The sequence below is a fragment of the Burkholderia sp. COPS genome (genome assembly GCF_019425585.1).
GTDB classification, from domain to species: domain Bacteria; phylum Pseudomonadota; class Gammaproteobacteria; order Burkholderiales; family Burkholderiaceae; genus Burkholderia; species Burkholderia cepacia.
This window is the reverse complement of sequence record NZ_WIXR01000025.1, coordinates 1-55,971: the sequence shown is the minus strand read 5'-3', so window position 1 is coordinate 55,971 and position 55,971 is coordinate 1. Positions and strand designations below refer to the sequence as shown.

52 protein-coding genes and 2 pseudogenes are annotated in these 55,971 nt (G+C 67.5%); 23 read left to right on the top strand and 31 right to left on the bottom strand.

Annotated elements, in window-relative coordinates:
* The first annotated feature begins 33 nt into the window (after window positions 1-33).
* A complete protein-coding gene (locus FOZ70_RS22980) occupies window positions 34-420 on the top strand; it encodes a 2-hydroxymuconate tautomerase family protein (RefSeq protein WP_021161069.1) in 387 nt (128 codons plus the stop codon).
* 50 nt (window positions 421-470) lie between these two features.
* Here FOZ70_RS22980 and FOZ70_RS22975 read toward each other — a convergent pair whose 3' ends face one another.
* Window positions 471-2,018 carry an ATP-binding protein gene (locus tag FOZ70_RS22975; protein ID WP_060222102.1) on the bottom strand — a complete coding sequence of 516 codons (1,548 nt, stop codon included), beginning with the start codon at window positions 2,016-2,018 and terminating at the stop codon, window positions 471-473.
* A 166-nt stretch (window positions 2,019-2,184) separates the two neighbouring features.
* Between FOZ70_RS22975 and FOZ70_RS22970 the strand changes: the two genes are divergently transcribed.
* The 5 genes from FOZ70_RS22970 to FOZ70_RS22950 all read left to right on the top strand — a co-directional run bounded on the left by FOZ70_RS22970 (window position 2,185) and on the right by FOZ70_RS22950 (window position 6,370).
* On the top strand, window positions 2,185-3,378 hold the full coding sequence (locus FOZ70_RS22970; protein ID WP_219706810.1) for an acyl-CoA dehydrogenase family protein: 1,194 nt from the start codon (window positions 2,185-2,187) through the stop codon (window positions 3,376-3,378).
* 113 nt (window positions 3,379-3,491) lie between these two features.
* Window positions 3,492-3,869, top strand: coding sequence for a hypothetical protein (locus FOZ70_RS22965; protein ID WP_021161073.1), 378 nt, complete (start codon window positions 3,492-3,494; stop codon window positions 3,867-3,869).
* Window positions 3,870-3,877: 8 nt separating this feature from the next.
* Window positions 3,878-4,411, top strand: coding sequence for a nuclear transport factor 2 family protein (locus tag FOZ70_RS22960; RefSeq protein WP_059589485.1), 534 nt, complete (start codon window positions 3,878-3,880; stop codon window positions 4,409-4,411).
* A 31-nt stretch (window positions 4,412-4,442) separates the two neighbouring features.
* Window positions 4,443-5,567, top strand: a complete 1,125-nt coding sequence (locus FOZ70_RS22955) for an amidase (RefSeq protein ID WP_219706808.1) — start codon at window positions 4,443-4,445, stop codon at window positions 5,565-5,567.
* 59 nt (window positions 5,568-5,626) lie between these two features.
* On the top strand, window positions 5,627-6,370 hold the full coding sequence (locus FOZ70_RS22950) for an SDR family NAD(P)-dependent oxidoreductase (protein WP_219706806.1): 744 nt from the start codon (window positions 5,627-5,629) through the stop codon (window positions 6,368-6,370).
* Between the two features lie 109 nt (window positions 6,371-6,479).
* On the opposite strand, the gene FOZ70_RS22945 is transcribed toward FOZ70_RS22950, so the two are convergent.
* Window positions 6,480-7,112 carry a response regulator gene (locus FOZ70_RS22945; RefSeq protein WP_042976075.1) on the bottom strand — a complete coding sequence of 211 codons (633 nt, stop codon included), beginning with the start codon at window positions 7,110-7,112 and terminating at the stop codon, window positions 6,480-6,482.
* A 353-nt stretch (window positions 7,113-7,465) separates the two neighbouring features.
* Here FOZ70_RS22945 and hpaC point away from each other — a divergent pair, with 353 nt between their 5' ends.
* Window positions 7,466-8,011 carry a 4-hydroxyphenylacetate 3-monooxygenase, reductase component gene (hpaC, locus tag FOZ70_RS22940; protein WP_048020438.1) on the top strand — a complete coding sequence of 182 codons (546 nt, stop codon included), beginning with the start codon at window positions 7,466-7,468 and terminating at the stop codon, window positions 8,009-8,011.
* An 11-nt stretch (window positions 8,012-8,022) separates the two neighbouring features.
* Here the strand turns inward: hpaC and FOZ70_RS22935 are convergent, their stop codons facing one another.
* The gene (locus tag FOZ70_RS22935; protein ID WP_059556196.1) at window positions 8,023-9,291 is read right to left on the bottom strand and encodes a YbfB/YjiJ family MFS transporter; all 1,269 of its coding nucleotides are present in this window, start codon (window positions 9,289-9,291) and stop codon (window positions 8,023-8,025) included.
* 166 nt (window positions 9,292-9,457) lie between these two features.
* On the bottom strand, window positions 9,458-10,003 hold the full coding sequence (locus FOZ70_RS22930) for an alpha/beta hydrolase (protein WP_219706804.1): 546 nt from the start codon (window positions 10,001-10,003) through the stop codon (window positions 9,458-9,460).
* Between the two features lie 123 nt (window positions 10,004-10,126).
* Here FOZ70_RS22930 and FOZ70_RS22925 point away from each other — a divergent pair, with 123 nt between their 5' ends.
* From FOZ70_RS22925 to FOZ70_RS22920, 3 genes are all read left to right on the top strand, one after another.
* Window positions 10,127-10,582 (top strand): Lrp/AsnC family transcriptional regulator, encoded by a 456-nt coding sequence (locus FOZ70_RS22925; protein WP_011356102.1) that lies wholly within the window; start codon window positions 10,127-10,129, stop codon window positions 10,580-10,582.
* Window positions 10,583-10,970: 388 nt separating this feature from the next.
* Window positions 10,971-11,093 carry a hypothetical protein gene (locus FOZ70_RS38170; RefSeq protein WP_021158412.1) on the top strand — a complete coding sequence of 41 codons (123 nt, stop codon included), beginning with the start codon at window positions 10,971-10,973 and terminating at the stop codon, window positions 11,091-11,093.
* Between the two features lie 58 nt (window positions 11,094-11,151).
* Window positions 11,152-12,105, top strand: a complete 954-nt coding sequence (locus FOZ70_RS22920) for a leucyl aminopeptidase (RefSeq protein WP_219706802.1) — start codon at window positions 11,152-11,154, stop codon at window positions 12,103-12,105.
* A 16-nt stretch (window positions 12,106-12,121) separates the two neighbouring features.
* Here the strand turns inward: FOZ70_RS22920 and FOZ70_RS22915 are convergent, their stop codons facing one another.
* Window positions 12,122-12,631 (bottom strand): N-acetyltransferase, encoded by a 510-nt coding sequence (locus FOZ70_RS22915; protein ID WP_059653792.1) that lies wholly within the window; start codon window positions 12,629-12,631, stop codon window positions 12,122-12,124.
* 55 nt (window positions 12,632-12,686) lie between these two features.
* Window positions 12,687-13,718 carry an AraC family transcriptional regulator gene (locus tag FOZ70_RS22910; protein WP_060225162.1) on the bottom strand — a complete coding sequence of 344 codons (1,032 nt, stop codon included), beginning with the start codon at window positions 13,716-13,718 and terminating at the stop codon, window positions 12,687-12,689.
* 298 nt (window positions 13,719-14,016) lie between these two features.
* Here FOZ70_RS22910 and FOZ70_RS22905 point away from each other — a divergent pair, with 298 nt between their 5' ends.
* The 4 genes from FOZ70_RS22905 (at window position 14,017) to FOZ70_RS22890 (ending at window position 19,160) form a co-directional block, all read left to right on the top strand.
* Window positions 14,017-15,726 (top strand): GMC family oxidoreductase N-terminal domain-containing protein, encoded by a 1,710-nt coding sequence (locus tag FOZ70_RS22905; RefSeq protein WP_219706800.1) that lies wholly within the window; start codon window positions 14,017-14,019, stop codon window positions 15,724-15,726.
* On the top strand, window positions 15,713-18,163 hold the full coding sequence (locus FOZ70_RS22900; RefSeq protein WP_219706798.1) for an alpha/beta hydrolase fold domain-containing protein: 2,451 nt from the start codon (window positions 15,713-15,715) through the stop codon (window positions 18,161-18,163). The genes FOZ70_RS22905 and FOZ70_RS22900 overlap by 14 nt, the downstream gene beginning before the upstream one ends.
* 338 nt (window positions 18,164-18,501) lie before the next feature.
* Window positions 18,502-18,834: a type II toxin-antitoxin system RelE/ParE family toxin gene (locus FOZ70_RS22895; RefSeq protein WP_048020341.1), complete on the top strand. Its 333-nt coding sequence runs from the start codon at window positions 18,502-18,504 to the stop codon at window positions 18,832-18,834.
* On the top strand, window positions 18,831-19,160 hold the full coding sequence (locus FOZ70_RS22890; RefSeq protein WP_011356110.1) for a transcriptional regulator: 330 nt from the start codon (window positions 18,831-18,833) through the stop codon (window positions 19,158-19,160). The genes FOZ70_RS22895 and FOZ70_RS22890 overlap by 4 nt, the downstream gene beginning before the upstream one ends.
* Window positions 19,161-19,176: 16 nt before the next feature.
* On the opposite strand, the gene FOZ70_RS22885 is transcribed toward FOZ70_RS22890, so the two are convergent.
* Window positions 19,177-21,195, bottom strand: coding sequence for an LssY C-terminal domain-containing protein (locus FOZ70_RS22885; protein WP_059857367.1), 2,019 nt, complete (start codon window positions 21,193-21,195; stop codon window positions 19,177-19,179).
* 102 nt (window positions 21,196-21,297) lie between these two features.
* A complete protein-coding gene (locus FOZ70_RS22880; protein ID WP_059484700.1) occupies window positions 21,298-21,750 on the bottom strand; it encodes a hypothetical protein in 453 nt (150 codons plus the stop codon).
* A 343-nt stretch (window positions 21,751-22,093) separates the two neighbouring features.
* Here FOZ70_RS22880 and FOZ70_RS22875 point away from each other — a divergent pair, with 343 nt between their 5' ends.
* On the top strand, window positions 22,094-22,738 hold the full coding sequence (locus FOZ70_RS22875) for a response regulator transcription factor (protein WP_042974036.1): 645 nt from the start codon (window positions 22,094-22,096) through the stop codon (window positions 22,736-22,738).
* Entirely contained in the window at window positions 22,735-24,528 is a 1,794-nt protein-coding gene (locus FOZ70_RS22870; protein WP_219706796.1) for a sensor histidine kinase, read from the top strand. Before FOZ70_RS22875 ends, FOZ70_RS22870 begins: the two co-directional genes overlap by 4 nt.
* Window positions 24,529-24,575: 47 nt before the next feature.
* Here the strand turns inward: FOZ70_RS22870 and FOZ70_RS22865 are convergent.
* The 4 genes and pseudogenes from FOZ70_RS22865 to FOZ70_RS22850 form a co-directional block, all read right to left on the bottom strand.
* Window positions 24,576-24,876: pseudogene (locus tag FOZ70_RS22865) on the bottom strand (type II toxin-antitoxin system RelE/ParE family toxin).
* Window positions 24,873-25,148, bottom strand: a complete 276-nt coding sequence (locus tag FOZ70_RS22860) for a YlcI/YnfO family protein (protein ID WP_219706794.1) — start codon at window positions 25,146-25,148, stop codon at window positions 24,873-24,875. Before FOZ70_RS22860 ends, FOZ70_RS22865 begins: the two are co-directional and overlap by 4 nt.
* A 117-nt stretch (window positions 25,149-25,265) precedes the next feature.
* A complete protein-coding gene (locus tag FOZ70_RS22855) occupies window positions 25,266-26,576 on the bottom strand; it encodes an MFS transporter (RefSeq protein ID WP_219706792.1) in 1,311 nt (436 codons plus the stop codon).
* Between the two features lie 111 nt (window positions 26,577-26,687).
* Complete coding sequence (locus FOZ70_RS22850) at window positions 26,688-27,704, bottom strand: ABC transporter substrate-binding protein (protein ID WP_027790810.1); 1,017 nt, start codon at window positions 27,702-27,704, stop codon at window positions 26,688-26,690.
* Window positions 27,705-27,942: 238 nt separating this feature from the next.
* On the opposite strand from FOZ70_RS22850, the gene FOZ70_RS22845 reads away from it, so the two are divergent.
* Complete coding sequence (locus FOZ70_RS22845; RefSeq protein WP_059709845.1) at window positions 27,943-28,608, top strand: response regulator transcription factor; 666 nt, start codon at window positions 27,943-27,945, stop codon at window positions 28,606-28,608.
* Window positions 28,595-30,016 (top strand): sensor histidine kinase, encoded by a 1,422-nt coding sequence (locus FOZ70_RS22840; RefSeq protein WP_219706790.1) that lies wholly within the window; start codon window positions 28,595-28,597, stop codon window positions 30,014-30,016. The genes FOZ70_RS22845 and FOZ70_RS22840 overlap by 14 nt, the downstream gene beginning before the upstream one ends.
* Window positions 30,017-30,067: 51 nt before the next feature.
* On the opposite strand, the gene FOZ70_RS22835 is transcribed toward FOZ70_RS22840, so the two are convergent.
* The 8 genes from FOZ70_RS22835 to FOZ70_RS22800 form a co-directional block, all read right to left on the bottom strand.
* Window positions 30,068-30,520 (bottom strand): hypothetical protein, encoded by a 453-nt coding sequence (locus FOZ70_RS22835; RefSeq protein WP_059494607.1) that lies wholly within the window; start codon window positions 30,518-30,520, stop codon window positions 30,068-30,070.
* Between the two features lie 287 nt (window positions 30,521-30,807).
* The gene (locus tag FOZ70_RS22830) at window positions 30,808-31,779 is read right to left on the bottom strand and encodes a formylglycine-generating enzyme family protein (protein WP_165589145.1); all 972 of its coding nucleotides are present in this window, start codon (window positions 31,777-31,779) and stop codon (window positions 30,808-30,810) included.
* Between the two features lie 75 nt (window positions 31,780-31,854).
* The gene (locus tag FOZ70_RS22825) at window positions 31,855-33,480 is read right to left on the bottom strand and encodes a sulfatase (protein ID WP_219706787.1); all 1,626 of its coding nucleotides are present in this window, start codon (window positions 33,478-33,480) and stop codon (window positions 31,855-31,857) included.
* Window positions 33,481-33,608: 128 nt separating this feature from the next.
* Window positions 33,609-33,968 (bottom strand): BON domain-containing protein, encoded by a 360-nt coding sequence (locus tag FOZ70_RS22820; protein WP_219706785.1) that lies wholly within the window; start codon window positions 33,966-33,968, stop codon window positions 33,609-33,611.
* 108 nt (window positions 33,969-34,076) lie between these two features.
* Window positions 34,077-35,114, bottom strand: a complete 1,038-nt coding sequence (locus tag FOZ70_RS22815) for a porin (RefSeq protein ID WP_219706784.1) — start codon at window positions 35,112-35,114, stop codon at window positions 34,077-34,079.
* A gap of 160 nt (window positions 35,115-35,274) precedes the next feature.
* Window positions 35,275-36,762 carry a sulfatase-like hydrolase/transferase gene (locus FOZ70_RS22810; RefSeq protein WP_219706782.1) on the bottom strand — a complete coding sequence of 496 codons (1,488 nt, stop codon included), beginning with the start codon at window positions 36,760-36,762 and terminating at the stop codon, window positions 35,275-35,277.
* Window positions 36,763-36,793: 31 nt separating this feature from the next.
* Complete coding sequence (locus FOZ70_RS22805; protein WP_048020360.1) at window positions 36,794-38,041, bottom strand: MFS transporter; 1,248 nt, start codon at window positions 38,039-38,041, stop codon at window positions 36,794-36,796.
* Between the two features lie 32 nt (window positions 38,042-38,073).
* Window positions 38,074-40,131: a glycoside hydrolase family 3 C-terminal domain-containing protein gene (locus tag FOZ70_RS22800; protein ID WP_258025703.1), complete on the bottom strand. Its 2,058-nt coding sequence runs from the start codon at window positions 40,129-40,131 to the stop codon at window positions 38,074-38,076.
* Between the two features lie 369 nt (window positions 40,132-40,500).
* Here FOZ70_RS22800 and FOZ70_RS22795 point away from each other — a divergent pair, with 369 nt between their 5' ends.
* Window positions 40,501-41,121, top strand: a complete 621-nt coding sequence (locus FOZ70_RS22795; RefSeq protein ID WP_021158387.1) for a TetR family transcriptional regulator — start codon at window positions 40,501-40,503, stop codon at window positions 41,119-41,121.
* A 57-nt stretch (window positions 41,122-41,178) separates the two neighbouring features.
* Here the strand turns inward: FOZ70_RS22795 and FOZ70_RS22790 are convergent, their stop codons facing one another.
* The 4 genes from FOZ70_RS22790 to FOZ70_RS22775 are packed head-to-tail and all read right to left on the bottom strand — an operon-like array spanning window position 41,179 to window position 45,845.
* Window positions 41,179-41,940 (bottom strand): ABC transporter ATP-binding protein, encoded by a 762-nt coding sequence (locus tag FOZ70_RS22790; RefSeq protein ID WP_124625306.1) that lies wholly within the window; start codon window positions 41,938-41,940, stop codon window positions 41,179-41,181.
* Complete coding sequence (locus FOZ70_RS22785) at window positions 41,937-42,794, bottom strand: ABC transporter ATP-binding protein (protein ID WP_060160108.1); 858 nt, start codon at window positions 42,792-42,794, stop codon at window positions 41,937-41,939. The genes FOZ70_RS22790 and FOZ70_RS22785 overlap by 4 nt, the downstream gene beginning before the upstream one ends.
* A gap of 11 nt (window positions 42,795-42,805) precedes the next feature.
* Window positions 42,806-44,617, bottom strand: coding sequence for an ABC transporter permease (locus tag FOZ70_RS22780; protein ID WP_219706850.1), 1,812 nt, complete (start codon window positions 44,615-44,617; stop codon window positions 42,806-42,808).
* Between the two features lie 34 nt (window positions 44,618-44,651).
* Window positions 44,652-45,845, bottom strand: a complete 1,194-nt coding sequence (locus tag FOZ70_RS22775; RefSeq protein WP_021158383.1) for an ABC transporter substrate-binding protein — start codon at window positions 45,843-45,845, stop codon at window positions 44,652-44,654.
* Between the two features lie 355 nt (window positions 45,846-46,200).
* Between FOZ70_RS22775 and FOZ70_RS22770 the strand changes: the two genes are divergently transcribed.
* Genes FOZ70_RS22770 through FOZ70_RS22755 form a run of 4 tightly spaced genes read left to right on the top strand, consistent with a single transcriptional unit; the run spans window position 46,201 to window position 49,845 of the window.
* Window positions 46,201-47,250 (top strand): LysR family transcriptional regulator, encoded by a 1,050-nt coding sequence (locus tag FOZ70_RS22770; RefSeq protein WP_219706779.1) that lies wholly within the window; start codon window positions 46,201-46,203, stop codon window positions 47,248-47,250.
* Entirely contained in the window at window positions 47,247-48,680 is a 1,434-nt protein-coding gene (locus FOZ70_RS22765; protein ID WP_059709854.1) for an NAD(P)/FAD-dependent oxidoreductase, read from the top strand. Before FOZ70_RS22770 ends, FOZ70_RS22765 begins: the two co-directional genes overlap by 4 nt.
* 44 nt (window positions 48,681-48,724) lie before the next feature.
* A complete protein-coding gene (locus FOZ70_RS22760) occupies window positions 48,725-49,255 on the top strand; it encodes a hypothetical protein (RefSeq protein WP_193095025.1) in 531 nt (176 codons plus the stop codon).
* On the top strand, window positions 49,252-49,845 hold the full coding sequence (locus tag FOZ70_RS22755; RefSeq protein ID WP_021158377.1) for a peroxidase-related enzyme: 594 nt from the start codon (window positions 49,252-49,254) through the stop codon (window positions 49,843-49,845). The genes FOZ70_RS22760 and FOZ70_RS22755 overlap by 4 nt, the downstream gene beginning before the upstream one ends.
* 37 nt (window positions 49,846-49,882) lie before the next feature.
* Here the strand turns inward: FOZ70_RS22755 and FOZ70_RS22750 are convergent.
* The 7 genes and pseudogenes from FOZ70_RS22750 to FOZ70_RS22720 form a co-directional block, all read right to left on the bottom strand.
* Window positions 49,883-49,993: pseudogene (locus tag FOZ70_RS22750) on the bottom strand (Lrp/AsnC ligand binding domain-containing protein); the annotation flags it as partial.
* A 223-nt stretch (window positions 49,994-50,216) separates the two neighbouring features.
* A complete protein-coding gene (locus tag FOZ70_RS22740; protein WP_219706778.1) occupies window positions 50,217-50,582 on the bottom strand; it encodes a hypothetical protein in 366 nt (121 codons plus the stop codon).
* A gap of 89 nt (window positions 50,583-50,671) precedes the next feature.
* A complete protein-coding gene (locus tag FOZ70_RS22735; RefSeq protein ID WP_258025702.1) occupies window positions 50,672-51,826 on the bottom strand; it encodes an RHS repeat-associated core domain-containing protein in 1,155 nt (384 codons plus the stop codon).
* Between the two features lie 49 nt (window positions 51,827-51,875).
* Window positions 51,876-52,034 carry a hypothetical protein gene (locus FOZ70_RS38165; protein WP_176131953.1) on the bottom strand — a complete coding sequence of 53 codons (159 nt, stop codon included), beginning with the start codon at window positions 52,032-52,034 and terminating at the stop codon, window positions 51,876-51,878.
* Window positions 52,035-52,041: 7 nt separating this feature from the next.
* Complete coding sequence (locus FOZ70_RS22730; RefSeq protein ID WP_155642012.1) at window positions 52,042-52,422, bottom strand: hypothetical protein; 381 nt, start codon at window positions 52,420-52,422, stop codon at window positions 52,042-52,044.
* Window positions 52,423-52,821: 399 nt separating this feature from the next.
* Window positions 52,822-53,316 (bottom strand): hypothetical protein, encoded by a 495-nt coding sequence (locus tag FOZ70_RS22725; protein WP_155642013.1) that lies wholly within the window; start codon window positions 53,314-53,316, stop codon window positions 52,822-52,824.
* A gap of 11 nt (window positions 53,317-53,327) precedes the next feature.
* The coding region (locus FOZ70_RS22720; protein WP_219706774.1) for an RHS repeat-associated core domain-containing protein at window positions 53,328-55,971 on the bottom strand (2,644 nt) is incomplete at its 5' end.

Here is a 55,971-nt window from a genome sequence, read left to right as displayed (position 1 = left end):
GTGAGCCAGTCACCTTCACCTTTCCGGACGACCATGCCCACACTCGAAGTTTTCCTGCCGGCCGGCCACGACGACGCGCGCAAGGCCGAACTGATCGCACGGCTCAGCATCGCGACCGTCGACGCGATCGGCGCACCCATCGAATCCGTGCGCGTACTGCTCACCGAACTGCCCGCGACACATATCGGCCTCGGCGGGCGCAGCGCCGCGGACGGCGCGCCGCCGTCGCTGCCGGTAATCGTCGCGATCCTGATCGCCGGCCGCACCGACGAACAGAAACGCGCGCTGATCGCCGCGCTGTCCGACGTGGGCGCGAACGTGCTCGACGCGCCGCTGCAGGCGACGCGCGTGATCATCAAGGACATTCCGAACACGGACTTCGGCATCGGCGGCCAGACCGCGCGGGCGCTGGGGCGCTGACCATGCATCGCGCGTCGCCGCCTCGCCGCGACACACGGACGCGGTTGCGCTCACCCGTCGGCGAGCGGCAGCGTCACGCGGCAGTCGAGCCCGCCGCCCTCGGCCGGGCTCGCGCCGATCAGGCCGCCGTGGCGCGTCACGATGCTCTTGCACAGCGACAATCCGATCCCGTTGCCGCCGGCCTTCGACGACGAGAAGCCGTCGAACAGCCGGCCGTGCGCGCCGGCCGCGATGCCCGGGCCGTTGTCGATCGCGCGCAGCTCGGCGTGCCCGGCCACGTTCGCGGTGCCGAGCGTCAGCGTGCGCGGCACGCGTTCGCAACCGGCGAACGCCTCGATCGCATTGAACGCGAGATTCAGGATCACCTGCCCGATCAGCACGCGCTCGCAACGGATCGGCAACGGCGCATCGGCCTGCACGATCGCGACCGTCACGCCGGCATCCTTCGCACGCAGCTCGATGAAATACGCGACATCCGCGAGGATGTCGCGCAGGTCGGCGAGCGCGACGACCGGCTCGCGCTTCACGATGAATTCGCGCACGCTCTTGATGATCAGCGCCGCATGCTCGGCCTGGCGGTCCGCGCTGCGCAGCCCCCAGATCGCGTCGTCGATCGCGCCGCGCCCGTTCAGCCGCTGCACCGCCCCTTCGATGAAATTGCGCACGGCCGCGAGCGGCTGGCTCAGCTCGTGCGCGATCACGCTCGCCATCTCGCCCATCGCGTTGTAGCGGCCCGCGTGTTCGAGCATGCGCGCTTCGGCGCGGCGCGCGTCCTCGATCGCGACCTCGTCGCTCACGTCGCGGAACTGCACGAGCAGCCCGTCGAGATCGCCCTCGATCTCGACCTGCCGGCACAGGATGCGCAGCCAGCACGGCGAGCCGTCGCGCCGCACGATCCGGTAGCGCTGCGGCGCGGACGGGCATGCGGACGGCGCATCGTGCAATTGCGCGACGAGCCGGTCGCGATCGGCCTCGGAGCAGTAGTCGAGCACCTCGCCGAGCGCTTCGTCGGGCGCGAGCCCGAGCACGCGGCGGCCCGACTCGCTGATGAACTGCACGCCGCCGCGCGGCGTGACGACCGCGATACCTTCGTCGAGATCCTGCATGAATTCGCGCAGCCGCGCCTCGTAGCGGCGCAACTGCTGGCGCACCGCCTCTTCGGCGCTGATGTCGCGGAACTGCACCATCACGACGTCGCGCCCGCGCAGCGGCACGTAGGTGGCGGTCGCCTCGGACAGCATGTCGACGCCCGTGCGCGACCGGTAGCACCATTCGTACACCTGCGGCCCGTCGACGAGCGCGCGATCCCATGCGCTCACGGCGATCTCGCGCTGGTATTTCGGCTCGGGACGCGTCATGTCCGGCGCCTTCAGCGGCAGCAGTTCCTCGACGGAAAAACCGAGCGCGATGCATGCGGCGCGGTTCGCCCACACGATCGCCTTCGTCTGCGCATCGTGCAGCAGCACGCAGGTGGTAAGCGCGTCGAGCAGCCGGTGGAAATCGTCTTCGTCAGGGAAACTCATGATCGGTTTCGGATGAAGGCGCGCGGCGTCGCGCGGCCGGAAAGCCAACATAGCACCGGCGCGCGCCGATCGCATCTGAAGATTTCTTTAGGCCGGCACGGAACCTCACCAGTCGCGCGGCCCAACGCACCAATTGCTGCGTGTTTTCGGCGTTTCTAGACTGGTTGCATCGTCGTGTTGCCACCCGAGACAGCACGCATGCCGCCCCGCATCCGAACCCCTATCCGTCCAGGAGACAACCATGCCGCAAGCCGCCCTCGCCATCGAACCCGCGCCGTCCTCCCCGCCCGTGGCAGGCACCGCGGCCGCGCGGTTGTCGCCGCTCGACGCCGTGATCGAAACCGTCGCCGCGCGCCGCGACGAATTCGATCGCCTGTCGCACGTGCCGCGCGACGTGATCGCGCTGTTCAGGCAGGCCGGCATCTATCGCGCGGGCACGCCGCGCCGCTTCGGCGGCGACGCGCTCGCGCCGACCGCCTTCCTCGACATGATCGAACGGATCGCGACCGCCGACGGTTCGGCCGCATGGGTCGCGAGCTTCGGTTCCGCGAACGTCTATCTCGCCGCGCTGCCGCTCGAGACCCAGGCCGAGCTGTACGCGAGCGGCCCCGACCAGGTGTTCGCGGGCGGCCTGTTCCCGGTGCAGCCGGCGCAGGCCGCGCCGGGCGGCTGGCGCGTGAACGGCACGTGGAAATTCGCGAGCGGCTGCAAGGGGGCCGACTGGCTCGGCGTCGGCATCGCCGTGCCCGGCGCGCAGGACGCCGCGCCGAACAAGCCGCGCACGGCCGTGTTCCGCGCGGCCGATGTCGAGATCGTCGAGAACTGGAGCGTGGTCGGCATGCAGGGCACCGGCAGCCACGACCTGCGCGTCGACGACCGCTTCGTGGCCGAAGCGTGGACCTTCGTGCGCGGCGGCGAGCCGACCGTCGACGAGCCGCTGTACCGCTACCCGACCGTCGCGTATGCGGCGCAGGTGCTGGCCGTCGTCAATCTCGGCCTCGCGCGCGCGGCGCTCGACGTCGCGAACCGCATGTCGGGCGGCCGGCAGACGACGACCGGCGCGCCGCGCCTCGCCGATCGCGCGTATTTCCGCATCGAGCTCGCGAAGGCCGAAGCGCAGCTGCGCTCGGCACGCGCGTTCTTCTACGACGCAACCGACACGGTGTGGCAATCGATCCTCGCGGGCAATCCCGTGACGCCCGACCAGGTCAGCCTGCTGCGGCTCGCGGCCACGCATATCGCACGCGAAGGCGCGAGCGTCGTCGAACGCGCGTACCGCCTCGGTGGCACGGCGGCGATCTATCGCACGCATCCGCTTCAGCGGCTGCTGCGCGACGCGATGGTCGTCACGCAGCACGCGTTTCTCGCGGAAGGCAACTTCGACGGCGCGGGCGCGGTGTTCACCGGCGTCACGCCGTTTCCCGGCTACCTGTAACCCGCGCAACCCGCGCCCGGGCGGCGCTGTTTCCCGAACGCGCATGGCGCCGATGCCGAAGCACCGCTACCGGCCGGCGCATGCGCCCAACCGTTTCCTCTGGAGAACCCGAGATGTCCGATTCGAATCCGCTGCCGCTGCGTGTCCTGTTCTGCTGCGGCGTGTCGCAGAACTTCTTCGACCTGCCGCGCGAGAAGATCGGCGAAGTGTGGCAGGCGTACGGCGCGATGCTCGCCGCCGTCGAGGCGATGCCCGGCGTGCGCGTGCTCGGCGTGATGGACGACGACCGCCTCGTGGTCGGCCAGGCCGACGGCGCGCCGTGGACCTTCTACATCATGGCCGACGTCGCCGATTTCGACACGACGGTCGCCGTGTGCAACCTGTATCGCACGACGCCGGTCGGCGAATACAACCTGTGGCGCTACGGCAAGATCGAAGCGCGGGTCGGCCGCGCGCTGACCGTGCCGCCGGCCGCGAAACCCGCGTCGTGAGGCGCGCGATGACCGACCTGTCTCGCAGCTCGTCCCCCGGCCTGATCGACGCACTCGCGCAGCGCGTGGCGGCGCTCGACGCCGAGCGCGCGGTGCGCGCGACGATCACGCGCTACATGGCGCTGTGCGACGTGCCCGAGGATGCCGGCGACGGCCCGTCGCTCGCCGGGCTGTTCACACCCGACGCCGTGTGGGAAGGCATCGGCCCTCAATACGCGCAGAAGTTCGGCCGCCTCGAAGGCACGGCCGCGATCGTCGCGATGCTGGGCCGCTACCTGCCGCCCGATCCGCATTTCTCGGCGAACCTGCACTTCCTGACGTCGGAGTCGATCGAGATCGGCGCCGGCAACACGAGCGCGCGCGGCCGCTGGATCATGCTGCAGGCGTCGCGCTACGCGAACGGCACGGCCGAGCTGATCGCCGCGCGGCTGACCGTCGATTTCATGCCGGCCGGCGACGGGGCGACCTGGCTGATCCGGCACTTTCGCACCGAACGTGTGCTCGACGGCCCGTGGCCGCTCGCCGCCGCGCCACGGCCCTGATGCTTTCCACCGCTTCCGCACGATATCGACCATGACAGGCTTCATCGACACCTTCACGCTCGGCGGCCCGGGCCCCACGATCGCGATCAAGGACACGATCGACATCGCGGGCCATCCGACCCGCGCGGCGAGCCGCGCGCTCGCCGATGCTCCGCCGGCCGCACAACATGCGGACGTCGTCCGCCTGCTGCTCGACGCGGGCTGGCAGATCGCCGGCAAGGCGAACATGCACGAGCTCGCGTTCGGCATGACCGGCATCAACGACTACACGGGCACGCCCGTCAATCCGCAGGATGCGACGCGCATCCCGGGCGGCTCGTCGAGCGGTTCCGCTTCGCTCGTCGGGCTCGGCACGGTCGACGCGGCGCTCGGCACCGACACAGGCGGCTCGATTCGCGGGCCGGCCGCCTGCTGCGGCGTGGCCGGGCTGAAGCCGACGTTCGGCCGCGTGTCGCGGCGCGGCGTCGCGCCGGCCGATACCACGCTCGATTGCGTCGGGCCGTTCGCACGCGATATCCGCACGCTGGCCGCGGTGATGGCCGCGATCGCACCGGGCTTCGATCGGGCGCAAGCGGCGGCCTCCGTGGCGGGCTGCACGATCGCGCAGATCCGCGTCGAAGCCGATCCGGCGATCGCCGCCGCGCTCGATGCGGTCGTGCGCGCGTCGGGCCTGCGTTCGCACGCGCTCGTGCTCGACGAAATGCCGGCGTCATTCGCGGCGGGGCTCACCGTGATCAACGCGGAAACGTCGCGCGCGTTCGGCCACCTGGTCGACACCGGCAAGCTCGGCGCCGATCTCGATGCGCGGCTGCGCACCGCCGCGACGACGACACCCGCCGCCCTCGCGGAAGCCGAAGCCGTACGCGCACGCTTCACCGCGCAGGTCAACGCCGCGCTCGAACTCGCGGACGTGCTCGTGCTGCCGACGCTGCCCGCGCTGCCGATCACGCTGCAGCAGGCGCGCGACGGTGTATCGGTGATCGCGATGTCGTCGCTGATCCGGCCGTTCAACCTGAGCGGCCATCCGGCGCTCAGCCTGCCGCTGCCGCTGGCCGGTTCGCCGCTGAAGGCGGGCCTACAGATCGTCGGGCGCAAGGGCGCGGACGAGCGGGTCTGCGCGATCGCGGCACACTTCGAAGCGGCCCTCGCCGCATGAACCACGATGCGGGCGCAGCTTCATCGTTCACGCGCCCGCGAACCAGGGAATCACGCACCATGTCAGACCGAGTCGTCCTCGTTACCGGCGCCGCACGCGGGCTCGGCGCCGTCATCGCCGACCGCTTCCATGCGGCCGGCTATCGCGTCGCGCTGGCCGACGTCGCCGCCGACGCCATTCATGCGCATGCGCGCGAACTCGACCCGGGCGGCGAACGCGCGATCGCGCTGCCGCTCGACGTCACGTCGAAACACGATTTCGAAGCGGCGCGCGATGCGCTCGTCGCGCGCTGGGGCACGATCGACGTGCTCGTGAACAACGCGGGCGCATCGAAGGTCGTGCCCGCGATGGAGATCACGGCCGAGCAGTTCGACCAGGTGATCGACGTGAACCTGCGCAGCGTGCTGTTCGGCTGCCAGGTGTTCGGCCAGTATTTCGCGGAACGTGGTGCGGGCCGCATCGTCAACATCGCATCGCTCGCCGGCCAGAACGGCGGCTCGGCAACGGGCGCGCACTACGCGGCCGCGAAGGGCGGCACGCTGACGCTGACCAAGGTGTTCGCGCGCGATCTCGCCGCGCGGGGCGTGACCGTCAACGCGATCTCGCCGGGCCCGCTCGATTTGCCGATCGTGCATGAAAGCGTCGCGCCGGAGAAACTGCGCCAGGTGCTCGCGAGCCTGCCGGGCGGCAAGCTCGGGTCGGCCGGTTTCGTGGCGGATGCGGCCGTGCTGCTCGCGTCGGGCGACGCGCACTTCGCGAACGGCGCGTGCTGGGACATCAACGGCGGGTTGTACATGCGCTGAGCGGTGGGCTGCATCGCTTGCGCGCTCTCGACCGGTGCCGCGCGCGGTACTCGCGCAGGACACGTGTGAGACTCGTGCGTGCAAGCGAACGTCCGCGTGCCCGCCCCCCCTATCGCGACGGCTCCCCGTCGTCGCCCCACACGACCATCACGTCCCGCACGAGCGCGGCGATCGACGTCGCGCCGAGCTTCTCCTTGATGCTCGCGCGATGCACGTCGACGGTCTTCACGCTGATCGACAGATCCGACGCGATCTGCTTGCTGCCCTTGCCGTCCACCACGCCGCGCAGCACTTCCTTCTCGCGCGCGGTCAGCGCATCGAGCCGCTGGCGCAGCTCGCGGTGGCGCTGGCTCACCGCGTGCCGCTGCTGCGCGAGCCGCAGCGCGCGCTGCACGCGCTCGAGCATCTGCTGCGAGTTGTACGGCTTCTCGACGAAATCGATCGCGCCGTTCTGCAGCGCGCGCACGGACATCGGAATATCGCCGTGCCCGCTGACGAAGATCACCGGCAGCGTCGCGCCCCGCGCGTTCAGTTCGGCCTGCACGTCGAAGCCGCTCTTCTCCGGCATCCGCACGTCGAGCACCAGGCACGCGGGCAGGTTCACGTCGAAGCGCGCGAGAAAATCCGCGGCGTTCGCGAACCCCTCGGACGCGATCCCGACCGATTCGAGCAGCCACGCGAGCGACGTCCGCATGCCGTTGTCGTCGTCGACGATGTATACGATCGGTGCGGGTGACGTCATCGCGGGGGTCTCGCTGAATATCGGTATGGGTATCGCACGCGCCGCCTACGGGGCCGGTTGCCGGCGCGTCGCGCACGTCGTTCGCTGGGGATGCGCGGCACATCATAACGAGCCGAAAACCCGCTGAAAACCCCTTCACGGGCCGCACGAACGCACATTCCCGGTTTTTTTCGCGCGTCGCGCCGCGTACCTAGGTAGAACCTTTAGACGCGTTGGCGAGAACGCCATCTCCATCGTCAATCGTGCGAATGGTCGTCCGCCTTTTCGCGACGTACGCTTGGGTCATCGTCGGCGATCAGGCGCTGCACCCGCAGCGCCGCACGATCGCCGCTCTCGTCCAACCAGGAGCGCCCATGTCTTCCACGACCGATATCCAGCGACCGGCACGCGTCGAGCCGACCGACGCGCAGAAGGCCTTCCGGCAAGCGATGGCCCACCTCGGCGCGGCCGTCAACGTGATCACCACCGCCGGGCCGCACGGCCGCTGCGGGATCACCGCGAGCGCCGTGTGCTCCGTCACCGACACGCCGCCGACGCTGCTCGTGTGCCTCAACCGGTCGAGCGCGATGCATGCGACGTTCGAACGCAATCGCCACGTCTGCATCAACGTGCTGCCGGCCGAACACGAACAGCTCGCGCGGCACTTCGCGGGGCTCACCGAGCTGCCGATGGACCGGCGTTTCGAACTGCCCGTGTGGGATCGCGGCGAGCAGGACGTGCCCGTGCTGCGCGACGCGCTCGCGAGCCTGCAGGGCACGATCGCCGACATGAAGGAAGTCGGCTCGCATTCGGTGATGTTCATCGAGGCGACGTCGATCCGCGTGCGCGACGACGGCGACAGCCTGATCTACTTCGGCCGTGCGTTTCATCGCGTGTCGCGCACGGCGTGCGTGCGGTGAATCGCGCGTGACTACCCGGCGGCCCGCAACGCGCGCTGCCCGGCCGCGAGCGCGGCACCCGCGAACAGCGTCAGCGCCGAATACACGAGCCCGCGCGCGAGCCCCGCGCTGTCCGACACCCAGCCGATCGCGACCGGCCCGGCGATCTGCCCGAATGCAAAGACCGTCGTGAACGCGCTGATCCCTTTCGCCCAGCCGTCGGGCGGCAGGTTGTGGCGCACGAAGGCCGTCGTCGACGCGACGGCCGACAGGAACGTCGCGCCGAACAGCACGCCCGACGCGAACGCGGCAACCGGATGCACGAACATCGCCGGCATCAGCGTCGCGATGCCGAGCAGCGCATTGAGCACGGCCAGCGCCTGGCCGCCGCGCATCCGGTCGAGCAGCCCCGACCACAGCCGTGCCGAGACGACGGTCGCGACGCCGAGCATCACGTAGAACGCGGCGACCACCGTGCCGCTCATTCCCGCGCCGCGCAGCAGCGCGACGATGAACGTCATGTAGCCGATGTAGCCGACGCCGAACAGGCCGTAACCGGCCAGCGCGAGGGCGAATCGCACGGGGCTCGCGGTCGCCGCCGGCACCGCACCGTCGCGCGGCGCGGCGGGTGCCGCGTGCACGCGCTCGATGCGGCGCGCGGCCGACACGGCTACCGCCGAGAACAGCACGCATGCGAACGCGAGCGCGAACCACGCGGGCTGCCAGCCATGTACGCCCTGCGCGAGCGTCGCCGGCACGAGCAGCGACGAAGCGACGATGCCCCATCCGGTGCCGCCGTAGTAGAGGCCGAGCAGCAGGCCCGCATCGCGCGGCGACGCCGACGCGAGCCGCGCGGCCAGCACGCCGCCGCTGATGAAGATCAGCGCACTGCCGACGCCGGTCGCAAGCCGCTGCACGAGCAGCGCGTGCGTGCCGGACGTGAGCCCGCACGCGGCCATCAGCAACGCGGTCAGCACGCACCCGGCCGCGAGCAGCGTGCCCGCGCGCCAGCGTCGCGACAGCAACGGAAACGCGAGCGCACCGATCAGGTAGCCGGCCGCGTTCGCCGTGTTCAGCGCGCCCGCTTGCGCGAAGGTCCAGCCGAGATCGGCCTTCATCGGCGGCAGCAGCAGCGCATACGAAAAGCGCGCGAGGCCGAGCGCGATCGCGCTGCCGAGCGACAGGCCGATCGCGAGCCGCCACGCGGCCATGCGATCGGGGTCACGTTCGGGGGTATGGCGGGTCGCGCCGGTGTCCGGCTGCGACGGGCCGGCAGGCTCCGGTTGCGGCGCTGCGCGCATCGCGTGTCTCCTTTGTCGTTCGAAGCCGGGGGAGTCGACGCGACGGAACCGGCGTTTCGCACGCGCCGGTCCCGACTGTCCGTCGAGGCTTCCGATTCTGTCGACCGATCATACTTGAGCCGTCACGGGCGAGCACGCGCGGAAGGACGGCAGCCGCTTGCCGGCGCTAGCGCGGCAATCCGGCCACGAAGGCCGTCAGCAACGCACGCCCCTCCGGCCACTGCGCCAATCCCGCTTCCGCATTCAGGTGGCCGCGCGGGCCGAGCCGCAGCGGCGTCGCGCCACGTGCGCTCGCCCATGCGATACCGCGCCCGGACGGGTCGTACCCGTCGTCCGAACTGGCGATCGCCAGCACCGGCAAACCGCCGAAATCGCCGCCCGGCACGTTCGCGAACGCACGCGCCGCGGCCGGAAAACGCGGGCCGCCCGGATCGGGCACCGCAACGAGCCATGCGCCGCGCACGACGCGCGCCGACGCCGCGCGCCAGTGCGCGAACAGCAGGCACCCCAGCGAATGGCAGATCAACACCGGCGGCGCCGCGGCTTGCGCGACGGCTTCATCCAGCGCCGCCATCCAGTCGCGCAGGTCGGGGTCATCCCATGACGCGGGCGCCATGCGGATGGCGCCCGGAATCGCGGCCTCCCAGTGGCTCTGCCAATGATCCGGTCCCGAGTTGCCGATCCCCGGCACGATCACGATCGTTTGGTCCATCTCCATCTCCGTCTCCATGAACAGGCGAGCGCTCAGTCTCGTCCGCCGGAAACCGGCCGGGAATGGCAAGTCATCGGTTATTGAGACAATATGCCGATGAATTAACGGAGCGGGAGAACGGACATGTCGAATGGAGAGCTCGATCGCCTGGATCTTTCGATCCTCGAGGCACTACAGGAAAACGCGCGGATGCCGCTGTCCGAGGTGGGCCGGCGCATCGGGCTGTCGCAGCCGGCGACGTCGGAGCGCGTCAAGCGGCTGGAAGAACGCGGCATCATCGCCGGCTACGGCGCGCGAATCGACCCGGCGGCGCTGGGGTTGGGGATGATGGCCATCATCCGGCTGAAGACGACGCACGAACACATCAAGCCCGCGCTACGCGCATTCGCCGAGATGCCGCACGTCATCGAGGTTCACCGGATGACCGGCGAGGATTGCTTCTTGCTGAAGGTACTCGTGCCGACACCGGGACAACTGGAAACCATCATCGACGCAATCGCCCGTTTCGGCGCGGTCACGACGTCGCTGGTGCTCCGCTCCGAGCCGGCCAAACCGCTCGGCAAGGCGCTGCTCGGCTGACACGGCATCGGGCCGCCGACACGCCCGCGCCGACCGGCGATGCCTTCGTATGCATCGCTGCCGCGCACGACGTCGGTCGCCATGATCGAGGCTATCTAAATTCCGATAAAAATTCGCCGAATACGATACATCGATTCCGATTCATTTCATTGAAAAAATGACATTGAATCCGTCGCTCTCTTTACCCGCCTTTTACCACACGTGTGTCGTCATCCCGCGTTGTTTAGCACGCCGACGCTAAAATCCTTGCAACGCATTGCATTCGCAAATTCGTCAGACTAATATCAACGCCACTCATCAGGAATTCACGAAATGCCTGATGAGGAGTGGCAACTTTTTAGCCGCGCTTTCATGTTGAAACACTCATGTTCACCACAGGAGAATTGACATGCAGGACACCCAGCAGATCGAATTGCTTGACTGGATGCAGGAAGACACGCACCCCGAGGCCATCGACATGATGGTCGAGGACGCCGTGGTGCCGTTCGGCACCGCGCTCTGGCCGGTCTGAGCGGGCCACCCGTTCTCGCGGAAGGGCCGCGGCCCTTCCGCCGCTTCCGGAGACACGCATGCTGAACCTGCACCGCGCACTCGGCTTCCACCCCGCGCTGCGCGACAAACTGGCGCGCGGCGAATCGGGAAAACTGCTGGTCGGTCACGACACCCGCAACCGCGACATCGCGTTGCGCGCATTTGCCGCCCTGCCCGATTCACTCGACGCCACGACCCTCTGCCTCGAAAGCACCCCGCCCGCCGATATCACCGCCGCACTCGATGAAGCCGACCTGTTCGTGCTGCTGTACGACTCGTCGTGCCTGCCGACACCATCGCCAAGCGGGCCACCGTTCCTCGCGGCGATCCGCCCGGCGATCGTCGAGCACTGGAGCAAGTCGGTGCTGTTCAAGGATTACGGCCCGCATCTCGACGAGGCGTTCGCCGAATCTCTCGACGACATCGCGGCACGCAACGGCCGGCTGATCGACGCGGCCGCGCGCGCATCGCAGATCCGTTTCATCGACGAAGCCGGGAACACGCTGACGGGCTCGCTCGCGCCGGACCAGAAATGGACGAGCGTGGATGGAATGGGCAACCTCGACGTCGTGCCCGGCGAGATCGCGACGCACGTGACCGATCTCAACGGCACGATCGTCTTCAGCGGCACGTTCCTCGGCACCGTGCCGTTCGCGATCAAGTACAAGGTGGCCGAACGGCTCGCGACGCTGCAGGTCGAGAACAGCACGATCGTCGGTTTCGATACCGACGACACGGGCTTCCGGCGCGATTTCTCGGCCTATCTCGACCGGCATCCGAATCACCGGCGGATCGAGGAATTCGGCATCGGCACGAACCTCGGCATTCGCGGGCTGTATGGCCGCAATGCGGGGTTCGAGGAACGTCATCCAGGCCTGCACCTCGGGCTCGGTGGCGGCGAAAACGGCAGCCACCATCTCGACCTGATCTTCGCGCGCGGCAGGCTTGCGCTCGACGACCGGATCGTGTTCGACGGCGCGTTCGCCGTCTGATTCGGCCGTTGCGCGCTCAGGCTCGGGCGGCGGGTGTGTCGCCGAGCCACTTGAACATCACGAGGCAATCGACGAACCCGAGCCGCGCGTGACGATACGCGCGCGGCAGGCGCCCGACGATTTCAAATCCCAGCTTCTGCCACAGCGCGACCGCCACCTCGTTCGTCGAGACGACCGAGTTGAACTGCATCGCGAGGAAACCGCGCTCGCGCGCAACCTGCTGCGAGTGCTCGCACATCAGGCGCGCGACGCCACGGCCGCGCGCGGCCTCGCTCACCATGTAGCCGCAATTGCATACGTGATTGCCGGGGCCGGCCGCGTTCGCCTTCAGGTAGTACGAGCCCAGTACCACGCCGTCCTCCTCGGCGATCCACGTGCAGAGCGGCGCATCGAGCCATGACGCTCGCGCTGCTTCGGGTGTCGCATCGGGATCGAATGCATAGGTTTCCTGAGCAGCGACGATGGCGCGATAGGTCGGCCAGAAGCGCGGGAAATCGTCGTCGGTCATCGGGCGAATCGTGATCATGCGGGTTCTCTCTTGATTGGAATGCCGGCCGGACAGCCGGCGATCGTGGCGTGATTCAGGAACGGCCGCCGTCCCGTTGCGCCGCGCTGCGATACGCGCCCGGCGGCACACCGTACCAGCGCTTGAACGCCTGCGAGAAACTCGACAGGTCGCTGAAGCCGAGCCGCTCGGCCACTTCCGCGAGCGACAGGCGTGCATCGCCGAGCAGCGTCTCGGCCATCGCGCCGCGCGCCTGCGCGAGCAGCGCCCGGAACGTCGTGCCCTCCTCCTGCAGCCGGCGCTTGAGCGTACGCGGGCTCGTGTTCAGCAGCCGCGCCATGTCCTCGAGCGAGAACGGCGCGGGGCCGGGCGTCGCGCCCAGGTACTGGCGCACCATCTCCGACGTGCCCACCCGCGCGCGCCGCGCGTCGAGCAATTGGCTGCACATCTGCTCGCACATCGACACCGTCAGCGGATTCGCGTGCGGCAGCGGCCGGTCGAGCAACGCGCGATCGAACGCGAGACTGTTCGCGCGCGCCGAAAAAACCGGCTCGACGCCGGCGATGCGCGGCACCGGCGCGGACGGCGCGCGCGTCGCCTGCACCGTGAAGCGCGACAGCTCGAATGCGTCGCCGCCGATTTCCCGCAGCAATACGGCCGCCGCCGACATGTCGCGCTCGACGAGGAACCGGCTCAGCGCACCATCGAGTTCCGGCGCGCCGAAACTGAGCACGCACGTGCTGTCCTCTTCACGATACGTGATCACGGTGAATGCGTAGGTGAGCGGCAGGAAGCGCATCGCCAGCGCGAGTGCGTCGCGCGCGGTCGCGCTCGCGATCAGCCCGTAGCCCCACACGCCGTACGCGGAGAAGTGGTAGCGCAGGCCGACCTCGAACCCGAGGCCCGGCGCGCGCCCGAGCGCGCGCAGCAGGTTGCCGGTCAGCCGCAGTTCCTGCGCGGCCGTCACCTCGACCTTCGGATCGTCGAGCTGCGCGTTGGCGAGCCCCGTGCCGGCCAGCAGCGTCGCGTGCGGCACGCCGCGTTCGTCGCCGAAATCGACCAGCAGCCGGGCGCTGGCCGGACTCCGGGTGAAATCCCAGAAGCTCATGCGGAGAAACCCTCGAAGCGCCGATTTGGCCCAAATACTAAAACAATTGTCCCGAAGCAGCATTGGTGTTTTCCCATGCGGCCAGCACCATCGGCGTCATCCCAGTCGTCGCCCGAACGACGCCAATGCCCTCCGGAGGAGACACCATGCGACGCAGTCGCCCGACCGATCCCGCTGCCCGCTTCGCACGCCGGCGCACCGTGCCTGCACGAACCCCTGCCCCTGCCCGCCCGCGCGCCGGCCGCCCGTGCGCGCTGCCGCGCCCCGCCTGATCCATCGACCATCGGAGGATGAACCCATGAGCAGGACTTTCGACTACATCGTCGTCGGCGGCGGGTCGGGCGGCTGCGTCGTCGCCGGGCGGCTGACCGAGGACCCGGCCGTGACCGTCTGCGTGCTCGAGGCCGGCGGCCGCGGCGACGGCACGCTCGTCAACGTGCCGACCGGCGCGGTCGCGATGATGCCGACGCGCGTGAACAACTGGGCCTTCGACACGGTGCCGCAGCACGGCCTCGGCGGGCGCATCGGCTACCAGCCGCGCGGCAAGGCGCTGGGCGGTTCGTCGGCCATCAACGCGATGGTCTATGTCCGCGGCCATCGCGTCGACTACGACGGCTGGGCCGCGCTCGGCAACGAAGGCTGGGCCTACGACGACGTGCTGCCGTACTTCCGCCTGAGCGAGCACAACGAGCGCTTCGACGATGCGTGGCACGGCCGCGACGGCCCGCTGTGGGTGAGCGACCTGCGCACCGGCAACCCGTTCCATGCGCGCTACCTGGAAGCCGCGCAACAGGCCGGCCTGCCGCTCACCGACGATTTCAACGGCGCGCAGCAGGAAGGCATCGGCATCTACCAGGTCACGCAGAAGCACGGCGAACGGTGGAGCGCGGCGCGCGCGTACCTGTTGCCGCACATCGGCCGCCGCGACAACCTGACGGTCGAGACGCATGCGCAGGTGCTGCGTATCCAGTTCGACGGCACGCGCGCGACCGGCGTCGAAGTCCGGCAACACGGCGAGGTCCGTACACTGCGCGCACGGCGCGAAGTCGTGCTCGCGGCCGGCGCGCTGCAAACGCCGCAACTGCTGATGCTGTCGGGCGTCGGCCCGGGCGGCGAGCTCCGGCAACGGGGCATCGCGGTGCACGCCGACCTCCCCGGCGTCGGCCGCAACCTGCAGGATCATCCGGATTTCATCTTCGGCTACCGCACGCGCAGCGTCGATACGATGGGCGTATCCGCGCGCGGCGGCCTGCGCATGCTGCGCGAGCTCGCGCGCTTTCGCCGCGAACGGCGCGGCATGCTGACGTCGAATTTCGCGGAAGGCGGCGGTTTCCTGAAGACCCGCGCGGACCTCGACGCACCGGACATCCAGCTGCACTTCGTCGTCGCGCTCGTCGACGATCACGCGCGCAAGCTGCACGCCGGCCACGGGCTGTCGTGCCACGTGTGCCTGCTGCGGCCGCGCAGCCGCGGCTCGGTCACGCTCGACAGCGCCGATCCGCTCGCGGCACCGCGCATCGACCCCGCGTTCTTCGACGATCCGCGCGACCTCGACGACATGGTCGCGGGCTTCCGGCTCACGCGACGGCTGATGGAAGCGCCGGCGCTCGCCGGCTGGACCACGCGCGACCTGTTCACCGCGAACGTCGACACCGACGATGAAATCCGCGACGTGCTGCGGCGACGCACCGACACCGTGTACCACCCGGTCGGCACGTGCCGGATGGGGCACGACGCGCTCGCCGTCGTCGATCCGCAGCTACGCGTGCGCGGCCTGCAGGGGCTGCGCATCGTCGATGCGTCGGTCATGCCGACGCTCGTCGGCGGCAACACCAACGCACCGACGATCATGATCGCCGAGAAGGCCGTCGACCTGATCCGCGGCGTATGCCGCACGTCCGCGCGGCCGCAGCGCGAAACCGTCAGGACAACGACGGATACCGTTCCCGCTTCGCACGCCGCGCACGAAGCCGTCCAGCCGGAGGAGGCCCGCCATGTCGTCGCGTGACGCTACCCACCTGACCGACTCCGCCGCACCGCTCGCGGCGATCATCATCGGCGCCGGCTTCGCCGGCATCGGCATGGCCATTGCGCTGCAACGTGCCGGCATCCACGATTTCGCGATCGTCGAGCGCTCGCACGACGTCGGCGGCGTGTGGCGCGACAACAGCTACCCCGGCGCCGCGTGCGACGTGCCCTCGCACCTGTACTCGTTTTCGTTCGAGCCCAATCCGGGCTGGTCGCGCGTGTTCGCACCGCAGCCCGAAATCCATGCGTACCTGCAGCATTGCGCGCGCAAGTACGGCCTCGCGCGCTACCTGCGCTTCGGCGCCGACGTCGCGCATGCGCGTTACGACGAAGCCGCCGCGCTGTGGCGCGTCACGCTCGCCGACGGCACGACGCTCAGCGCCGCCGTGCTCGTCAGCGGCACCGGGCAGCTGAGCCGCCCCGCGATGCCCGACCTGCCCGGCATCGACACGTTCCGCGGCCGCGCATTCCACTCCGCGCACTGGGATCACGACTATGCGCTCGCCGGCAAGCGCGTGGCGGTGGTCGGCACCGGTGCGTCGGCGATCCAGTTCGTCCCCGCGATCGCCGGCGACGTGCAGCGCCTGACCGTGTTCCAGCGTTCGCCGGCCTACGTGATGCCGCGCCCCGACCGCGCGTACCGTCCGTGGGAAAAGGCGCTGTTCCGCACGCTTCCGTGGGCGATGAAGCTGCATCGCGCATCGATCTACCTGCGCTACGAATCGCGCGCGATCGCGTTCACGCGCCTGCACGGGTTGATGAAGGTCGCGGTCGGCCGGCCCTTCCGCAAGCTGCTCGCGCGCGACGTGCCGGACGCCGCGTTGCGCGCACGGCTCACGCCCGACTACCCGATCGGCTGCAAGCGCATCCTGCTGTCGAGCGACTACCTGGCCGCGATGAGCCGCGACAACGTCGAACTCGTCACGCAGCGGATCCGGCGCGTGACGGAGCGCGGCATCGAGACTGTCGACGGCGTGCATCATCCGGTCGATGCCATCGTCTACGGCACGGGGTTCGCGGCGACCGAGTTCCTGTCGCCGATGCGCATCACGGGCCGCGACGGGCTCGACCTGAACGACGCATGGCGGCGCGGCGCGCAGGCGTATCTCGGGCTTGCCGTGCCCGGTTTCCCGAACTTCTTCATGCTGTACGGCCCGAACACCAATCTCGGCCACAACTCGATCGTCTACATGCTCGAAAGCCAGATCGCGCACGTGATGCGCTGCCTGCACGCGATGCGGCGCGACGGCGCGCGCGAGATCGACGTCGACGCGCGCCGCTACCGGCGCTTCAACGCGCATGTGCAGCAGCGGCTCGAAGGATCGGTGTGGAACAGTTGCAAGAGCTGGTATGTCGACGCATCGGGACACAACAGCACGAACTGGCCGGGCTTCACGCTGACCTACCGGTGGATCACCCGCTTCACCGGGATGTCCGCCTACCGCTTCACGCATCCGGTGCCCGAATCGGCTGCCCCGACGCGCGACGTCGTGGTCGCGCCGCCCGCCGGCCCGCTGGAGGCGCTCACGGCCGCCTCGCTGCGCGGTTTCCTGCGCGTGGCGTTCCGGCCGCTGATCGGGCCGCCGTTCGGTGCACGCATGCAACGCCGCGTCGTCGCGCTGCTGTCGCCGCTGATGCCCGGCACGGGCGGCACGCTGCGCTACCGTACGCACGCGCACCGCGTGCCGGTCGAAGTGGTCGCGCCGAAACGCGGCGACACGGGCGGCGCGATCCTCTATCTGCATGGCGGCGCATTCTGCCTCGGCGGGCCGCATACGCATCGCGGCGTGACGACGCGGCTCGCGAACGATGCCGGCCTGCCGGTGTGGGTGCCCGATTACCGGCTGGCCCCCGAGCATCCGAGCCCGGCCGCGCTCGACGATGCGCTGGCCGTCTATGACGCGATGCGCGCGCAGGGTTACGCACCGCACCGGATCGCGCTCGCGGGCGATTCGGCAGGCGGTGCGCTGGCACTGGCACTGGCCATCGCGCTGCGCGAGCGCGGCGAGCCGGCCGCCGCCGCGTTGCTGCTGATCTCGCCCGTGACCGATCCCGCGCTCGGCGGCGCGACGCTGGCTTCGCGCCGCCACGACGATCCGATGATCCGCCGCGGCTGGCTCGAGCAAGGGCTGCGCTGGTATCACGGCGCCGGATCGGCGGCGGCCCGCGGCCCGCTCGATACCGACCTGCGCGGCCTGCCGCCGATGCTCGTCCAGGCCGGCGACCAGGAAGTGCTGCTGTCGGACGCGCAGCGGCTGGCCAGTCACGCGCAGGCCTGCGGCGTGCCGTGCCGGCTGGAGATCCATGCGGCGCGCTGGCATGTGTTTCATCTGCAGTCGTTTTACCTGCGCTCGGCGCGGGACGCGTTGCGCACGCTGGCGGAGTTTGCGTCGGCACGCGTTGCCGCGACGGCATGACGATGCAACGGTAACGCACGAGGATTTTCCGGCGGACGCACCGCGCGATGCGCCCGCCGTCGGACTGTTCGCGCACTTGCTTCACGTCCCGCTCATGGCGCGTGCCCTCGGCACGCGCCATCGACACCGGCCATTCGGCCGAATCGCCACGCCAGGTAACGGATGAAAGAATGATCTTCGTCCGGGAAGCCGGTTTCGCCGCCTGCACTGCAACTGCCACGCATGCGGCGTCCTGTGTCGTTCCGGCTCGCCAATAGGCACGCCCCTGCGCATACCACCCGGCAACGCGCACGACAGCCTCCTTTCTCATCCACCTTTTTTGTAGCTTATAAGTTACAATGCTCTCCAAGTTCGAACTTCTTCGCTACCAGCGCGACGATGGTCGCGAGCCCTTCACCGAATGGTTGAACGCCGTGCGCGACAAGCTTGCTCAGGCCAGGATTCGCGAACGCCTGCGCCGCGTGCAGACGGGCAACTTCGGCGATTGCGAGCCTGTCGGCGAAGGCGTGATCGAACTGCGCGTCCACGTCGGCGCCGGCTATCGCGTGTATTTCGGGCGGTACGGCGGCGCACTGGTGCTGCTGTTGTCAGGCGGCGACAAAAGCAGCCAACCCGACGACATCAGGCGCGCCAAGGAACACTGGTCGAACTGGAAACGGAGGCAAACATGACCAAGCTCAAAGGTGCGGTATCGCACCACGACGCGGAAGTCGCCGAACTCGGCGCCGACCGCGAACTCGCAGTGGCCTATCTGCGCGTCGCGATGGAGTCGCTCGACGATCCCGACAACCGCGCGGCCGGCCTGCTCGCGCTGCGCACCGTCGCGGAAGCGTACGGCGGGCTCGGCGCGGTCGCGGCCGAAGCCGGCATCAGCCGCGAATCGCTGTATCGCACGCTGTCCCCCAACGGCAACCCGACGCTGAAAACGCTGCTCGCGGTGCTCAAGACCGTCGGCTTGCGCCTGTCCGTCGTCCCCGCGCAGCCGGCGCACGCGTAAGCGGCGCACGGCCCGCTCACGGCCTGACCATCCATACCAGCAGCATCTCGGCCGGCGCGGCCGTCGTCCCCGCCGGCGGATGCCCGATCGTCGGCTCGACCGCCAGCGCCTTCGCGATCGACGCCGCATCGTCGATCGTCGTCGAGCGCACGATCGTCATCAGCCGCGCCGGCCGATGCAGCGTCTCGCGATACAGCGCGCCGTACCACAGCGGCCGCATGCCGAGCGCGTCCTGCAACACGTACGGATAACGCCACAGCCGCAGCACGAGGCGGCTTTCCGGCTGGCCCGGATCGACGCGCACGAACACGCGGCGCGTGCTTTCGCCGTGCGTGTAACGCGGCAGCACCGGCAGCGCCTCGGCGGGCGCCTGCGGCAGCAGCCAGCGCAGCGCGGTGGCGGGCGACCACGGCGTCGCGCGCTGCCAGCCGGCCTGCGCGAGATGCCGGTCGAGCGTGTCCGACGTCGCGCTCCATTGCAGCGGCAGATATTCCTCGCGGTCGCCGCCGATCTCGGTACGCCGCACCGGCACGCGCTGCCATCCGCCGCGCAGCCACTGGTCGACGGTCATCGCGACCACGTCGCCGACATGCGGGCGCGCCGCGCGGTCGAGCTGCCATTGCGCGGGAACCGTCCATACGCCCGCCGTCGCGAGCACCACGGTCACCGCGACGAGCGCGCCCCTCGGCTGCACGTGCTCGCGCACGCGCCAGTACGCATGGGCACCGGCCAGCAACGCGAACCAGGCCAGCCCGAGGCTCCAGCCGCCCAGCAGGCCCGACAGCCACGTGTCTCCGACATACAGCCGCGCGAAACCGCCGAGCACGATCCACAGCACCACCGCGGTCACGACCGGGATCCGCCACCGCGCGGGCCGATCACGCGTCAGCACCCAGCCGAGGCCACTGCTTGCGAGAATCGCGAACGCGGCTTCGGCATCGGGCAGCGGTACGTGCAGCGCGCCGGGCGGCAGGCTCGCGGGCGTCGCGCCGGGTACGCCCGCACCGAACACCGGCACGAGCACGACGGCGACGCCGACGGTCGCGAGCCACCACGCGGCGGTCAGCCAGCAGCGATGGATCATCAGCCAGACGAGAAACGCGGCCGCGACGATCAGCCCCGTATCGTGCCCGTGCAACACGGCAAGCGCGCGCATCACGGCGTCCACCGGCGGTGTGCGCAGGTTCTGCAGGAACGCATACAGCGCGATGTCCGCGTGCGTCAGCGGATCGTTCGCGACGACATCCTGCACGAGACCCGCGAACAGCCACACACAGCCGACGAACAACAGCGCGAGCGCGGGCACCGCGCCCGGCAGGCCGCGCACGTATGCGATCGCGCCGTGCAGCCGCGCGCCGAACCGCGGCCAGCGATGCGCGCATGCGTGCCCCCCTTCGATGAGCGCACGACGCAACAGCGGCCAACCGCGCCGCAGCGCGATGCGCACGCCGATCCACACGAGCGCGACCAGCGCCGCGACCACCAGCAGGATCACGGCGACCCGCACGCTGATCGCCGCCGCGAGCGCGGCCGACGCGCCGAACACGATACCCGGCGCGACGTGCACGGGCGCCCAGATGAGTGCCGAGACGATGTTGACCGGATAGAACGACCGGCGCGGCAGCGTCGCGCAGCCGACGACGACCGGCACGACCGCACGCACCGGCGCAAGAAAACGTGCGAGCACGATGCTCTTCACGCCATGGCGCAGCACGAACTCCTCGCCGCGCCCGTAGGCGTTCGCATAACCGAAGCGCGCCCATGCGTTGCGGATCATCCCGCGGTAGTGCCGCCCGAGCTCGTAGCTGATGCCGTCGCCGATCACGGCGCCGACTGCAGCGACACCGATCGTCGTCCAGCCGTCGAGCGCGCCCGCGCCGATCAGCGCACCGGCCGCGAACATCACGGCGCCGGCCGGCACGACCGTGCCGATCAGCGCGATCGCCTCGGCGCACGCGGTCACGAACACGACCGCGAGCACGAGCAGCGGATGCGCGCCGATCGCGCCGATCCACGCGTGGATCGTGTCGCTCATTGCACGCTCCATGGCGAAGCGACCCGGCGTGAGAACACCGGGCCGGCGATGGCATGGCGAGCGTTCATCGGGCGGTGCGCGCGGTCGCGCCGGCTTGGCGAATCAATCGAATTCGTGCTGCCGCGCGTCGGCCTCGAGCGGCGCGTCGTGGTAGCCGACCGTCGCGATCTCCTGCAGATAGCGCGCGAGAAACGCGCCGATCGATCCGGCGGCCTCGTACTGATGCACGTGGCGGAATTCGTGGGTCAGCAGGCGGCGCGTGTCCTGTCCGCGCAGCACGTACACCGCATGACCGAGCGTGAGCCCGATCGTCCCCGGCGACAACAGGCCCGTGTCGCGGGCGATCGCGGCGAGCGTCGGCGTCTCCGGAAACGGCATGCGCTCGACGATCACCAAGCGGATCCGCTCCGGCTGCGCGACGCCCACCGCGCGCGCGTCGTCGGCCTGCGCCGGCGTCAGCGGCGCACCCTGCGCGATCCCGCGCGCCGCCTCCGCTTCGGCCCACGCGACGGCGGCAGGCAGTGCGGACGGCAGGATATCGGCAAGATCGATCATCACGGGGCTCCTCGTTGGTGTCGTGGCATCGGGCACCAGTTTAGTCCCGAATCCGGACGGTTCGCGGGGCGGCTTGCGGGGCGGTTCGCGGGGCGGCTTGCGACCCGCAAGCCGCCCGGTGCCCGCCGCCGCGATCGTCCGGGAATACCCTGATTCGCGACCGCCCCGCCGCGTACGTTTTCCCGGAAATTATTTCGTTTCAGTACACATTCATCGAAAACCTGTCTCGAAAATTTCCCGGATGTGTACCGTTTTCGGATTCGGCGGAATATATTGATCAGAAGAACGGCCGCGGCGACCACCGGACAGCAGGGCGCGGCGTCATCCCGAAGAGGATCGCTAGATGATCAGGGTAATTCTGGCTGACGATCACGCAGTCATGCGGGACGGACTGCGTCACATCCTGGAAACGGCCGGCGGTTTCGAAATCGTCGGCGAGGCGAGCGACGGCTCGGCCACGCTCGCGCTGGTCGAGCGCGGCGCCGCCGACGTGCTGCTGCTCGATCTGTCGATGCCCGCGCCGACCGGCATCGAGCTGATCCGGCTGGTGAAGCACCACGCGCCGTCGCTGCGCATGCTCGTGCTGACGATGCACGCGGAGGCGCAATACGCGGCGCGCGCGTTCAAGGCCGGCGCAACCGGCTACCTGACGAAGGACAGCGCGACCGCCGAGCTCGTGGAGGCGGTCGGCAAGGTCGCGGCGGGCGGCGTCTACGTGAGCCCGTCGGCGGCCGAAAGCCTCGCGCTCACGCTGCGCGCGCCGGCCGCGGCACTGCCGCACGAACGGCTGTCCGCGCGCGAGCTCGACGTGATGCGCCGCATCGTCGCCGGCCAGACCGTCACGCAGATCGCGACCGAACTCGCGCTCAGCGCAAAGACGGTCAGCACGTACAAGACACGGATCCTCGAGAAGATGGAACTGCCGCACGAAGCCGCGCTGGTCCGCTACGCGGTGCGCCACGACCTCGACCCCGGCGGCGACGCATGACGGCCGCCTTCCACCTTCCGCCCTCGCCCCCGGACGACGACACCTCCGACGCGTCGCGCCTGTTCATGTCGTCGCTGCCGCCGGGCCGGCGCGAACGGCGGCTCGCGCTCGCGACCGTGCTCGTCTCCGCCGTGATCTTCGCCGCGCTTGCGCCATTCGCGGGCAGGCCGCTTGCGCCGGGCTGGGCGTTCATCCCCGTGTACCAGTCGGCGATCGTCGTCAACGACATGGTGACGGCCGGCCTGCTGCTCGGCCAGTACGCGATCCTGCGCGAGAAGCCGCTGCTCGTGCTCGCGGGCGGCTACCTGTTCACGGGTTTCATGGCCGGCACCCACATGCTGACCTTTCCCGGGCTGTTCGCGCCGACCGGCCTGCTCGGCGCCGGCGACCAGACCACCGCCTGGCTCTACCTGTTCTGGCACGGCGGCTTCCCGCTGGCGGTCGCCGCGTACGCGCTGCTGCGTGCAGCATCGCGTGCCGCGGGCCCGATCCCGGCTCCGCAACGCCGCGCGGCGATTCCCGTGGTGCTGTGCATCGCGGCCGCGCTCGGTGCGACGGCCGCGCTCGCGCTGCTCGCGACGGTCGGCCACGACCTGCTGCCGCGCATCATGAACGGCAACCGGATGGCCGCGACGATGACGAACGCGATCACGATCGTCTGGGGGCTGAACCTGGTGGCGCTGATGCTGATGTGGCAGCGGCGGCGGCATTCCGTGCTCGACCTGTGGGTGATGACGGTGCTCGTCGCGTGGCTGTTCGACATCGCGCTGTCGGCGATGCTGAATCACGGGCGCTACGATCTCGGCTTCTACGCGGGGCGCGCGTACGGTCTGGTCGCGTCCGGCGTCGTGCTGTTCGCGATGCTGTTCGAAAACGGCCGGCTGCATGCGCAGACGGTGCGCGCGCTGGCCGGCGCGCGCTACCAGCATCTGCTCGTCGTGCAGAAGAGCGCGCAGCTGAACGACGCGAACGAACGGCTCGAACAGCGCGTTGCCGCACGCACCGCGCAACTGAGCGCGTCGAACCGCGACCTGCGGCGCGAAGTCGAGGAACGCGTGCGCGCCGAGCGTGCGCTGCAGGCGTCGCGCGAGGAGCTGCGCGAGATCGCCGCGATCAGCGCGAGCGCACGCGAAGCCGAGCAACGCCGCATCGCGCGTGAGCTGCACGACGAACTCGCGCAGACACTCGCGACGCTGAAGAACGATCTGGAATGGCTGATCGATCGCGTGCCGCAGGACGACGCGCTGCTGGCGCGCAAGATCGCGGCGATGCACACGCTGGCGCGCGGCGCGGTGGCCGCGACGCGCCGCATCGCGTCGGACCTGCGCCCGCTGATGCTCGACGATCTCGGTTTCGCCGCCGCGATGCAATGGCTCGTGGAGGATTTCCGGCACCGTCACGGCATCGACTGTGCGCTGCATGTCGACCCGCCCGAACTGCAACTCGACGAGCCTTACGCGACGGCGGTGTTCCGCATCGCCCAGGAAGCGCTCGCGAACGTCGCACGGCACGCGGCCGCATCGCATGCGAACGTCGCGCTCGTACAGGCGAACCAGGCGATCGAGCTGACGATTCGCGACGACGGCGCGGGATTCGATCCCGGCGTGCCGCGCAAGTCGGGATCGTTCGGGCTGGTCGGGTTACGCGAGCGTGCGTATCTCGTTGGCGGCACGCTGCGGATCGCGACGACCCTCGGCGAGGGCACGACGGTCGAGGTGGAGATTCCGCTGTCGCCTGCGCCTGCTGCGGTAGCGCATGGCGGGAATGGGGGTTCGAGGATTGATCGCTGATCGCGGCGGCAATGTCGGCGAATGCCGGCTGCCGCGTCGATCATGCGTCAGTGGTAGTCGTCTTCCCGTTGATGTCGCACGGCTGGAATCGTGACTTGCTCGGCCGCTTCAATCTCGAACAGCAGGACATGGCCCGACTTGCCGAAAGACACGATCAGCTCACGCGGAAACGGACTCCCATCGTCGATCTTGCGGCATGTGAACGGAAACATTCGGAGCATGGCGATACCTTGTTCGATCGCGTCCGCAGCCCGCTGCCGCTGCATCGGTATCACGTTCGAGCTGGTATCGATGCATCCGTGCCAGATCCCCACGGGCCGCACGTGTATATCGGACCCGATAGATCAATCAGCCGCCGTCGCTGCTCTCGCAGCGTTCAGCATGCCCTCGAGTTCGGCCTGCACGTCGGCGGCATCGACGTATTCGCCGGTACGGCGTGCCTCGTCGCGCGATGCAAGGCCGCGGGTGACAAACTCGCGCCGCAGGCGACGACGCGCGATACCATCGCGAAGCGCCGACTCCATGAACGCAGACAACGTCTCGTTTTCCTCAAGAACCGACTCTGCCGCCTCCCGCAATTGCGGATCGACACGCAGCGCCGGCATGGTCGTGGTTTTCATCGCACACTCCATGGATTACATATGTAATCCATGGTAGCCCCCCCTCCTTTACGCGTGCAGTCGGCCATTTGGCCTGACCAACGTGTCCGGGACCACAATCCGGCCGCGCCGCGTGCCTCACGCCCGCACCGCCACCATCCCCCGCTCCGAGCGGGTCCACGCGACCAGCGCGCCGATTCCGAGCAGCGCGAGGCACACGATCGGCACGATCATCGGCCCGAACGCGGTGCCCGTGACCTTGCCGGCAAACGGCATCAGGTTCTGGCTGAAGAAGCCGCCGAGGTTGCCGATCGAGTTGATCGCCGCGACGCTCGCCGCCGCCCGCGCGCCGGTGAAGTAGCGCGGCGGCATCGACCAGAAGCACGGATACAGCAGCGGGATGCATGCGCCGCCGAGCACCAGCGCGATGAAGCGCAGCGGCGTCGACGGCAGCACGAGGCTCAGCAGGAAGCCGAACGCGCCAAGCGCCGCGACGATCGCGATCGTGCGCAGGATGCTCTTCGCACGGCGCAGTTTCCCCGGCAGCCACACCAGCAGCAGCACGGCAAGCGCCCACGGCAGCATGCTCAGGAAGCCGTTCGTCGTGCTCGACACGCCGAACGATTTCACGAGCGTCGGCAGCCAGTACGTCACGCCGTACAGCGACGTCGACATCAGCATGTAGGTCGCCGCGAACAGCATCACGCGCGGGTCGAGCAGCGCTTTCCACGGCTGGCCGTGCTCGGCCTGCGCGGGTTTCTCGCGTTCGAGCGCGGCCTCGACGACCTGCTTCTCGCGGTCGTTCAGGAAACGGGCGTCGCGCACCGACGCGGGCAGCACGCGGAACACGACGATCGCGACGATCACCGCCGGGATGCCCGTCGCCACGAATACCCACTGCCAGCCCGCGAGCCCCCACACGCCGTTCAGGCTCAGCAACACGCCGCCGACCAGCGAGCCGAGCATGTTCGCGAGCGCACTGCCGAGCGTGAAGATGCCGAGCACCTTCGCGCGATAGCTCTGCGGAAACCACAACGTCAGGTAATAGATCACGCCCGGATAGAAGCCGGCCTCGGCGATGCCGAGCACGAAGCGCAGCGCGCAGAACGCGGGCATCGACGTCGTGAAGCCCATCAGCACCGTGATCAGCCCCCACGTCAGCATGATCCGCGCGAGCCACACGCGCGCGCCGTAGCGATGCAGCGCGAGCGTGCTCGGCACCTCGAACAGCAGGTAGCCGATGAAGAACAGCGACGACGCGAGCCCGAACGCGGCTTCCGTCATCCCGAGGCTGTGCACCATCTGCAGTTTCGCGAAGCCGACGTTCTGCCGGTCGATGAACGCGATCAGGAACATCACGACGAGGATGGGCAGCAGGCGCCGCGCCATCTTCGACATGATGCGCTGTTCTTCGGCGGACGCGGGGTCCAGGGTGTCGGTAGCATTCACTTCAGGCTCCTTGCGTGAATCGGTTGCATAGCGGTTGCATGTCGTTTGAATCGGCGCCGCGCGCGACGATCGCGCGGGTGCGGGGCATGTCGGGGAAAGGAAGCGGCGCCATCAGCGCGACCGGTAGTCGTCGAGCATCGGCGCGAACATCTCGTGCCATGCGCGCGGCTTCGCCTTGATCGTGCCGGCCAGGTACAGGAATTCGACGTAGTCCATCAGCTGGTTCGGCAGTACCGAGAAACGTGTGTCGGGCGCGGCGAGCATCCGCATCACGTCGTCGTGCGACACGCCGACGCCCGACGACGCCGCATACAGCGCGGCCGCCGCGCGCGGGTCCTGCGCGATCAGGCGGTTCGCTTCGTCGAGCGCGCCGAGAAACGCGACGGCCAGCGCGGGGTCCGTATCGACGAGCCGCTTCGGCGCGAATACGACGTCGAGCGTCAGCGGGCCGAGCACGTCGACCGAATTCACGACGCGGTGAATGCCCGGCTGCCGCAGCTCGAGCGTCGAGAACGGCGGCGACGTGAAGTGCGCGGTCACGCCGTTCTCGCGCCGGATCAGCGCCTGCATCGCCTGCGGATGCGGCAGGTTCACGGTGATCGAATCGAGCTGCGCGAAATGCTTCGCGCCGAGCTGCCGGCTCGCGACCATCTGCAGCACGACCGCCGACAGCGACGTGCGGATGCCGGGCACCGCGATCCGGTCGGACGGCGTGAAGTCGCGCAGCGACACGAGGCCCGCGCGGTTCGCGTTCAGCGACAGCGACGTGGTGGACAGCCCGCTGATGCCGATCACCTCGACGTTCGGAATGCCGCGCGCCCGTGCCCACAGCTCGATGAAACCCGGTGCGCCGGCGCCCGCGAAATCGAGCGTGCCGGCCATCATCGCGTCGTTGACGGAATTGCCGCCGTCGAGCAGCACCCAGTCGACCGCGACGTCGCGCACGCCGTGGCGCGCCGCGTGCCGCTCGAACAGCCGCTGCTTCTCCATCACGAGCAGCGGCAGGTACAGCACCCCGAAGCCTTTCGAGATCCGGACGGTGCGCGGCTTCGCGCGCACGAGCGGCGGCGCGGCCAGCATGCCGATGCCGGCGGCGATCAATGCGCGGCGGCGCGGCGACGTCGTCATGCGCGGGCCGCCGTGCGACGGACAGCAAACGGCCACGCGAAAGCCCGCGTCGCGCTGCGTCGCGCGTTCGTCGTGCCCGTGACATGCTGCATGTTGCCGTCTCCTTGAATATTTCTGGTATTAATGCCGTCCTTGCGTGCTGCATCCGGCTCGACACAGGTTATCGACCGAGTCTGAGAAAATGCTGACATCCCAGCCCCGGGAAAACCCCTAACCCACTCATCTGCGAAACGGCACCATGCGCATTCTCGTCGTGGAGGACGATGCCGAAATCGGCGCGGCGATCCGCAGCCGCCTGGCGCGGCTCGGCCATGCCGTCGATCTCGAGACCGACGGCGCAACCGCGAACGGGCTGCTGCGCGTCGAGCGCTTCGACCTCGTCGTGCTCGACGCGAACCTGCCCGGCATGGACGGCTTCACCGTGCTGCGCAACCTGCGCGCGTCGGGCAGCACGACACCCGTGCTGCTCGTCACCGCACGCTCGGCGATCGACGACCGCGTGAGCGGCCTCGGCCTCGGCGCCGACGACTACCTGGTGAAGCCGTTCGATTACCGCGAACTCGACGCGCGCGTGCAGGCGCTGCTGCGCCGCAACAGCGGCCACGCGAACGACGTGCTGACGCTCGGCGGCCTCGTGATCGACCGCAGCAGCCGCCTGGCGGAACTCGACGGCCAGCCGCTGTCGCTGTCGCGCCAGGAATTCGCGCTGCTCGAAATCCTCGCGAGCCGCCCGCAACGCATCTTCTCGAAGGACGAACTGCTGAACCAGCTGTTCAGCTTCGGCAACGAGCCGACTGCGAATGCGGTCGAGCAATACGTGACGCGCGTGCGCAAGAAGCTGCAGGGCAGCTCGGTCGAGATCCGCACCGCACGCGGAATGGGGTATCAGATTGCCGCGCATTGACTGGTTCCCGAAGACGCTGTTCGGGCGCACGCTGCTGTTCATCGCGCTCGTCGTCGCGTCCGGCGCGCTCGCGCTCGCGGCGATCGCGCGCTACTACGCGGGCGTCGCGGCCGAACGCGCGTACGACCAGTTGCTTGCCGGCGCCTCGATCCAGGTCGCGGAAAACCTCTACGTGCAGGGCGGCGTGCTCGCGCTGAATCCGCCGGTGGCCGCGCTGTCGACGCTGTCGCGCTACGACCTCGTCTACTACAAGGTCGTCGATTCGCGCGGCATCGTCGTGGCCGGCTACGGCGATCTCGCGAGCCCCGCGACGCTCGCCGCCGCGAAACAGGGTCCGGCGTTCGCGAACGGCCTGTACCAGGGGCACCGGATCCGCACGGCAACGATTGCGCGCTACATGCCCGAGGAAAGCACGCCGGGCTGGGCGCTCGTGACCGTTGCGCAGACAACCAACGCACGCCAGCAGCTCACCAACGACATGAGCCTCAAGGTATGGACGCTGATCCTGCTGATGAGCGTGCTCGCGATCGGCGCGAGCGGCCTCGCGATCCGGCGCGGGCTGCGCCCGCTCGCGCAGATCGGCACGATCATCGCCGCGCGCGATCCGGCCGACCTGCGGCCGGTGGCCTTCGACACGCCGAGCGAGATCGACGCGATCATCGGGTCGATCAACGGATTGATACACCGCCTGGCCGAACGCATCAACGCGATGCAGCGCTTCATCGCCGACGCCGCGCACCAGATGCGCACGCCGCTCGCGCGGCTCGACGCGCAGATCGAACTGCTCGACGGCGAATCCGATCCCGCGCGCCACGCGGCACGCCTCGACGCGCTGCGCGCGACCAGCGCGGACGTCGGTCGCCTCACCGGCCAGTTGCTCAATCACGCGATGGTGATCCATCGCACCGAAGCCGTGCCGCTGCAACCGGTCGAACTCGTCGCGCTCGCGAAGGACGTGCTCGGCCGCACGATTCCGCTCGCGGGCGAGCGCGATGTGGCCGTGGCGTTCGCGAGCGATGCGCCGCTGGCGTGGATCGACGGCGACGCGATCAGCCTGCAGGAAGCGCTGTCGAACGTACTGCACAACGCGTTGCTGCATGGTCACGCGGACGACATCGTCGTATCGGTCGCAACCGCCGGTCACCCCGACGGCACGATCACGCTGACCGTCACCGACAACGGCTGCGGCATCCCGCGCGAGCACTGGGACGCCGCATTGCAGCCGTTCGTGCGGATCGCGCCGGACGGCAGCGAGCGGCGCACCGGGTCGGGCCTCGGGCTCGCGATCGTGCAGGAAGTGATGAAGGCGCACGGCGGGCGCGTCGGATTCGCGTTTCCCGACGCGGGCGGGTTCGCGGTCGTGCTGACGTTTCCGCGCGCGGCGGTGGCTGGTACGAAAGAGAATTAGACCGCCGGCATCGTGCATGCGGCGGCACCTGATGCGGATGCGCGACAGCGATCAATCGTCGCCGTCGTCGCCAGACGCCGTCGCGCTGCGCTCCGCGTGCCGCGCCGCCAGCCGGTCGAGTTCGTCGTACCGGCGGTCGCAAAACAGCCGGCACAACGTGTCGACATCCGCGCGCGATTCGACGTCGATCGTGTCGACGTTCCGCTCCAGCTTGCCCTTTCCGAGGCCGAACAGCCCCTTCTTCATCCGCATCGAAACGGCGAACAACTGGAAGCCCGTCGCATGTGCATCGCTCAGCGCGGTCACCCACAACTCCCGCTGATCGTCGGCATGCTGCAGCACGAGGGCAGGCAACGGGCCCGTCTGCGTGTCGTCCCACTGCGCATGCTGCGCGACCCACGGGAACGCGTCGAACGCGTGCATGAACGACGCGTAGTCCGTCGCGCCTTGCGGATCCAGCTGATCGAAGTCGTAGCCGACTTTCTGGACGGAATAGGTCAACATGCGCGGCACTCCGTGGCGTTCGCGATCGCGAAAACGTCAATCTACCTTGAATGCCGCCACCGATCATTATTTTTCGCAGGCCTGACGGAACGGCGCGGGAGCCACGTCACGCGACGAGGCCCGGCAAACCGCACCGGCTTTCCGTGCATCGCCGCGCCATCGGCACGGTTCGACATCGCATCGAACGGGAACATGGCCGGCATGCCAGGATCGATTCGCCACCGTTGCGGCATGCAGGCCGCCGGGCCATTCAAGAACGCCCGGCCGCTCCGCCGGCACGCCGCCAGTCATTCGTGCGCGGCATCGTACGCAATCCGGAAGCCCGTGTGTCCGGTCGACGTATCCCGCGGCCGGCCTGTCCGGGCGGCGATGCGGTAGCGATAACAGTAGTCGCGATGACACAGATACGAACCGCCTTTCAGCGTGTGCTCCCGCTCCGCGAGCGCCTGACGGTTCCGGGCCTTTCCCGCGCTCGACAACGACTGCGTCAGGAACGGATCGGCGCACCATTCCCACACGTTGCCGCTGCAGTTGTACAACCCGGCGGGATTCGGCGAAAACGCATCGACCCGAACCGTGCCGGCATACCCGTCCGGCGACGTGTTCAGATGGGGAAACACGCCGTGCCAGATATTGCAGCACTGCATCTCGTCGGACGGCTCCTCATCGCCCCACGGATACCGGCGCGCCTGCGCGCCGCCTCTTGCCGCATGCTCCCACTCGGCCTCGGTCGGCAGCCGGCCGCCGCACCACGCCGCGAAGGCGCACGCATCGTTCCACGAAACATGCACGACCGGATGCTGCTCGCGCCCGCCAAGCGACGAACCGGGCCCCTCCGGCGCCGCCCAGTTCGCGCCGTCGATCGCCAGCCACCACGGCGCGTCCGCGGTGCCCACCAGATGGTTCGCGGAAACGGCGGACGATCGAAACACGTAGCTCCAGCCGATGCGCTCGGCTTCCGTGCGATACCCGGTCGCGGCGACGAACTCCGCGAACCGCGCATTCGAGACGGCATAACGATCCATCCCGAACGCGCGCAGCGTAACGCGCCGCCGTGGCCCCTCGCCGTCCGCCTTGATGACGGGCGTATCGGTGCCGACCCAGCTCTTGCCTGCCTCGAACCAGACGATGTCCCGGTTCGACGGCACGCCGGCGCCCGTGCTGTGGATGCCCGACGCGCACGCATGCGCCGAAACGGCGGACAGTTGCTGGCGCTTTCCCGCGCCGGGACAGCACGATCGATGCTTGTCGTTGTTCAATTTTCCTCCTCGCCGGACCACCGTTTCTCCGAATCTGCCGGCCACCGCATGTCAAAACCCGGATTGCATCGCACGTCAATCACCCGACGTCGCCCCGGCCTGCGCTGCGCGCTTGCGCTCGATCTCGGCACGCATCGCCCGTGCCTGGACGGCCAGATGCGCACGCAACCGTTCGGCGCGATCCGCGTGGCTGCGGGCCAGGAGCTGTGCGGGCTCGATCGCGCCGGTGGACGGCAGCCCGAGCCGCGTGTATTGCTCCTGCGGCGCATCGTTGGCCCGCATCAGGTCACGCATGAGTCCGGCCATCCGCAGTTCGACCGACTCGTCGTACAGCGGCCGCTCCTGTTTCGGATCGTCATGCAGGTCGAACAGCAGCGTCCCCGACCGGTACGCATACCCGATCGGCCGGCTCGCGATCTTCATCGTCCGCACGCCCTTCGTAAACGAAAAGGGTTCCGACAGTTCGATATCCTGCAGTTCATCGACACCGAACATCTCCCGCATGTGGGTCGGCATCAACGTGTATTCGTACAGCGGTTCGTTACGGTCCGGGTCGGCGCCCGAGCGCATGTACACGTAACGACCGTCGGTCACGTTGACCTGTTCGCCATGCATGCCGAACAGCGCGGCCTCGCGAACGGGAACGTCTTCGTCGATCGTTTTCCCGAGCGCGCCGCCCTGCATGTCCGGCGCGGGCTCCAGGCCGAAGAAATCGAGCAGCGTCGGCGCGATATCGATCATCTGAACGAGCGACTGGCGCCGCACGCCTGCCCGACGGCAGCGCGGATCCCAGATGAACAGCGGTGTGTTGGCGAGTTCGTTGAACCACGGCTGGACCGTCTTCGCCCACCATCCGTGTTCGCCGAGCATGTACCCGTGGTCGGTGCACACGATCAGCATCGTGTCGCGCCACAGGTCGAGCTCGTCCATCAGGTCGAGAACCCGCCCGAGGGAACGGTCGCACATGGACACGAGCGCGGCGTACCCGGCTTGCGCGGTACGCATGTCGCCGTCCGTCTCGCCGGCGGAGACGGGGCCGTAGGGCGGCCAGTCGAAGTGCGCGTCGCCTCGATCACCCGGGTAAAGGTCGCGATACTTCGGATAGCTGGCGAACGGCTCGTGCGGATCGAATGTCTCGATCTGCAGGAACCACGAATCCTTGTCGTGATTTTTTCTCAGGAACGCTTCGCCCGCATCGAAGGTCAGCGTTTGCGGATGAAGATCCTCGGTCGGGTAATACTGGCGGTTCACGAAATCCTGCCGCGCGGCGCTCTCCTTCAACGCGCCCTTGAGCCGGGCCGGCATCGGAGGCGGCCCGAGCTCCGCCTTCCATGGGTCACCCTCCTGCCCCCGGAAAAATTCCCAGCTGCTGTATCGCGTGTGATAGGTCGCGCCGCCATCTTCCCAGTAATGCGGATGATCGCTCGCCAGATGGGCATGAATGCCTTTCTTGCGGAGCATGGCCGGCATCGAATCGTCGAACGGCTCCAGCGGCCCCCAGCTGCGATGCAGAAAGTTGTAGCGCCCGGTATGCAGTTCCCTGCGCGCCGGGATGCAGGCCATGCTGCCGACATAGCAGTTGTCGAAAGTCGCGCTGCGGTCGGCGAGCCGCTGAAAATTCGGCGCGTGGACCCAGGTGTTGCCGTACGGCGGCAGCATGTGCCGATTCAGGCTGTCGTACATCACGAGTATGGCTTTCATGATCGGTTCAATTCACTCTACGTTTGATGCGTTGTCCGTGGCTGCCTCGTTCACGCGCGTTTCGCCGCCGGAACGGTCGCGCAGCCATGCCCGATGCAACGCACGCGATGATTCAAAGGGTGCCCGTCTTACCGGGTCTGCGGACTGATGCGCAGCCGATTGCGTACCTCGCCGACACCCGGCACGCGCTGCGCGGCCGACACGGCCAGCGCTGCCTGCTCGGCATCGGCCACCTCGCCGGACAGCGTGACGACGCCGGACTTCGCGAAGATGAGCAGACGGCTCGCATCGAGACGCTTCGTTCGCGCCAGCACGCCTGCCACCTGCTTGCGCAACTTGCGATCGGCCGCCTTCGTCGCCTTGCGCGACTCGCTGCCCGACGCCGACGCTGCCGCTACCGCCGATACCGCCGATACCGCGTCCGGCGTCGATGCCGCTCCACCCTGCGATTCCTGAGCCGCCGCGCTCAGCGCACTCAATGCGATCATCGCTGCCGCAACGTGGCGGCATCCCGTTCTACCAACCTGCATGTCGTTTCTCCCGTGATGCCCTGGCATCGCGCCGCTTCATGCGCCGCGACGCCATGGGCAATATCTCTAGAACTGCGTCATGACGCCGATCGATACACCGCTCACCGTGCGCCCGTCGGGACGCAGGTTCAGTGCCGACACGTTCGTCGGATCCTTCTTGTAGGCCCCCGAGAAGCCGTTCCGGTCGAACTCCACATAGAGTTCCGACCGTTTCGACAGGAAATATTCGAGCATCGCGTACGAGGTCATCTTCCGGCCATCCGCCCCGGCAACGTTTTTCAGGTTGCTGGCCATGTCGTAATAGGTGGCGCCGGTGAACTGCAACGTCGGCGTGATCTGGTAGACGATGCCGACCCCGGGAATGTTGTCGCGCCGCTCGCTGCCGGCCGCGCTCGCCGCGGAAACCGCCAGCGTGCTGTAGCTCAGGTACAGCCGCGTCGGCCCGAGTTGCCACGTCGCGCCGCCCATCGCGGTTTTCGCCCACTGGTTGGTGGTGGCGCTGTAGGTCTTCTGGTACGCGGCCGCCAGCAGCAGCGAGCGGAACTGATAACTGGCGCCGACGGACAGATTCGTACCCGTGTGCCAGTCGCCGGCCACGCCGCCCGGCGAATAGCTTGCTCTCAGCGCAAACCCGCCGAGTCGGCCGACGTATTTGACCGTGTTGTTGAAGCGGGCATCGAGCGTAAAGAAATTGCCGCCCCAGACAATGCCGGGCGTCATCGCAAGCGTCGAGCCATTGGCCTGGTTCGGATCGAGTTGAACGCCGATATCTTCGGCGGCGTTCAGCTGGCGCCCGAGCGTCAGCCGGCCGAATCCCCCCTCCAGCCCGACGTACGCCCGCTGCGAGAAAAGCGTACTCGACGATTTCAACGCACCGGTGCCCAGATTGAAACCGCTCTGCAGCAGGAACACGGCTCTCACTCCGCCGCCCAGGTCCTCCTTGCCCGTGAAACCGAGGGTATTACCCGCAATCGGATTGTTGTCGAAGCCAACCTGTTGCCCGCCCTTCCCGCCATCGGTCCATCGAACACCGCCGCCGAGCGTGCCGAACAGCGTCACGCTCGACTGCGCGTGTGCGCTTCCGGCAATCACCAGCGCAACCATGCCTAATGTCAGTCTCCTCACCGCACCGCTCCTCCAATAATTAATCATCCTTATTAAATTGCACGTTCCACCGGACTACATCTCGCCTGGCTTCTCCGAGCCTTGTGCGAGCCGGGCGCGAATGCGTAGTGAACGTACCGCCTTCGCGCCCGGTTATTGCCTATCGATCTTCCTGCGCACTCCACTCGCCGGGTCGCGGCAAATCGACCGGCGGGAAACGGGAGCCTTTCGCGGCGGGCAGGACGTCAGCCGTCTCGACTTGCCAGCGCAACAGGCGCTCCAGCAGCCCGGCCTCGATGTCGGCATACTCCGGCTGGCCGGCCAGGTTCGTCGTCTCGCTCGGATCGGTCGTGCGTCGATACAGCTCGGGCGCCTCGTAGAGACGCCACACGTACGTCCATTCCGGCGTCCGGATGACCGCGGCCTTGCCCACGGTTTCCGGTTGCCCGCTTTGCAGCTTCGCCTTGATGTCGTACGGAAAGCCGGCCTGCTCGAAATGGTCGACTTCCCGGGTCAGGAAGCCGCCCTCGCTGAACACCTGCTCACGATGCGTCTCTCCGGCCGCCCGAAGGCAGCGTGCGAAGCTCTTCCCGTAGTGCGCATGCGTCGCTTCCAGCCCCGCCAGCTCGAGCAGCGTGGGAAACACGTCGATCATCTCGACCATCGCGCTCGAGGTCGTGCCGGCCACCTCAGGCCCGGACGCGCCCGATACGATCAGCGGATTGCGCAACAGGCATTCGTGCACGCCCGACGGCCACTTCTCGGCGAGCCCGAAATCCCCGAGGTATTCACCGTGATCCGAAAAGAACGTGGTGATCAGGCGCCCCGGCTCCGTGGCCCGGGCAGCCGCGTCCATCACGCGGCCGACATGATGATCGAGTCTCGACACCATGCCGTAGTACACGGCGCGCAGTTCCCGCCATTGCGCATCGGTCAGCTGGTCCCATCCATGCGCGCTGGACAGCGCATCGACATACGCCGGCATCCGGCCACTGCCGACGGCACGCTCGGGCACCGCGGCGCGGTCGTACATCGAGAACCACGGCTCCTCCGCTTCGAACGGCGGATGCGGCGCGAACAGCGGGACATACAGCACCCACGGCTCGCGAGGCGGAGCGGCAAGCCAATGCTCCGCCGTGCGGATCACCACTTCGTCGTATTCGATCGCGGCCTGCTCCTTCGAACGCTCCCCCCGAAAGAACGCGCGCACCATCGGGTCGGTTGGATCTCCCTTTGTCTTGCTCTGCAGGAATTCCGCCGCGCTTCGCCGCGTCTCCTCCGGCAGGAAGCCATACTCGTGCGCCGAACGCTCGGTCGCGCCGGGCGCGAACGAGTCGCCGCGACCGCCTGCCATCGCGACGTGATAGCCGTTTTCCTTGAAGACGCGCAGGAAATTCGGCTCGTCCGGCCCCAGCAGGTAACCGAGCGTGCGATGGCCGGCCACGTGCGGATACTGTCCCGACAGGAACGACACGCGCGACGGTGAACAGACGCTGTGTTGTCCGAATGCCTGCGTGAATGCGACGCCGCCGGCGGCGAGCCGGTCGAGGTTCGGCGTGAGGACGGGCGTCGCGGAATGGACCGCGTGAACGCAGTCGGCACGCAACTGGTCCGCGACGATGATGACGAAATTGGGCTTCGTGGTCATGAAATATCCGTTGGAAAAATACGCGTCGAGGTCAACGAACCGACCTGATCGCGGCGATGACGATCCCGCCGAGCAACACCGCGCAACTTGCCGCGATGAACAGCGCGTCGAAGCGGATCGCACCGCCCGGCCCCGTCAGCCAGGTGGCGAGAAGGGACAGGGACAACTGCGGCACGACGTTCGCGAGATGGAACACACCCATGTCCTTTGCCGCGGCATTGCGGTCGGGCAGCACTTCGGTGACCAGCGCGAGGTCGACGGCCAGATACGCGCCCTGCGCCACGCCGATCCACGCGATCACGACCAGCAATTGCGGGAACGTCGTGCAGAACAGGAGCACCGGAAATCCGAGCGCCATACCGATGCCGGCCCCGATCACGAAGACCTTGCGGCGCCGCAGCCGATCCGACAGCCGACCGAACACCAGTGCGCTGGCCGTCATGGCCGTCGTGGCCACCAGCAGGCACAGGAACATCGCGTGCGGCGTCTCTTTCGTCGACAGGCCGATCCGGTCGCGCAGATAGAACAGCAGGTAGTACTGCAGGCTGCTCACGCCGAACAGCACCAGCGCGCGCGACAGCCACGCGATCGCGAAGTCGGGATGCCTGACCGGATTGGTCCAGAAACTCGCCGCCAGTTGCCGCCACTGCAGCGGTTTCACGTGGCCGGCATCCAGCTTCCGGTCGTTGGTCAGCATGACGAAGCAGACAATCGCCACCAGCGCGATCGCCCCCTGTACCAGCGCGATCGAAACGAGGTCGGGCGCCAGTTGCCTCGCGATCCCGACGCCCAGCAACACACCGATCGGCGGCGTGAATCCGACGAGCGACGAATAGACGCCGAGCTTTTCGGACCGGACCTGATCCGGCAGCACCGCGTTGAGACCGCTCAAGGTCGAATTGAAGGTCAACGCCATCAGCCCCCATCCGAGCGCGAGCTGCGCGGGCGTGCGGGCGGTCGCCATGACGGCCATCGCACCGAGGCCGCCCAGCATGCCGCCCAGGATCCACGGCTTGCGCATGCCCCAGCGCGAGCGCGTGTGATCGCTCAGCACACCGAAGATCGGCTGCGCGATCAGGCCGATGAACGAGCCGATGCCGAGTGCCCGCGCCAGCACGGCTGCCTTGTCGGTCGGCGAGATTCGTTCGGCCAGCATCGGCAGGATCACCATCGGATACGGCAACATCGCCAGCCAGACGCCGACGAAGGCGACCGTCAACGTCACGCCGAGATACCGGTTGCCCGTTTTGCGGGCCGATACAACCATCAATTCGTCCATAACCTCTCCATTCATCGTCCGCCGCCGTCCGCTCACCGCCCGAACGCCCGCCCGTCGAGCTGCACCGCCCCGACGATCGCGTGATCGGTCGCCGCATGCGCCAGCGCGATGCGATACGTGCCACCGTCGATCCGCCACTGTCCGGCCTGTCCGTCGAACCTGGCCAGCAGGCGCGGATCGACCTTCAGCGACACACGGACGGATTCGCCCGCGCGCAGCGTCACGCGCTCGAAACCGAGCAGCCGCATGCGCGACTCGCCGCATGCATCCGTCAGGTAGAGCTGCGGCACGTCGTCGCCGTCGCGCGTGCCCGTGTTGGTCACCGTGAAACGCGCCGTGACCGTGTCGCCGCCTTCGAGCCGCAGGTCGTCGTACGCGAATCGCGTATAGCTCAACCCGAAACCGAAGCCGAAACGCGGCGACCGCCCCGTCTTCGCGAACCAGCGATAACCGACCTCCGCGCCCTCGTGGTAGTGCACGTCGATCGGCGTGCCGAGTTCGACATCGGCACCCGGCAGCGCCGGATGCGGCGTATCCGCGACATCGGCCGGGAACGTGACCGGCAGCCGGCCCGACGGATTGACGCGGCCCGTCAGGATCTCGGCGATCGCCTGCCCGCCCGCCTGCCCCGGATACCACGCCTGCACGATCGCGGCGACTTCGCCGCTCCACGGCATCGCGACCGGGTTGCCGGTCTGCAGCACGACGACCGTATTGGCGTTCGCGCGCGCCAGCGCGTCGATCAGCGCATCCTGGCCAAACGGCAGCGTCATGTCCGGACAATCGAAACGCTCGCCTTCGTGACGGATGGCATTGACGATCACGACGTCGGCGCGGCGCGCGAGCGCGACCGCGTCCGCGACGTGCGCGCCGCTGTCGTATTCGACGATCGCGTCCGGCCGTTGCGCACGCAACGCCGCGAGCGGCGACGCACCGCCGATGCACATCGCGGTCGGCCCGAGCAGCGGATGGCTGCGCATCGGCACGACCGCCGTATAACCGCCGTGCGGCATCACCTGGCTGGAGCCCGACCCGGACAGCACGCCCGCCTGCGCGAAACCGCCGATCACCGCGATGCGCCGCGCCGTTTGCGCGAGCGGCAGCACCTCGCGTTCGTTCTTCAGCAGCACGATGCCCTCGCGGGCGATCTGCAGCGCGATCGCGTCGTGCGCGGCGAAATCGACCGGCTCCGGCGCGCGTTCGCGATCGATGCCGACCGCGTAACAGGAACGCAGGATGCGCGTCACCATCTCGCCGATGCGCGCTGGCGGCACCTTGCCTTCGTCGTACGCGCGCCGCAGCGGCTCGTTGAACCACTCGGCCTCGTCGAGCTGCGCGCCCGAATGCTGGTCGAGGCCCGCGAGCGCGGACTCCCAGCCGTACACCGCGCGCCAGTCCGACATGATCCAGCCCTTGAAGCCCATCGCGTCCTTGACGACGTCCTGCATCAGATGCCGGTTGCCGCTCGTGTACTCGCCGTTGACCCGGTTGTACGCGGTCATCAGCGCGCCGGGATCGCCTGCCTCGATCGCGATCTGGAACGCGAGCAGGTCGCTCTCGCGATGCGCATCCGGATCGATCACGGCGTTCAGGAAGAACTTGTTGGTCTCGCTCGCATTGAGCGACACGTGCTTGAGCAGCGCGATCACGCCCTCGCGCTGCGTGCCGGCCACCACGCAGCCGCCGATCCGCCCGGACAGCAGCGGATCCTCCGATACGTATTCGAAATTACGGCCGTTGCGCACGTCGCGCACCAGATTGATACCGCCGCCCAGCGCCACGTTGAAGCCGCGTGCGCGCGCTTCCTTGCCGATCGCCGCGCCCATCGTGCGCGCCAGCGCCGGATCGAAGGTCGCGCCGAGCGCCAGCCCGGCCGGGAACGCGGTCGCGCGCTCGTCCGTGGTTTCGGTATGGCGCAGGCCGAGGCTGGCGTCGGCCAGCTTCAGCGCCGGCACGCCGAGGCGCGGCACGCCGGGGACGTAGCCGGCGATGACGGGCAGGTCGGCCGGTACGCGCGGCTCGCGGCCGGTGCGGCCGAACACGCGCACCATCAGGCTGTAGAGCAGCGAAAACCGCTCGTCGTCGGTCATGCGGGCTTCGGTCTCCCGCGCACGGGCGTCGGGACAATCCGCCGGCGCCATGCTCTCGGCGGCCGGGGATTCGATGGGGGTCTGCATTCGAGTCGAGGATGTCATCACGCGTTACTTCGTATGAATGGGACCGGCCGACACCACGCTTGCACCGTCAGCCGAACTGTTTCCGCCAAATAATTATCCGAGTGGATAATTATTGTTTTGAGCGTGAGTGTCAAGCGGGTAAAGGCGGCAAGGACGACGGGGTTTTCCCCGACCCGGGCGGGCCAGGAGGTCGCCCCGGCGCGCGGCGGCGGGTCGGGACGGCCCGTTGCGGCCGATCCGCGCGGACGGCACAATCCGGGGATTCGATCAAGGACAGGACAGATGCAGATTGCAAGGCAGGCACAGCAGGAACGCAGCGAGCAGACCCGTTCGGACATTCTGGGGATCGCGCTCGAACAGTTCTCGACCCGCGGTTTCGACGCGGTCAGCCTGCGCGACATCGCGGACGCGGCAGGCGTCAACCACGCGATGATCCGCTACTACTTCGGCAACAAGGAGAACCTGTGGCGCGCCAGCGTGACGCAGCTGTTCGACCGGTTCATGGAAGGCGTCGCGTTGCCGGACCCGGCGTCGGACACGTTCTCGATCGACGCCGTCAAGCAGTACATCCGCAACTACGTGCGCTATTGCGCGGCGCACCCCGAGCACGCGCGGCTGATGATGCAGGAGGCCAATCGCGATTCGGAACGCCTGAAGTGGATGGCGGAAACCTTCGTGCGGCCGCGCCATGATCGCTCGGTGCCGCTGGTGCGCTACGTCAGCGAAACGACCGACGGGCTCGCGCGGATCGACCCGGTCGTGCTGCTGTACATGATTACCGCGATCGCGCAGGTGCCGTACCTGCTGACCGCGGAAATGCGCTACGCACACGGCATCGACGCGCTCGACGAGAAAGCGATCGATGCGCATTGCGACGCGGTCGTCGCGTTCATCTTCCGTTGACGCGGCGGGTGTGCGGGCGGGCCATGCACCGCCGCGCCCCCGGCCCTGATCGCGCGATCAGGCCGCGACCTCGCCGCCGAGATACGCGTCCCTGATCCGCTCGTCGTCGAGCAGCGCCCTCGCCGGGCCTTCGAGCACGACGCGCCCGGTCTGCAGCACGTACCCGTAATGCGCGATCTCCAGCGCGAGGCTCGCGTTCTGTTCGACCATGAACACGGTCACGCCCTGCTTGTTGATCGCATCGATCAGTTCGAGCACCTTGTCGACGTAAAGCGGAGACAACCCCATCGTCGGTTCATCCATGCAGATCAGCTTCGGCCGCGCCATCAGCGCGCGCGCCATCGCCAGCATCTGCTGCTCGCCGCCCGACAGCGTGCCCGCCCGCTGCGTCAGCCGCTCGCGCACGCGGGGAAACAGGTCGAGCACGCGTGCGTAGTCCTCCGCCACCGCCGTGCGGTCGCCGCGCGTGTACGCGCCCATCAGCAGGTTCTCGCGCACGCTCATGTCGCCGAACAGCCGCCGCGCCTCGGGCACGGCCGCGATCCCGCGCCGCACGCGCTGCGGCGTCGCGAGCGCCGTCACGTCGTCGCCGTCGAAGCGCACGATGCCGCGCTTCGGCCGCATCAACCCGAGAATCAGCTTCATCGTGGTCGACTTGCCGCTCGCGTTGCCGCCAAGCAGGCTGACGATCTGGCCGCGACCGACTTCGAAGTTCACGTCGAAATGCACCTGCACGGGCCCGTAGAACGTGTCGAGGTGTTCGAGTTTCAGCAGCGCATCGGTCATGGTCGTGTCGGATTCGGAAGCAAGCGCGGTCATGCGGCCGCCTGCGTGGTGTGTACCGCGTCGGCACCGCCCGCATGGCGGCGGCCGAGGTATGCCTCGATCACGTGCGGATCGTGCCGCACGTCACGCGGCGCGCCTTCGGCAATCTTCACGCCGTTGTCGAGCACCATCACGCGGTCGGACACGCGCATCACGAGTTCGAGCTTGTGCTCGATCAGCAGGATCGTCAGGCCGCGCGCCTTCAGCGACTGGATCAGTTGCAGCATCTCGGCCGTCTCCGTCTCGTTCATCCCGGCCGTCGGTTCGTCGAGCAGCAGCAGGCGCGGATGCAGCGCGAGCGCGCGGCCGATCTCCACGCGCCGCCGGTTCGCATACGACAGGCTGTGCGCCGGATGATCGATGCGCGGCGTAAGCCGTTCGCCGAACCCGGCGATGATGTCGCGCGCCTCGTCGCGCAGCGCCGCTTCCTCGCGTCGCACCGACGCGGGCCGCACGAGTGCGCGCCACACCTCGGCCGCCGCGCCGAGCGCGGGCCAGCCCGGCCGCGCCGCACGCAGCCGCGCATGCGCGCCGATCAGCACGTTGTCGAGCACGCTCAGGTTGCCGAACACGCGGCCGTGCTGGAACGTGCGTGCGATGCCGAGCGCCGCGAGGCGCTCGGGCGCCGTGCCCGTGATGTCGCGGCCGTCGAACGTCACACGGCCGGCGTCAGGCCGGTCGGCGCCCGCGATCAGGTTGAACAGCGTCGACTTGCCCGCCCCGTTCGGGCCGATCACGCTCAGCAGCTCGCCGTCGGCGAGTGTCAGGCTCGCACCGTCGAGCGCGGTCACGCCGTCGAAGCGCCGCGTCAGGCCCTGCACGTCGAGCAAGGGTCGATTGGTGGTCATCGCGTTCCTCCTCACACCGTGCCGAGCAGGCCCTGCGGCCGGAACCGGACGAGCAGCAGCAGCACGAGGCCGTAGATCAGCATCCGGTAATCGGCCGCCCAGCGGAACAGCTCCGGCAGCCCGATCAGCGCGATCGCGCCGACGATGCCGCCGAGCACGTTGCCGAGCCCGCCGAGGATCACCATCGTCAGCGCGAGGATCGACACCTGCGAATCGAAGGTCTGGTGATTGATGTAGCTGTACAGGTGCGCGGCAATGCCGCCGCTCACGCCGGCCGCGACGCCGCCTACCGCGAATGCGATCGCCTTGTAGCGGTTCGGCGCAATGCCGTGTGCGCGCGCGGCGACGTCGTCCTCGCGCACCGCGCGCAGCGTGCGGCCCAGATGCGAGCGCAGCAGCCGCACCTGCACGAGTGCGAACGCGACGAGCACCGCGAACGTGAACCAGTACGCGGCGCGTGCGGTGCTCGCCCACGGCAGCGGCGCGATGCCGGTGATGCCGAGCGGGCCGCGCGTGAGGCCATCCCAGTTCAGGATCACGAGGCTCACCACTTCGCCGATGCCGAGCGTCGCGATCGACACGTAGTGCCCGCGCAAGCGAAACGCCGGATAGACGAGCAGCGTGCCGAGCACGGCCGTGATGACACCCGCGCACGGAATCGTCACGGCCGGCGACCAGTCGAGATCCGACGACAGCAGCGCCGACGCATACGCACCGATCACGAGCAGCGCCGCGTGGCCGAGCGAGATCTGCCCGACCGTGCCCGCGACGAGCGTGAGGCTCAGCGCGAGCAGCCCGTACAGCCACGCGTTGGTCAGCGTCTGCAGCACGTATGGCGACGCGCCGAGCCACGGCAGCACGGCGGCCAATGCAATCAGCGCGACGAGCACCGGACGCGGCACGCGCACCGCCTTCGCGGCCGCGAGGAAGGTGCCCGTCATCGGCTCGGGCGGCAGCGCGCGGGTCCCGCTGAACAGGCCGTTCGGCCGCCACACGAGGAACACGATCAGCAGTCCGAACGCAAACAAGTCGCGGTAGCTCGTGCCGAACAGCGCGACGCCGTAGCTCTCGACGAGGCCGAGCAGCAGGCTGCCGGCGATCGCGCCCGGCACGTTGCCGAGCCCGCCGATCAGCAGCGCGACCACGCCTTTCAGCGTCGCCTGGAAACCCATCGCCGGGTCGATGCTGTTGTAGTACATGCCGACCAGCAGCCCGCTCACGCCGCCGAGCGCGCACGCGATCGCGAACACGGTCTGGTTCACGCGGTCGACGTCGACGCCCATCTGCAGCGCCGCGTCGCGATCCTGCGCGGTCGCGCGCACGGCCCAGCCGAGCCGCGTGAAGCGCAGGAAGCCGTACAGCAACGCGGCCGCCGCGATGCCGATGCCCGCGATCAGCAGGTCGAGCGAGCCGAGCGTCGCGCCGGCAATGCGCAGATGCCAGTCGGGCAGCGGCGTCGGCACCGCACGCGGGTCCGCGCCGAAGGCGAGCTGCGCGAGCTGGTCGAGGATGAAGCTGATGCCGATCGTCGCGAGCAGCGGCGCGATGCGCGCCGCGTGGCGCAGCGGCCGCAGCCCGATCCGCTCGATCGCGACGCCGAGCGCGCCGCAGCCGACGACGACCGCCGCGAGCGCGACCGGCAGCGGCAGCCCGAAGCGCGTCAGGCACAGCCAGCCGATGAATGCGCCGACCATGTACACCGAGCCATGCGCGAAGTTGATCAGGTGCGACACGCCGAAGATCAACGCGAGCCCAACCGCGAGCAGCGCGTAGATGTTGCCGACGATGAGGCCGTTGAGCGTGTAGTCGAGCCAGGAAGCCATCACGATGCGTCCGTCACGTGCATGCGGTTCGGGGTCAGCGCGCCGCGAGCTGCGGTTTCGCGCCGTCCCACAGCGCCCACTGCCCCTGCTTCACGACGAGATACACGGTGCGCGCGCCCGCGACGCGGCGCGTCTGCGGATCGAAGCGCACCTTGCCGAAGATCACGCTCGGCACGTCGCTGATTTTCGCGAAGCCGTCGTGCGCGGCCTGGCGCGTCGTGCCGTAGCGGCGCAGCACTTCCGCCGACAAGATCAGCGCGTCGTATGCGCGCGCGACGAACGAATCGGGATCGGCATGGAATTTCGCGCGATAGCGCTGCACGAACGCCTGCACCTCGGGGCGCGGTTCGGCCGGGAAGAAGTTCGATTCGGTATACACACCGTCGACGGCCGCGCCGCCCAGCTCGAGGAATTTCGGCGAATACACGGAGCCGACCGCCGCGATCGGCAGCGTGACGCCCGACGTGCGCGCCTGCCGCACGATCTGCGCGCCGTCCGCGTAGTACGAGATCAGCACGATCGAATCGGGCTTCGATTCGCCGATGCGCACGAGCGTCGAACGGAAATCCTTCTCCGCCGGCTGGTAGCCTTCGGCCGCGACGACCTGCGCGCCGAGCCCGGCCACCGCCTTCGCGAAGATGTCCTTGCTGGTGCGCCCCCAGTCGGTGTTCAGGTACAGCACCGCGATCCGCTTGAAGCCGAGCTCCTTCACCGCGTAGCGCGCGAGCAGCGGCTGCTCCTCGGCCTGGCTCAGCGCGGTGCTCCACAGATAATCGCCGCCCTTCGTGAAGTCCGGATGCGAGTTCGTGAAGCCGAACTGGATCAGCTGCCCGCGCTGGTAGATCGGCGATGCGGCCATCGACGTCGCGCTGGAGAAGTCGCCCAGCTCGATCGCGATGCGCGGATCGGCGACGAACTTCTGCGCGATCGCGACGGCCTGGCGCGGGTCGCTCCGGCTGTCCTGGAAGTCGATCGCGAGCGGCCGGCCATGGATGCCGCCGCTGCCGTTGATCTCGTCGAGCGCGAGATCGAAGCCGCGCTTCCATTGCTCGCCGTATTGCGCGTCCTGGCCCGTGAGCGGCCCGCTCACGCCGATCACCACCGGCTCGCCCGATACGCCCGCCGCGAGCGCGCCGCCCGTCGACAAGCCCCATGCGGCAGCGAGCGCCGCCACCGTGCCCAGCACGCGCCGCCATGCGCCGCGTGCGTCGTTCCCCGAAACGTTCATGCGTCCCCCAGCTTCAGTCAGTCGAAAAGAGTGAGGGCATGTAACCATCCGGTTCAGGACGATCCAACGAAGTTTTGCGTATATCGATATCGGGCGCGGCGCGAAGCCGGCGACGCCCGCGAACGGCCGCCTGCACGCGCCGCCGCGCGCGATGAGGCGGCACGCATCGCATCGCGTTGATTCGATTGGCGTTTCCGGTACGTCACGCGTCGCCACCGGCACGCACGCGCGTCCGTCCGGCCATCGCGACGATCCTGCGCTTCGCAGTTTTCGCGCTGTCGATAGCAAAATTCATTATATGAATCACGCATGCTCACACTTCTACAATGCGCAAATCGCATCATCGGAAGGTGTCATGGAGCTGCATCAACTCGAAGCGTTTTCCGCGGTCATGTCGACCGGCAGCGTGACCGGCGCGGGCGAACTGCTCGGCCGCTCGCAGCCGGCCGTCACGCGGCAGATCCAGGAGCTCGAAGCCGATCTCGGCTACGCGCTGTTCGACCGGCACGGCCCGCGCGTCACGCCGACACGGCGTGCCTTCCTGCTCTACGAGGAAGTCGAGCGCTCGCTGGTCGGCCTGCGTGCGATCGAGGCGCGCGCACGGGCGCTCGGCGACGAAACCGCCGAACCCGTGCGCATCGCGGCGACGCCTTCGCTCGCGGCGACGCTCGTGCCGGCCGCGCTCGCCGCGCTGCCCGACGGCGCGCAGGCGCCGCACTACCAGTTGCGCAGCGAATCGGCCGAGCATGTCGTGCACGAGGTGCTGGCCGGCACGGCCGACATCGGCGTCGTCACGTTGCCGATGGCGCATGCCGGGCTCGACGTGCACTGGATCGCGCAAACGCCCTGCGTCGCCGTGCTGCCCGCCGGCGACCCGCTCGCGGCGCAGCCGCGCATCGCGCTGCGCGATCTCGCGCGCCGCCGCATCGTGACGGTCGCGAACCGGCACCGGCTGCGCCAGCGGATCGATGCGGCATTCGCGGCCGCGCGGGTCGACGCACGCGTCTTCATCGAAACCAATGCGTCGCTGAATGCGGTGATGGCCGCGCGTGCCGGCATCGGGATCGGCATCGTCGATCCGGCCACCGGTGTCGCCCTGCCGGTAGACGGCGTCGTCGCCCGCCCGCTCGACGTCGACATCCCGTTCGCGTTCGGCGTCGCGACGCCGGCCGGCAAGGCGCGCACGGCGGCCGTCGATGCGCTGCTCGACGCGCTGCACCGTACGACGCGCACACTGCTCGACGACGTGATCTTTCACGAGGCCGCCGCGCACGACGCGCTGCTGCGCGGCGACCGGCTGCGTGCCGGGCGCCCGTCACGTCCTTCGAATCCTTCAAATCCTTCACGCCCTTCCAGCCCGCCACGCACGGCACGATCGCGCCGCACGCGCCCGGAGGCCGCATGACGATGCCCGCCGATGCACTCCACGCACTTGAAACCCGGCTCGCTCAAGACCTGCGCTGGCTCGACCTGCCCGCGCCGTCGTGGGTGCCGCCGCGCGAAGCCGACGGCACACGCGTGCTCGACGTCGCGATCGTCGGCGGCGGCATGGCCGGGCTCGCGGCGGCCGCCGAACTGCGCCTGCTCGGCATCGACAACCAGTGCGTGATCGACCGCGCGCCGGCCGGTTACGAAGGGCCATGGGTCACGTTCGCGCGGATGGACACGCTGCGCTCGCCGAAGCAGCTCGCGGGCCCTGCGCTCGGCCTGCCCGCGCTGACGTTCCGCGCCTGGTTCGAAGCGCAATACGGCCGCGATGCATGGGACGCGCTCTACAAGATTCCGCGCACGCAATGGATGGATTACCTGCGCTGGTACCGGCGCGTGCTCGACCTGCCGGTGCGCAACGACACCACGCTCGTCGCGCTGCGCCCGCGCGACGACGGCCTGCTCGCGCTCGACGTGCGCGGCAACGGCGAAGCGCAGACGCTGCTCGCGCGGCACGTCGTGCTCGCGACCGGCCGCGACGGGCTCGGCGGCCCGTACGTGCCGCCCGTCGCGCACCGCGCGCCGCGCGCGCGTTGGGCGCATTCGTCCGAGCCGATCGACTTCGCGGCGCTCGCGGGCAAGCGCATCGGCGTGGTCGGCGCGGGCGCGTCCGCGTTCGACAACGCAGGTACCGCGCTCGAAGCCGGCGCCGCACGCGTCGACCTGTTCTTCCGCCGCGCGGACATTCCGCGCATCAACAAGCTGACGGGCATCGGCAGCCCCGGGCTCGTGCACGGCTATGCCGATCTCGACGACGCGACGAAGTGGCGCTTCATGCACTACGCGCTGACGTCGCAGACACCGCCGCCGCGCGACAGCGTGCTGCGCGTGTCGCGTCACGAGCATGCGCATTTTCATGCGGGCAGCCCGATCGAGACGCTCGCCGAACATGCGGACGGCCTCGACGTGACGACGCCGCGCGGGCGCTACACCGTCGATTTCCTGATCTTCGCGACGGGCTTTCATTCGGACTGGACGACACGCGCGGAATTCGCGTCGTTCGGCTCGCACGTGCGGCGCTGGAAGGATCGTTATCGGCCGGCATCGGGTTTGTGGCTCGACGAACTCGCGGAATCGCCCGATCTCGGCCCCGCATTCTCGTTCCAGGAACGCGAGCCCGGTGCATGCCCGGCCGTCACGCGAATCCATTGCTTCAACCATGCGGCGAGCCTGAGCCACGGCAAGCTGTCCGGCGATATCCCGGCGATCAGCGCGGGCGCCGAGCGGCTCGCGCGCGGCATCGCGAGCCGGCTGTTCGACGCGGATCGCGATCGCCACTACGACGCGCTCGTCGCATACGCGAACGCGGAACTGCAAGGCGACGAGTGGCGCGACGCCGATGCATGAGTGCTCGCCCATCGACCACATAAACGACGAAGGAATCCTGAACGATGACTGAATCCATCACGCCGGCCGATGCGCCGGACACGATCGATGCGGTGGCCGGCCTGCACGACGGCAACGCGATCGCCGCACTGCGCCGCGCGCGCGAGAAGGTGCTGCTTCATACGCGGCTGAGCGAGGCTGCCCTGTTCGATCCCGCGCTGCCCGATCTTTCGTTAATCGAAAGACTGCACACGGCCCGGTATGTCGCGCACAAATCGAAGGCGCCGGCATTGACCGACACCTATCGCGCGCGGCTGATCGACGCGGGCGGCACGCTCGACGATATCGCACGCGCGGATGCCGATGCGTTCGATGCGCTGCCTCGACGCATCGGCGCGATCCTGGCGCATGCGCGCCTGCTGACGCTCGCCCCTGTCGATGCGCGCCCGTCCGATCTCGACGCGCTGAAGTCGGCCGGGCTCACGACGCCCGCGATCGTCGCGCTGTCGCAGCTCGTGGCGTTCGTCGCGTACCAGTTGCGCGTCGCCGCTGCCGCGCAGGCGCTTCAGGCACGCACTGCAACGGAGGCCGCATGACGACGACCGCCCACGGCTTCACGTCCGACACGCTCGGCTGGCGCGCCTGGCTCGACACCGTTTCGCTCGATGCCGCGACGCCCGAGCAGCTGGCCGTGCTCGACGCGAGCCACCCGCAAGCGAAGACATCCGACTATTACCTGCTGCTCGTCCATCTGCCCGAGATCCTGCGGCAACGCTCGGGCGTGTTCAACGCGATCATGTACGGCCCCGGCGGGCTGTCGCGCGCCGAGCGCGAACTCGCCAGCACGGCCGTGTCGCGCGTGAACGGCTGCGTGTATTGCGCATCCGTGCATGCGCAGCGCTTCGCGCAGCTCGCGAAACGCACCGACGCGATCGAGCAGGTATTCGACGATCCGGCGACGGCCGGCACGACGGCGCGCGAACGCGCGATCGTGCGTTATGCGATCGCACTGACGGAGCGGCCCGAAACGGTCGATGCGCGCGATATCGCCGCGCTGCAAGCCGAAGGGCTGACCCATGAGGAGATTCTCGACCTGTCGCACGCGGTCGCGATCTTCGCGTGGGCGAACCGGTTGATGCTGACGCTGGGCGAGCCGGTGTTTCCGGAACCGGCGTCCAACGCCTGACCGCACGAAAAAGAGCATGACGCAGGCGCCGCCCGCGTCACACCTTGTGCGTCGACAGCAAGATACTCGTCTCGGTATTCGCGATCCCGTCGATCAACCGGATCGCGCCGAGCACGCGATCGAAGTGCTCGAGCGAATCGGCATGCACGGGATCGGTACGAGGCTCTGACAGGCCAGAAGGCCCCGGCTTGGAAATAGCACATTGCAAGCAGCCAAACCAATAAGATCGACATCGCTTACCGGGTTTCCATTTGCATAGCCGTAGACATTGATGCCTCCGGCGTATCCGATCGGCTCCTCGCTAACAAACCGCTCCGCCTCCCTCCGGATCGCAGTACCGGTACCGGTTGGAATGCAGCGCCGTTACCGCGTCATCTGGATGGAAATAGCGAACACCCCTTCTTTAAACTGATTGAAAGTGACCCGTTCGATTTTCTGACGTCCACAAACCTTTCCATTTTCCAATACACTTTGGACTCGCCATTATTCATCAAATAATTTTCCGGAAGAATGTGCGCCACGCTGTCGATATAAACTCTCTCGCCCCGAACTTGATTAATCGATATTGATACACAAGTGAGGTTGACTTTTATGTTGATCGCACCAGCACTTGAATCACTTATCCTTATTTTCCCGTATACCAGCGCCTTATCCATTTCGGCTTCTCGATATGCTTTTCCGCTCTCTATCTCGACATGAATTTCTGTTCCGCCAAATTTTTCCGTGGACTGTAGCATGCTCACCTCTTCAGAATATCCAGATGCCGATGGCGCGAGGAAGAAGAACGCAAAAGATACGGCGATCCAAGATGGTTTTCTACTAGGCATCACTTTTTAGGATAAAGAAGCTTTATCCACGAGTTAGGTCTAAATGTGAACGTTGGATTGGGGACATTTATGCCGGCACAGCCCAACACATCAACCACCGAGTCTTTGCAATTATTTCTATAAAGATTGTATTTGCGTTCACCAGAATTGTGAGCATCCATTGATCCATTGGCGCACATGGCAATTGCCCTGTCTTGATCTGTTGTGGTTTTGTACATAAGCGTCCCATCCGGCGGCATTGCAATGGCTTCGATGCTAACACCGGCAGGTGCATTTGAACCCGTCAAGAATCCGATGTTCCCGCCAGACGATGTTTCGCCAGCAGCGCCTTGGTTGAAAGCGAACCAAGCTCCACGCTCATTCAGGAAATAGAGTGTCGCGTGCCCGTTCCCACCGGCTGCCGCGGGATCAATGCCAATTCCGTAGTCGAGGCCCAAAGGGTCAGCCCACCTGACGGGGTTGGGCGCGTATGCGTGCGGGTTTATACCAGCGGCCAACCTCATCGGGTCCTTGCTCACGAACCGGCCCACTTCCGGATCGTAGTACCGGTATCGGTTGTAGTGCAGCTCCGTCTCGTGGTCATGGTACTGCCCCTGGAACCGGATCGGGTTGCGCAATTCCACGCGCCCATCGGATGCCTTGCGGATCACTTCCTTGACCGCGCCCCAGGCAATCTCGCTGTGCTCGTCCGTCAGTTCCTGCGGCGTGCACAGATGGTCGCACTGGTACCACGCCAGACTATTGATGGCCGGCGCGGGTGGTGGCGGTAGCCACAGCGGGTCTTCGTCCCGCCGGTAGTAGTCGCCGTACTCGGGCTGGTCATGCAGAAGGATGGCGTCGTCGCGCACGGCCTGCGCCACTGGCACAAAACTGCCCGGCTCGTACACGTAGTGCGTGGTGCGCGCGCCAAAGCCATCTTCGTCGGCGATCTTGCTTTCCCAGGCCATTGTGTCGCCGTCCCACTCGTACAGCGTGAAGCCGCATTGCAACTCGCGGTTGCGCTTCACCCGCTCGGCGCGGTTCCAGTGCGGCCCTGCTTCTCTACGTTCCTCGTAGTGCGCCTTGCTGTACTTTGTCAGCCGCCGGCCCAAAGCGTCGTAGCTGTAGTCGGCCTGCAGGCGCTCGTCTTCGAAATGCGTGAGGCGGTCGAACAAGTCCCAGGTGTAGCGGCTTTCCTTGCCCTGGTGCCAGCGCTTGCTGAGGTTACCGCGCGTCGTACTGGTAGTGGGTGCCGGCGTATTGCTTGAGCAAGTTATCCAGCGCCTTGATGCGCGGCATGTGCTGGCGCTCCGCCTCGCGCTTTGGCAGAGAAAGGGATAGAACATGCGCCGAATTTAGCAATGAATCGGGAGCCTTTTTCACCCGAGGCTCACATTCGGCGGAAAGCGTCCAGTGCAACTTGGACGGAGTACTTTCGAGCGATCATATCCCCAACAGAGAAGCACAAATTCTCATCGCCATACCCTTTTGAGTTGTTAACCAAGGCTTCCAATAGGAAGCCTTTTTGATCGATGGTGAGCTTATCAAAGTCGTTGTAAATTCCAGAAATGAAGCTCTCTATACCTTGCCTAGAGAAAATTAGAGGATCCGACAACACCTCCAGATATAGTGAAAATATATCCCCGGGCAGGGGAGAAACTGTTAACGACAGGTACTCTAATGCGAACGCAATCTCTGCGACCTCTTTTCGCCTAGAGTTTGTTCGCAAAGCGTTTATACGAAACCGTAGCTCGTCAATGGTTGTCGTCATGGTGTCATCGCGTTAGCGGGGATAGTCCACCATAGAGGTGACGCCAAGCCTTCGGTACTGTCACCGATGCCTGCACAGCGCACTCTGCGCGCGCAGGTGCGGCAGGCCTTCGGCTCGCTCGTCTTGCGCATCGCCTCGGCGGCAAAAATCGAGAATCTACGCAGGAACCCGAATTGTTAACAGGGGTACCGCCCCGCTTGTTGCGTGTAAACGTCAGTCAGACCGCCGCGTGACGGTCGGATTGACGCAACAACACCTGAGAAATGCGAGAAATGAGGCGCGTCCACAGGGCAAACCTCTCCGAATGTGTGGGGCTTCGCTTCGGTATCCGGCCATTCCGCGCCGGCAATCGCACGACAACCTCGTGCGATTGCCTACTAATCAGTGATTCTATAAATTTCATCGGCTCCCAAACTCAAAGTCATCCATGATTCGACGAAGTGCAGCCGAGTCCTCGCCATCGGGATTTGCGTCATGTAATTGCTCGAAAAAGAATTCGATCAGATAGAACTCATCCGGATTTCTTATTTTACCGCGTGCAATAATTTTTCTTGCCTTTTCGCCTTCCTTGTCAAAAAAACCAGGAAGCTCCGAGTTCACGGCCTGAGTAAAATCGGCTAAAAACTTCCCTCGTACCTCGGCAGGAGCATCACGCAAAAATTGAAGTTGCGGCATTTCTCGTAGTCCCTGCCTGATGCCTGTAAGCAACTCCGATATTTTGAAGTCTAGTTTTTCACCATTAATATAGCGCTCGCATTCAATCTTTAATCTCCCAAACCCCTCCCTGAGCAAGAGGGTATCTTTGTTGTTAAGACTGCCTAGGATGTCGTCAATCTTCTCGACGACTCGTATTAGACTGAGGACTTCTTGTCTTGCTTTTGATTCGATCTTCATATATGCCTTGATTACCAATTTCGCGCTCGCGGTGGAGAATTGTCTGGAAGTTCTCCAAATTCTTTAATGGAATAATTTTTATAAATTTTCCCAAGCGGGTTAATGTCGGAAACCCCGTTGATCATATTCCTCGCTGTACCTCCAACGCTCCGAGCTCCTCCATGGAAATCGATTAGTTGCTGCTCGCGGCCACGTATCGCATCTCGATTTACAGAGAACTTATCCAAGACCGGTGGAGCAAATCCTTCCGCATTCAGATGGCCTTGCTGCAGCCCTCGCCTGTGCACCAGCGTATTGGGATCACCATATCCTGACGTTCGCCCACAATACACCTGCCGAGTGATTGGATGAGTCCTTGTATACGTTGCATGGTAGTACGGCAGGCGATTGGGGGTATCACCCGTCAATAGGAGCGGCAGGAGCAACCCTGCTGGCCTGACTGAAGGTACAGGAACATCTTTGGGGACAGACAGAGGCGATGGCACCGCAATGGTGCCACTCAACCCCAACGGATCCGCCCATCCCACCGGATTCGGTGTGAACTGGTACAGACTCAGCCCGCCTGCAAATCCAATCGGGTCCTTGCTGACGAACCGCCCCACCTCCGGATCGTAGTACCGATACCGGTTGTAGTGCAGCCCCGTCTCGTGGTCATGGTACTGCCCCTGGAATCGGGTCGGGTTGCGTAATTCCACGCGGCCACCCGACGCCTTGCGCAGTGCTTCTTTCGCCACTCCCCAGGCACGATACTCAGCGGCCCAGGCGATCTCGCTGTGCTCGTCCGTCAACTCCTGCGGCGTGCCCAGGTGGTCGCACTGGTACCAGGCCAGGCAGTCGATGGCCGGCGCTGGCGGTGGAGGGCCCCACAGCGGGTCTTCGTCCTGCCGGTAGTAGTCGCCATACTCGGGCTGGTCGAGCAGTTCGATAGCATCGTCGCGCACCGCCTGTGCCACCGGCACAAAGCTGCCCGGCTCGTACACATAGTGCGTGGTGCGCGCGCCGAAGCCATTCTCGTCGGCAATCTTGCTCTCCCACGCCAGCGTGTCGCCGTCCCACCCGTACAGCGTGAAGCCGCATTGCAGTTCACGATTGCGCTTCACCCGCTCGCCGCGGTTCCAGTGCGGCCCGGCCTCGCGGCGTTCCTCGTAGTGCGCCTGGCTGTGCTTCGACAAACGTCTGCCTAGTGCGTCGTAGGTGTAATCGACCGCAAGGCGCTCGTCTTCGTAGTGCGTGAGCCGGTCGAACAAATCCCAGGTAAAACGGCTTTCCTGTCCGTTCTTCCAGCGTTTTGTCTGGTTGCCCCGCGCGTCGTACTGGTAGTGGGTGCCGGCGTATTGCTTGAGCAGGTTGTCCAGCGCCTTGATGCGCGGCATGTGCTGGCGCTCGGCCTCGCGCTGTTCGGCCGGGTCGATCAGGTTGCTGGCCGGGTCGAAGTCGAAGGTTTCAAGGCCGAGGCGGCTTTGCGCTTCCAGCAACCGGCCCACCGGGTCATAGCGGTAGGCCAGTTGGCCGCGCCGCGTGTCGTTGATTTTGGTGAGTTGGCCGCTGGCATCGTAGCGGTAGTGGCGCACCAGCAGCCGATTGCCGCCGCCCGTCTGCCCGGGCAGCCCCTTGGCTTCGTGGGCCAGCACCTGTTCGCTGAGACGGCCGAGTTGGTCCCACTGCTGCGTTTGCAGCAGGTGGTTGCCCTGGGTGCGGACGATTTCGCGGTGCAGGTCGTCGCGCTCATAGCTGACCAGTTCGCGCTCGTCCAGTTGCAGGGCCAGCAGGTGGCCGCTGCCGTAGGTCAACCAACTGACGCGGTGCCCGTCCGGGCGCACGGTGGCCGTGCGCTGGTTGAGCGCGTCGTATTCGTGCTGCCATACCGCTACCAGCGGCTTGCCCAGGCTGATGTAGTGCTGATGCTCGCGCACCAGGTTGCCGGCCGCGTCGTGGAACCATTGCAGGCGACTGTCGGCATTGGTCGCCAGCGCCAGGTTGCCGTTGAAATCATAGGCAAACTGCTCGCGCTGCCAATCCTTCTCTCCCGGTTCGGCATCGCCGGTTTGCAGCGCCGCACGGCGTTCTACAAGACGGCCCATGGCGTCGAAGGTGTAGGCGGTGACGCGCTGGCCGTCAATGGCCCGCGCCAGCTTGCCAGTGGTTTCCTCGTACTCGTAGCGCGTGGTGGCGCCGTCAAAGCCGGTTTCGGCCAGCAGGCGCCCCATCGGGTCATAGTGGAACTCGGTGTCGCGACCGTTTTCGTTGCGCAGCGCGGTGAGCTGGCCGAGCTTGTCCCACCGGTAGCGCAGGGTCTGGCCGGCCGCGTCCACCCGGCTGGCGAGCAGCCCGGCCTCGGTGTAGTCCCATTCGGTGCGCCGGCCCAGCGCATCGATGTGGGTCAGCAGGCGGCCTTCGGCATCGCGCTCGAAGTGTTCTTCGCTGTTGTCGGCATGGCGGATGGCGGCGAGCTGGCCGGCCTCGTAGCGATAGCGGGTGATGTTGCCGGCCGCATCGGTGAACTGCACGAGCTGGCCGCGCTCGTCGTAGGCCCATTGGCTGGCGTTGCCCGAACAGTCGACGTAGCGCGTGAGCTGGCCGTTGGCGTTGTACTCGAGCTGCTTGATCTTGCCGCTGGCGTCGGTGATGCCGATCGGCAGGCCCATCGGGTTGTAC

What these genes read in the sequence shown, in the direction of transcription:
- FOZ70_RS22725 (WP_155642013.1), bottom strand. Translation starts at nt 53,316, where the DNA reads ATGAAGATCGAATCAAAAGCAAGACAAGAAGTCCTCAGTCTAATACGA.
- FOZ70_RS22790 (WP_124625306.1), bottom strand. Translation starts at nt 41,940, where the DNA reads ATGACCGCGCTTGCTTCCGAATCCGACACGACCATGACCGATGCGCTG.
- FOZ70_RS22825 (WP_219706787.1), bottom strand. Translation starts at nt 33,480, where the DNA reads ATGAAAGCCATACTCGTGATGTACGACAGCCTGAATCGGCACATGCTG.
- FOZ70_RS22845 (WP_059709845.1), top strand. Translation starts at nt 27,943, where the DNA reads ATGCGCATTCTCGTCGTGGAGGACGATGCCGAAATCGGCGCGGCGATC.
- FOZ70_RS22755 (WP_021158377.1), top strand. Translation starts at nt 49,252, where the DNA reads ATGACGACGACCGCCCACGGCTTCACGTCCGACACGCTCGGCTGGCGC.
- FOZ70_RS38170 (WP_021158412.1), top strand. Translation starts at nt 10,971, where the DNA reads ATGCAGGACACCCAGCAGATCGAATTGCTTGACTGGATGCAGGAAGAC.
- hpaC (WP_048020438.1), top strand. Translation starts at nt 7,466, where the DNA reads ATGTCTTCCACGACCGATATCCAGCGACCGGCACGCGTCGAGCCGACC.
- FOZ70_RS22930 (WP_219706804.1), bottom strand. Translation starts at nt 10,003, where the DNA reads ATGGACCAAACGATCGTGATCGTGCCGGGGATCGGCAACTCGGGACCG.
- FOZ70_RS22970 (WP_219706810.1), top strand. Translation starts at nt 2,185, where the DNA reads ATGCCGCAAGCCGCCCTCGCCATCGAACCCGCGCCGTCCTCCCCGCCC.
- FOZ70_RS22805 (WP_048020360.1), bottom strand. Translation starts at nt 38,041, where the DNA reads ATGGACGAATTGATGGTTGTATCGGCCCGCAAAACGGGCAACCGGTAT.
- FOZ70_RS22960 (WP_059589485.1), top strand. Translation starts at nt 3,878, where the DNA reads ATGACCGACCTGTCTCGCAGCTCGTCCCCCGGCCTGATCGACGCACTC.
- FOZ70_RS22775 (WP_021158383.1), bottom strand. Translation starts at nt 45,845, where the DNA reads ATGAACGTTTCGGGGAACGACGCACGCGGCGCATGGCGGCGCGTGCTG.
- FOZ70_RS22780 (WP_219706850.1), bottom strand. Translation starts at nt 44,617, where the DNA reads ATGGCTTCCTGGCTCGACTACACGCTCAACGGCCTCATCGTCGGCAAC.
- FOZ70_RS22730 (WP_155642012.1), bottom strand. Translation starts at nt 52,422, where the DNA reads ATGACGACAACCATTGACGAGCTACGGTTTCGTATAAACGCTTTGCGA.
- FOZ70_RS22980 (WP_021161069.1), top strand. Translation starts at nt 34, where the DNA reads ATGCCCACACTCGAAGTTTTCCTGCCGGCCGGCCACGACGACGCGCGC.
- FOZ70_RS22785 (WP_060160108.1), bottom strand. Translation starts at nt 42,794, where the DNA reads ATGACCACCAATCGACCCTTGCTCGACGTGCAGGGCCTGACGCGGCGC.
- FOZ70_RS22920 (WP_219706802.1), top strand. Translation starts at nt 11,152, where the DNA reads ATGCTGAACCTGCACCGCGCACTCGGCTTCCACCCCGCGCTGCGCGAC.
- FOZ70_RS22835 (WP_059494607.1), bottom strand. Translation starts at nt 30,520, where the DNA reads ATGTTGACCTATTCCGTCCAGAAAGTCGGCTACGACTTCGATCAGCTG.
- FOZ70_RS22910 (WP_060225162.1), bottom strand. Translation starts at nt 13,718, where the DNA reads ATGAGCTTCTGGGATTTCACCCGGAGTCCGGCCAGCGCCCGGCTGCTG.
- FOZ70_RS22810 (WP_219706782.1), bottom strand. Translation starts at nt 36,762, where the DNA reads ATGACCACGAAGCCCAATTTCGTCATCATCGTCGCGGACCAGTTGCGT.
- FOZ70_RS22955 (WP_219706808.1), top strand. Translation starts at nt 4,443, where the DNA reads ATGACAGGCTTCATCGACACCTTCACGCTCGGCGGCCCGGGCCCCACG.
- FOZ70_RS22925 (WP_011356102.1), top strand. Translation starts at nt 10,127, where the DNA reads ATGTCGAATGGAGAGCTCGATCGCCTGGATCTTTCGATCCTCGAGGCA.
- FOZ70_RS22740 (WP_219706778.1), bottom strand. Translation starts at nt 50,582, where the DNA reads ATGCTACAGTCCACGGAAAAATTTGGCGGAACAGAAATTCATGTCGAG.
- FOZ70_RS22880 (WP_059484700.1), bottom strand. Translation starts at nt 21,750, where the DNA reads ATGATCGATCTTGCCGATATCCTGCCGTCCGCACTGCCTGCCGCCGTC.
- FOZ70_RS22770 (WP_219706779.1), top strand. Translation starts at nt 46,201, where the DNA reads ATGGAGCTGCATCAACTCGAAGCGTTTTCCGCGGTCATGTCGACCGGC.
- FOZ70_RS22870 (WP_219706796.1), top strand. Translation starts at nt 22,735, where the DNA reads ATGACGGCCGCCTTCCACCTTCCGCCCTCGCCCCCGGACGACGACACC.
- FOZ70_RS22915 (WP_059653792.1), bottom strand. Translation starts at nt 12,631, where the DNA reads ATGATCACGATTCGCCCGATGACCGACGACGATTTCCCGCGCTTCTGG.
- FOZ70_RS22875 (WP_042974036.1), top strand. Translation starts at nt 22,094, where the DNA reads ATGATCAGGGTAATTCTGGCTGACGATCACGCAGTCATGCGGGACGGA.
- FOZ70_RS22820 (WP_219706785.1), bottom strand. Translation starts at nt 33,968, where the DNA reads ATGATCGCATTGAGTGCGCTGAGCGCGGCGGCTCAGGAATCGCAGGGT.
- FOZ70_RS22935 (WP_059556196.1), bottom strand. Translation starts at nt 9,291, where the DNA reads ATGCGCGCAGCGCCGCAACCGGAGCCTGCCGGCCCGTCGCAGCCGGAC.
- FOZ70_RS22895 (WP_048020341.1), top strand. Translation starts at nt 18,502, where the DNA reads ATGCTCTCCAAGTTCGAACTTCTTCGCTACCAGCGCGACGATGGTCGC.
- FOZ70_RS22800 (WP_258025703.1), bottom strand. Translation starts at nt 40,131, where the DNA reads ATGACCGACGACGAGCGGTTTTCGCTGCTCTACAGCCTGATGGTGCGC.
- FOZ70_RS22945 (WP_042976075.1), bottom strand. Translation starts at nt 7,112, where the DNA reads ATGACGTCACCCGCACCGATCGTATACATCGTCGACGACGACAACGGC.
- FOZ70_RS22885 (WP_059857367.1), bottom strand. Translation starts at nt 21,195, where the DNA reads ATGAGCGACACGATCCACGCGTGGATCGGCGCGATCGGCGCGCATCCG.
- FOZ70_RS22890 (WP_011356110.1), top strand. Translation starts at nt 18,831, where the DNA reads ATGACCAAGCTCAAAGGTGCGGTATCGCACCACGACGCGGAAGTCGCC.
- FOZ70_RS22850 (WP_027790810.1), bottom strand. Translation starts at nt 27,704, where the DNA reads ATGACGACGTCGCCGCGCCGCCGCGCATTGATCGCCGCCGGCATCGGC.
- FOZ70_RS22795 (WP_021158387.1), top strand. Translation starts at nt 40,501, where the DNA reads ATGCAGATTGCAAGGCAGGCACAGCAGGAACGCAGCGAGCAGACCCGT.
- FOZ70_RS22975 (WP_060222102.1), bottom strand. Translation starts at nt 2,018, where the DNA reads ATGCGATCGGCGCGCGCCGGTGCTATGTTGGCTTTCCGGCCGCGCGAC.
- FOZ70_RS22965 (WP_021161073.1), top strand. Translation starts at nt 3,492, where the DNA reads ATGTCCGATTCGAATCCGCTGCCGCTGCGTGTCCTGTTCTGCTGCGGC.
- FOZ70_RS22765 (WP_059709854.1), top strand. Translation starts at nt 47,247, where the DNA reads ATGACGATGCCCGCCGATGCACTCCACGCACTTGAAACCCGGCTCGCT.
- FOZ70_RS22860 (WP_219706794.1), bottom strand. Translation starts at nt 25,148, where the DNA reads ATGAAAACCACGACCATGCCGGCGCTGCGTGTCGATCCGCAATTGCGG.
- FOZ70_RS22815 (WP_219706784.1), bottom strand. Translation starts at nt 35,114, where the DNA reads ATGGTTGCGCTGGTGATTGCCGGAAGCGCACACGCGCAGTCGAGCGTG.
- FOZ70_RS22905 (WP_219706800.1), top strand. Translation starts at nt 14,017, where the DNA reads ATGAGCAGGACTTTCGACTACATCGTCGTCGGCGGCGGGTCGGGCGGC.
- FOZ70_RS22760 (WP_193095025.1), top strand. Translation starts at nt 48,725, where the DNA reads ATGACTGAATCCATCACGCCGGCCGATGCGCCGGACACGATCGATGCG.
- FOZ70_RS22950 (WP_219706806.1), top strand. Translation starts at nt 5,627, where the DNA reads ATGTCAGACCGAGTCGTCCTCGTTACCGGCGCCGCACGCGGGCTCGGC.
- FOZ70_RS22900 (WP_219706798.1), top strand. Translation starts at nt 15,713, where the DNA reads ATGTCGTCGCGTGACGCTACCCACCTGACCGACTCCGCCGCACCGCTC.